Below are 56544 nucleotides of genomic sequence, written 5' to 3' on the forward strand. Positions count from 1 at the left end.
ACTGGAATTCCAGAACATCGAGCGCGACATCACCCGTCAGCTCGGCCAGTTCAACCCGGTCGGGCAGATCATGCGGCGCATGTGCAAGGAATACCGCATGGTCGTGCGCATGCTCGAAGCGCGCGGCACCGAGGATTTCGGCCTGATCTCGCAAGAACTGTACGGCGCTGCGTCCGACGCGTTTCACGCCGGTGATCCGACCCTGGCCGACCTCGGCCTGATGATGTCCGACTACCTGAACAACATCGACGGTCGAGGCGACTTGAAGGATGAGCCGAAAACCCTCACCGCCAAAGACGCCGTGCATCTGCTGCAAACCCGCCTGAACAAGGTGTTCGGCGAGGCCGAAGAAACCATCCGCGTATTCGAGTCCGACGGCATCGTTGCTGACGCGGCGGCGGGCGCCGACTACATCAAGATCCGCACCGACGCGATGTTCAACGATCGCGACGTGCGCGCACTGGAAGTTCACGAAGGCCTGGTGCACGTCGGCACCACGCTCAACGGTTTGAACCAGCCGATCTGCACCTTCCTGTCCAAGGGCCCGCCGTCGTCGACCGTTACCCAGGAAGGACTGGCGATCCTGATGGAAATCATCACGTTTGCCTCCTACCCGAGTCGCCTGCGCAAACTGACCAACCGCACTCGCGCCATTCACATGGTCGAGGAGGGCGCCGACTTCCTGCAGGTGTTCGAGTTCTTCCGCGAGCAGGGCTTTGAGATGGCGGAAAGCTACGGCAACGCCAGCCGGGTTTTCCGTGGATCGACGCCGACGGGGCTGCCATTTACCAAAGACTTGTCCTATCTCAAGGGCTTTATCATGGTTTACAACTACATTCAGTTGGCTGTGCGTAAGGGCAAACTTGAGCAGATCCCGCTGTTGTTCTGCGGCAAGACCACGCTGGAAGACATGCGCACGCTGCGTCAGTTGGTGGATGAAGGGCTGGTGGTGCCGCCGAAATATCTGCCGGATCAGTTCCGCGATTTGAATGCGTTGTCGGCGTGGATGTGCTTCTCCAACTTCCTCAATCACTTGAGCCTGGACCGGATCGAAGCGGATTACTCCAACATCCTTTAGATCACAATAAATCCCCTGTAGGAGTGAGCCTGCTCGCGATAGCGGTGTGTCAATCAACATGTATATCGACTGACACACCGCTATCGCGAGCAGGCTCACTCCTACAGGTTTGTTCTGAATTCCAACCTGAATTTTTGCGAGGTTTCACCGGATGAGAATCCTCGGTATTTTCTGCCTGCTCCTGACCCTCGGCGGTTGCAGTTCTCTGTTGTTCTACCCCGAACCCGGCCAGATCTTCACCCCGGAAAAGGCCAAACTCGAATACCGTACCGTCACCCTGGTCACGGCTGATGGCCTGAAGCTCAACGCCTGGTGGTTACCGGCCAAACCCGGTGTCGAAGTCAAAGGCACAGTACTGCACCTGCACGGTAACGGCGGCAATCTGCCGATGCACCTCGGTGGCAGTTGGTGGTTGCCGAAAAACGGCTATCAAGTGCTGCTGGTGGACTATCGCGGTTACGGCTTGTCCGAGGGCGAGCCGAGCTTGCCGGCGATTTATCAGGACATCGACGCCGCGTTCGCCTGGCTCGACAAGGCGCCCGAGGTCAAAGGCAAGCCGTTGGTGCTGCTCGGTCAGAGCCTTGGCGGTTCGATGGCGGTGCATTGGCTGGTGCAGCATCCCGAACGGCAGAAACAGCTGAAAGCGCTGGTGCTCGACGGCGTCCCCGCCAGCTACCGCAGCGTCGGTCAATACGCGCTGAGCACTTCATGGCTGACCTGGCCATTTCAGGTGCCGCTGTCGTGGCTGGTGCCGGATGGCGACAGCGCAATCAACTCGATGCCACAGCTCAACGGCGTGCCAAAACTGATCTTCCACAGCATCGACGATCCGCTGGTGCCGCTTTCCAACGGCATCCGCTTGTATCAAGCTGCGCCGCCACCGCGTGTGTTGCAATTGACCCGTGGCGGCCACGTGCAGACTTTTGGCGATCCGGTGTGGCGCCAGGTAATGCTGCGCTACCTCGACGATCCTGAGCACTTCAACGGCCTGCGCCGGCTCGGCGAAATCCCCAATTACCCGACACCTCCGAATTCTGAAGATGAGAGTCCGCAATGAGTGAAGAACGTAACGCCATCCCGCTGATCATTACCGGTATCTGCAGCATCCTCGGCACCGTCGGGGCGCTGTGGTACTACGGTTACCTGCACTTCGCCAAACCCGAGGATGCGTTGCTGCTCAACGAATTCACCATGCTCAAAACCGTGCCGGGCGAGGACTACAAAGTCTCGCTGGACCCGGCGCCGCAAGTGGCGCAGTGCATCGATGGCGTGCTGGTGTTGTTCGACACCGAACAGAAAGGCCTGACCGGCGTGCTGATCAACGCACAGAAAAAAGCCGTGCGCTGCATGGGCGAAGAGACCCCGCAAAAACTCGAGCAGTAACCCGATTAAACTGTGGGAGCGAGCCTGCTCGCGAATACGCATTGTCATTCAACATTCATGTTGGCTTATACAGCGCTTTCGCGAGCAGGCTCGCTCCCACAAGTGAATTGTGATCGTGCATGAAAAAGCCCCGCCTGATCACTCAGGCGGGGCTTTTGCGTTACAGCAGGGCGCTTAGTTCGAGCTGACAGCCGAACGTGGCATCACTGGCTGGTTGTCGTTGGAAATGGTCACTTCCACACGACGGTTCATTGCACGGCCGGAAACGCTGCCGTTATCGGCAACCGGGTATTCCTTGCCATAACCCTGAACCACGATGCGCGATGGATCGACACCCATCTTGATCAATGCAACCTGTACCGAGGTCGCACGACGCTCGGACAGCGACTGGTTGTAGTTGGCCGCGCCAGTGCTGTCGGTGTAACCCTCGACGATCACTTTGCGATCAGGGTTTTCCTGAAGGAACTGCGCCAGTTTGTTGATGTTGACCAGACCGCTGGATTTCAGGTCAGCCTTGTTGGTGGCGAACAGTACGTCACCAAAAGTCACCAGCGTACCGCGATCGGTCTGCTTGGCGTTCAGGCTGCTTTGCAGCTGTTTGATCTGCTGATCACGGGCATCCAGACGTGCCTGGGCACGTTGAGCTGCAGCGTTCTTCAGGTTGTTTTCAGCGGTGCGCAGGGCGATGGTCTGTTTGGCCACTTCCACGCGCTGGTTGGTCAGGTAAGCCAGTTGGTCAACCTTGGACGCGTCTTGCTTGTCCAGGTAAGCCTTGTCGGCTTTGTCCAGATAATCGCTGGCGTCTTTGGTTTCCAGCGCGGCGACTTTGCTCGCCTGCGGGTTGGCTTGCAGGCCGGCGTAGTTGGTGCGTGCCTGTTCCAGATTCGGGTTAGGCGGAGTGGAGCAGGCAGCCAGGGCAACGCTTGCGGCCAGGAGAGCGGGGATCATCAGTTGCTTACGCATAATTTGTCGTCCTTTCTATCGATAAAGTTTCAGCTTTGCGGTCGGGATGCGCGCTTACTGCACTGGGCGCTGACTTTCCTGACGCAGTTCCTGAACACCTTTCTGGGAATCCTTCACAGCCAGTTCGGCCTTGGCTGCCTGAGCCTTGCGTTCCGCTACACGAGCGTCCCATTCAGCTTGCTCGGACAGGCGGCGGGCGTCGTCATACTTCTTGTCGTGCATGGCGATTTCGGCTTGTTTCAGTTTGTCCTGCGCTTGCTTCATCTCAACCGCGGCAAACTCGGTACCGCCAGCGCTGACGGCGCTGTTCACGGCCGATTGAGTCACGGCGTATTGCTCGGTCGGTGGGTTACCGGCACAACCGGCCAGTACGAAGCTGGTGCCGATGGCCAGAGCCGCCAGTTTCAGACCGCGCAGGTGGGAGAACGAGGTTTGGTTTTTCATGGTCTTCAACTCCATTAGGCATCTCCTAAGAACATCTAAATCCATCCTGGTCGAGGAGCCGCAAGCGTCGTGTGAAAGCGCGTTTTTGAAACGCTCGTTCCAGGCGTGGTTACAGCTTCCGACCGGAGGGATTTTTCAAAAGTTCAGAAAAGATGGCCTATCGCCAAATTTTTTTTTGACTGAATGGACAAGGCTCTAAGGCGGGAACTTTGGCAGGATGGAACGGTACGCGCGGGTGTTTCCAATATCGAAAATACGTCGATTTTAAGGCAGAAATACAATCAATGTGGGAGCGAGCCTGCTCGCGAATGCGGTGTGCCAGTCACCATCAATGTCGACTGATATACCGCTTTCGCGAGCAGGCTCGCTCCCACAGTTTTGGACTAGGTTGTGTCAGTGTTTTTGCTTGCTGGCCGCAGCCGAGAGGTCCTGCAAATGCCGTCGCGACAACGCCAGAAACCGTGGCGTAGGCCCGACGTCTTCATACAACGGATCACCTTCCTCATCGGTCGCCACCACGGTCGAGCCCTTCACATACGGCAGGCTCGCTTCGAATTCCTCAAGCGCAGCGCCGATCAACTCGCCGAGCAATTCTTCGGCATGCCGTTTCGGGTACATTTCGGCAATCGCCGCCAGGCGCGCAGCGGCCTCGACGTCCAGATGAATCGTGTAGCCAGTGTCGGTCAGGCGACCTTTGGCGTTTTCTTCCCAATGCTGGGCGAGTTCACGGATTTTCATGATGACCTCATGTCGCACCTGCGGGTGGCAGGCTTGGGTGAGTGTCCGCCGGGGCCGGCGGCAAGCCGTTGTGCGGCTTACTGTTGAGACTAGCTTTCGGCCACAAGGTTTAAAGTCCCTTCGTCGCCTGCTTGTAAGAAGCGTTCTGGAACGGCACTCTCTAGCCCATGCACTTGTTTCCAAAGCCGTCCGGATTACTGCTGGAGAACTGCTGATGACCGATATTGATGCACGCTTGCGCGAAGACGTTCACCTGCTCGGAGAGCTGTTGGGCAACACCATTCGAGACCAGTACGGCGAGGCCTTTCTCGACAAGATCGAGCAGATCCGCAAGGGCGCCAAGGCTGATCGCCGCGGCTCGATGGACGCTGAACTGAGCGCCAGCCTCAATCAATTGAGCGAAGACGAATTGCTCCCGGTGGCGCGGGCGTTCAACCAGTTTCTCAATCTGGCGAACATCGCCGAGCAGTATCAGTTGATTCATCGTCGCGAAGAGTCGCAGCCCGCACCGTTCGAGTCCCGCGTATTGCCTGAATTGCTTGCACGTCTGCGCAACGAAGGCCACAGCGCCGAGTCGCTGGCCCGGCAACTGGCGCGGCTGGAAATCGAATTGGTACTGACCGCGCACCCGACCGAAGTGGCGCGGCGCACGCTGATCCAGAAGTACGACGCAATTGCCGCGCAACTCGCCGCTCAGGATCATCGCGATCTGACTTCGGCCGAGCGCGAACAGATTCAAAACACCCTACAAAGATTGATCGCTGAAGCCTGGCACACCGAAGAAATTCGCCGTACCCGGCCGACGCCCGTTGACGAGGCCAAATGGGGTTTCGCGGTCATCGAACACTCGCTGTGGCAAGCGATTCCCAACCATATGCGCAAGGCCGACAAGGCCTTGTTTGAAGCAACCGGCCTGCGTCTGCCATTGGAAGCGGCGCCGATCCGCTTCGCGTCGTGGATGGGCGGCGACCGTGACGGTAACCCCAACGTTACCGCGGCAGTGACCCGCGAAGTGTTGCTGTTGGCGCGCTGGATGGCGGCTGATCTGTATCTGCGCGATGTCGATCACCTCGCTGCCGAACTGTCGATGCAACAAGCCAGCGATGCCCTGAAAGCCAAGGCTGGCGACAGCGCGGAACCCTATCGGGCGGTACTCAAACAATTGCGCGAACGCCTGCGTGCGACGCGTAACTGGGCGCATGCCTCGCTGACGGCGAATACCCCGGCACCGGCTGATGTATTGCACAACAATCGTGATTTGCTCGATCCGCTGGAGCTGTGTTTCAACTCGCTGCACGAATGCGGCATGGGCGTGATTGCTGACGGCCCGTTGCTCGATTGCCTGCGCCGGGCGGTGACCTTCGGCCTGTTCCTGGTGCGCCTCGACGTGCGCCAGGATTCGTCGCGGCACACTTCGGCGATGACTGAAATCACCGATTACCTCGGTCTCGGTCGTTTTGAAGATTGGGACGAAGAGCAGCGCATCACCTTCCTGACGCAAGAACTGAATAATCGTCGGCCGTTGCTGCCGGCGCATTTCAAGCCGTCCGCCGATACTGCTGAAGTGCTCAATACCTGCAAGGAAATCGCCGCCGCACCGGGCGCTTCGCTCGGCTCCTATGTGATCTCCATGGCCGGCGCCGCTTCCGACGTCCTCGCCGTGCAGTTGCTGCTCAAAGAGTCCGGCGTGCTGCGGCCGATGCGTGTGGTGCCGCTGTTCGAAACCCTCGCTGACCTGGACAATGCCGGGCCGGTGATGGAGCGTCTGTTGCTGCTGCCGGGTTATCGCGCGCGGCTGCAAGGCCCGCAGGAAGTGATGATCGGTTATTCCGACTCGGCCAAGGATGCTGGCACCACCGCAGCGGCCTGGGCCCAATACCGTGCGCAGGAACGGCTGGTGGAAATCTGCCGCGAGCAACAAGTCGAATTGCTGCTTTTTCACGGTCGCGGTGGCACCGTGGGCCGTGGCGGTGGCCCGGCGCACGCGGCGATTCTGTCGCAGCCACCGGGGTCGGTGGCGGGGCGTTTCCGCACCACTGAGCAGGGGGAAATGATTCGGTTCAAATTCGGTCTGCCGGACATCGCCGAGCAAAACCTCAATCTGTATCTGGCCGCGGTGCTTGAAGCAACACTGCTGCCCCCGCCGCCGCCAACCCCCGAATGGCGTCATCTGATGGACGAATTGGCGGCCGACGGTGTCAGCGCTTATCGCCAGGTCGTGCGCGAGAATCCGCAATTCGTCGAGTATTTCCGTCAGTCCACACCCGAGCAGGAGTTGGGGCGCTTGCCGCTCGGCAGTCGTCCGGCCAAACGTCGAGCGGGCGGCATTGAAAGCCTGCGGGCGATCCCGTGGATCTTCGGCTGGACGCAAACGCGGCTGATGCTGCCGGCCTGGCTTGGCTGGGAATCGGCGTTGAGCAAAGCGCTGGAGCGCGGCGAGGGCGAGTTGCTCGGACAGATGCGCGAGCAATGGCCGTTCTTCCGCACGCGCATCGACATGCTCGAAATGGTCCTGGCCAAGGCTGACGCCGACATTGCGCTGTCCTACGATCAGCGTCTGGTCGAGCCGGACTTGCTGCCGTTGGGCGCGCAGTTACGCGACCTATTGTCGCAGGCGTGCGCGGTGGTACTCGGCCTGACCGGCCAGTCGCAGCTGCTGGCACATAGCCCGGACACCCTTGAATTCATCCGTTTGCGCAACACCTACCTCGACCCGCTGCATCTATTGCAGGCCGAGTTGCTGGCGCGTTCGCGGCAGCAGGAAGTCGAGCAGGGCAGCCCGGTGGAACAAGCGTTGCTGGTGTCTGTGGCGGGGATTGCCGCCGGTTTGCGCAATACCGGCTAAGGTTTTTGCCGTGGCGTGCGGCACCTGGAGTAAACGCCGGATGCCGCTTTGTCTGAACGCTGCAAGTGCGGTCAGGCGACAGTTAATGATGGGGTTGCGACTTGGGTTACCGCGTCGCGAGGTCGCGGTGGGCTTCGGTTTCTCCGACTTTTGGCGTCTTGTGTGGGCGCAGCCTGCTGTGTATCTTGATCAGCCTTTGGCCGTTTGTGCGGCCACGACCCGTATTTTTCAGGATTCGTCCCAAGAGGCGAATCCTTTGTTTTGTAAAAGCTTTTTATAAAAAAATTGAGGAGCACATCTAATGCGCGTCATTCTGCTGGGAGCTCCCGGGGCCGGTAAAGGTACTCAGGCTAAGTTCATCACCGAAAAATTCGGCATTCCGCAAATCTCCACCGGCGACATGCTGCGCGCAGCGGTCAAGGCCGGCACTCCGCTGGGCGTTCAAGCCAAGAGCATCATGGATGCCGGCGGCCTGGTGTCGGATGACCTGATCATCGCCCTGGTTCAGGATCGTATTGCTCAGCCTGACTGCGCCAACGGCTTCCTGTTCGACGGCTTCCCGCGCACCATTCCGCAGGCTGAAGCTCTGGTCACTGCCGGCGTCGAGCTGGATGCAGTGGTTGAAATCGCGGTTGAAGACGAAGAAATCGTTCAGCGTATCGCCGGTCGTCGTGTTCACGAAGCCAGCGGCCGCGTTTACCACATCGTCTACAACCCGCCGAAAATTGCTGGCAAAGACGACATCACCGGCGAAGAGCTGGTACAGCGCAAGGACGACACTGAAGAAACCGTGCGTCATCGCCTGTCGGTCTACCACTCGCAGACCAAGCCGCTGGTGGATTTCTACCAGAAGCTTTCGGCTGCCAACGGCAAGCCGAAGTACAGCCACATCGAAGGCGTGGGTTCGGTTGATGCGATCACCACCAAGGTGCTGGCAGCGCTGAGCTGAAAAGTCTGACTGGCTGCATCATCCACGGCCCGCTTGCGGGCCGTAGTTGTTTATACTGACGCACTTTTTCCCACCCCTGTTTTGGAAACATCGATGAGCACCTTGCTGGCCCTGGACACCGCGACTGAAGCTTGCTCCGTTGCCTTGCTGCATGACGGCAAGGTCACGAGCCATTACGAGGTGATCCCGCGCCTGCACGCGCAGAAGCTGCTGCCGATGATTCAGCAATTGCTCGCCGACGCCGGCACGACCTTGCAAGCGGTCGATGCGATTGCGTTCGGTCGTGGGCCGGGTGCATTTACCGGTGTGCGGATCGCTATCGGTGTGGTGCAAGGGCTGGCGTTCGCGCTGGACCGTCCGGTGTTGCCGGTGTCCAACCTTGCGGTGCTGGCGCAACGTGCGTTGCGTGAGCATGGCGTGAGCCAGGTCGCGGCGGCCATCGATGCGCGCATGGATGAAGTGTATTGGGGTTGCTACCGCGAGACGGCGGGGGAGATGCGCTTGGTCGGCGCCGAAGCGGTGTTGCCGCCGGAAGTCGCGGCGCTACCGGCTGATGCCAGTGGCGAGTGGTTCGGTGCTGGGACAGGCTGGGGTTATGCCGAGCGCATCGCGGTCAATCTGAGCGGCTCCGACGCCGGCATGCTGCCTCACGCCGAAGACCTGCTGACGCTGGCGCGTTTTGCCTGGGAGCGCGGCGAGTCGGTCCCGGCCGACGACGCACAACCGGTTTACCTGCGCGACAAAGTGGCCACCCCCAAGGCTCGTTGATTCACCCGGATGTGTGCCGTTCACTTGTGGTGAGGGGATTTATCCCCGATGGAGTGCGCAGCGCTCCCTCTGCATTCTTCCGGTGAACCGCGTTATCAGCATTTGCGAATGCTGCGCAGCCGGTCGGGGATAAATCCCCTCACCACAAAAGGCCTCTACAAGCTCTTTCTTGAGTGAATGCCTTATTCCAAATTCTGCCAATCGTCAGTTTCCAACCCCGCGCTTTAAACCTTTTGCGCTTTATGTGTTCTAGTTATCACTCGGCAGTTTGCTAAGTCGGTCAAGTGCCGCTAAATTGCCATCATCGATACCGAGCATGAAATTATGCGTATAGACGGCCTTTCCTCTCAGTCCTACCCCATCAAGCGCAAGCCTCGCAAAGGCAATGTGGCGCTGGATGAATCCGTCGACGATATCGACGGCGAGCTGGAATTCCCGAGCGAAGAGCAACTGGCCGCCCGTGCTGCCAAGGCCTCTGCGCAACGCCTGAGCAATCTGCCTGCCCGTCAGCAAGACATGATCTACCACCGTGCGATGAAAAAGAGCGTAGCCATGGCCCTCGCCAGCTACCTGAGCACTGCCGGTTTTGTCGATTGGGATGCGGACGTGCTGGGCCTCGATCTGTATATCTGATGGATCTGCCTTACTACCTCGGTTGCCCGTCCTGGAGTGAAAACGCCTGGCGCGAGTATCTGTATCCGCAAGACGCGAAAACCTCCGAATTCCTCGGCCTCTATTGTCAGGTGTTCAACGCTGTCGAAGGCAACACGACCTTCTATGCCAGCCCGTCGCCCGCCACCGTGCAGCGTTGGGCCGAGGTCATGCCTCAACACTTCCGCTTCACCGCCAAATTCCCCGGTGACATCAGCCACAGCGGTGACTTGCGCGAGCAACTGACCGCTGCCGAAACCTTCCTGCAGCTACTCAAGCCCCTCGGTGAGCGCGTGTCGCCGCTGTGGCTGCAATTGTCGAAAAGCTTTACGCCGCATCGGCTGCCGGAGCTGGCGGCATTCATCGATGCGCTGGACTGCCCGCTGGCGGTGGAGGTGCGCCACGAACAGTTCTTCGCCAAGGGTGAAAGCGAACGCTTGCTCAATCGCTTGCTGCTCGACCGTGGCGTCGAGCGCATCTGCCTTGATCCGCGTGCACTGTTCAGTTGCCTGTCGACCGAGTCTTCGGTGATCCACGCACAATCGAAAAAGCCTCGGGTGCCGACGCGTCCGGCGGCGTTCACGCAATTCCCGCAGGTACGTTTCATCGGCCATCCCGAGCTTGAGGCCAACGACACATTCCTCGTGCCGTGGGTGGCGAAAATCGCCGAGTGGATCGAAGAGGGGCGCACGCCGTACATCTTCCTGCACACCGCCGATAACCTGTTGGCGGCGAAACTGGCGCAACGTTTTCACGCGCAATTGATGCAACGTTTGCCTGGCTTGCCATCGCTGCCTGAGCTATACAGAGAACCCGCCGCCGAGCAGCTTGACCTGCTCTGAGGCGCTTCAGTTTTCCTGCCCAGGAGCTCGCCGATGGACGCGCAAACCCGCAAAGCCCACGCCTTCAAAACCCTGCATGAGCATCCGGGGATTTTCATCATTCCCAATCCGTGGGATGCGGGCTCGGCGAAGATGCTCGCCAGTCTCGGTTATCAGGCCCTGGCGACCACCAGCGCCGGTTATGCGTTTTCCCAGGGCAAGGCCGATGGCGCTTTGAGTCTTGACGAGACCTTGGCCAATGTTCGCGCGATTGTCGCCGCGACGGACTTGCCGGTGGCGGTGGATCTGGAAAACGGTTTCGCCGACGATCCGGCCGAGTGCGCCAAAAGTCTTTTGCGCGCAGCCGACGCGGGCGCGGTGGGCGGCTCGATCGAAGACGCCACTGGCCGCGCCGATGCGCCGATCTATTGCTTTGAACACGCCGTGGCGCGTATCGAAGCTGCCGTCGCCGCAGTGCGCACGCTCCCGTTTCCCTTCACCCTGACGGCCCGTGCGGAGAACTATCTGCACGGCAATCCCGATATCCACGACACCATTCGCCGCTTGCAGGCTTTCGCCGAGGCCGGCGCCGACGTGTTGTATGCGCCGGGTTTGCGCAATGCCGAAGAAGTGCTGGCGGTGGTGCGCGCGGTGGCGCCGAAACCGGTCAACGTGTTGATGTCCGGCGGCTTGAAGCTGACGGTGCAGGAACTGCAAGAAATGGGCGTACGGCGCATCAGCACCGGCTCGGCATTGGCGTTGGCAGCGTTCGGTGAGTTCTATCGTGCGGCGCAAGAGATCCAGCAATCGGGCACGTTCGGCTTTACCTCGCGGTCGATGCCGTACGCCAAGGCCAATCAGTTTTTCAAAGGTTGAGCATGGCGCGTTGGCTTGCACTCAGCGTATTGCTGATCATCGGCGCCGCGTTGGTCAGTGTCTGGCGCGGTTGGCTGGACATCCCGCCGGAGTGGAATCCATGGGCGCCACTGGACGTTAAAGCCACGCCCAATTGGCTGACCGGCTATAAGCTGATGCGTTTGCGTGGTGACCCCGACCTCTGCGCGCAGGCGCTGGCCAGCTCCAATCTGCGCGTCACACGACAATCCGACAGTCCCGACGCCAAGTGCCCGCTGATCGGCGCTTTGCGCGTTCAGGGCGATGAGGTGGCGCTGAGCAGCAGTTTCCTCGCCAGTTGTCCCTTGGCAGTGGCCTACGCGATGTTCGAGCACCACACCCTGCAACCCGCCGCGCAAGCCGTTTACGGCCAGAAAGTAGCGCGCCTCGATCACCTCGGCAGCTTTGCCTGCCGCAATATCTACAATCGCGAGAGCGGCGCACTGAGCCGCCATGCCAGTGCCGATGCGCTGGATATCGCCGGTTTTCGCCTGGCCGACGGGCGCAGCATCAGCGTGCTCAAAGACTGGCCCCGGCAAAATCAGGACGCACAGTTTCTGCGTCAGGTGCGCGATGGCGCCTGTGAGGCGTTCAGTGTGGTGTTAAGTCCGGATTACAACGCCGCCCATCGCAATCACTTTCATGTCGATGTCGGGCGCTGGAGCGTGTGTCGCTGAGATTCAGGCGGCGATGCGCAGGTTCTGCAGAACAATCGGGCGTGCCCAACCGTTATCGAAGTCCAGTGCCTTCTGCTGCTCGACGATCTCTTCCGGCGGGAACGGCGGAAAAGGCTTTTGCAGCAAATCCATGTCGAACTCGGCAATCGGCAGGTACAGCGGGCGTTTCTGCGGCGCGGCGCCAGGTTCCGGTACAGGTTGACCGTTGTTGATCACCACCGGACGTACCCAGCTGCTGTCGAAATCCTGCTGCGCTTGCTGGGCCTTGAGCTCTTCCGGCGGGAACGGTGGGAATGGCTTGTCAGCCAGTTCCATTTCGAATTCGGCGATTGGCAGGAACAGTGGCTCTGGCGGGCGCACTTCGGTTTCAACCACGTCGCATTCACGCTGGCTGACGATGTGCGCGTGCAGGTCGCTGCCGATGGTCGGCTCTTCAGTGCTGCTCAGATCAACCGGTGGAAAGGTGCCGCAAGCCGGCACCACATCACTCGACTGTTCGGCCATCGCCTGGGCAAAGAAATCCTGCCACAGGTGACTGACGCCGCTCAGTGCTTGAGTATTTTGACGGCTAAAGTCGCCATGAGGCGAGATGTAGCCAATCGATGTGGGGAGAATGCCTGACATTTTTTTCGGTTGACGCTCAGCTCTGGCAAAATGCGCGTTGATTGGGTTATCGGCGGTTTCCGCCGATCCTTAACTTTTTTGAGCGTGTTTTCCATGATTGAGCAACCCGCGGCCTGCCGCATCCATGTCCAGCCCCTCGGTCCGACGTTTGCGGCGCAAGCCGAACAGTGGGCCGAACGCCTGGGCCTGCCGCTGGAAGTGGCTGACGGCGAGTTCGCCTTGCAGGTCGGCGAGCAGGGTTTGCAGCTGCAACAACTCGGGCCGGATGCGCCGGGACCGGTGCGCGTGGACTTCGTCGAGGGCGGCGCGGCGCATCGGCGTTTGTACGGCGGCGGCAGCGGGCAGATGATTGCCAAAGCCGTCGGCATCGCTCAAGGCGTACGTCCGCGCGTGCTGGATGCCACGGCGGGCCTGGGCAAGGATGCGTTCGTGCTGGCCAGTCTCGGTTGCGAGATGAGCCTGATCGAGCGCCAGCCGCTGATTGGCGCGCTGCTGGAGGATGGTCTGGCGCGGGCGGCGGAGGATTTCGACGTGGCACCGATCGTGGCGCGAATGAAGTTGCTCAAGGGCAACTCCATCGAGGTCATGCAGAACTGGGAAGGTGAGGCGCCGCAGGTGATCTACCTCGACCCGATGTTTCCGCACCGTGAGAAGACTGCGTTGGTGAAGAAGGAAATGCGTCTGTTCCGGCCATTGGTTGGCGATGATCCGGATGCGCCGGCGTTGCTGAAAGCGGCGTTGGCGCTGGCGACACACCGGGTGGTGGTCAAGCGGCCACGCAAGGCACCGTGCATTGAGGGGCCAAAGCCGAGTCATGCGCTGGATGGCAAATCCAGCCGGTACGATATCTACCCGAAGAAAGCGCTGAAGCCTTAAAACCGAGTCGCCCCAATCGCGAGCAGGCTCACTCCCACACTGGAACGCATTTCAAATGTGGGAGCGAGCCTGCTCGCGAAGGGGCCAGCTAAACACCAGATATTTAGGGCCTATAGGCGCGCATAAACAAAGCCACCACTTCCTGCACATGGCTCTCTGAAGCCTCTTCAGTTAACGGCTCCCCGCAGCCGTACAACAACCGAAAATTCCCCGCGCCCTTGATCAGGCAGAAGAAGTGCTCGGCCGCATTGCGTGGCGAGTCGATGCTCAGCGCGCCGCTGTCATGGATCTGCGTCAGCAGCCTTTCCATCCCTTGCACCATGCGCTGCGGGCCTGCCTCGAAGAAGATCAGCGACAGCTTCGGATCCTGAACGCCCAGCGCCATGATCAAACGGTGCAAATTCACCGACTCATCGCTGTTGATCAGGTGATGAAAGCCTCGGGCAATGTTCAGCAACACATTTTCCACGGCGATGCCTTCGGGCAATTCGAAGAACAGTGGCGGTAATTGCTCCTCGCATTTGGCCACCACGGCGGCGGAAAACAGCGTTTCCTTGTCGTTGAAATGGCTATAGACCGTCAACTTCGACACGCCGGCCTCGCTGGCCACCGCGTCCATGCTGGTGTTGGCATAGCCATGACTCAAAAACAGAATTTTTGCCGCGTCGAGGATTGCCTGGCGCTTGGCCAGATCCTTGGGGCGGCCCGGGCCGTTTGGAGCTGCAAGATTGTTCGACATTCTTCGCTTTTAATACTGGACTGGTGAGTTTGCTATTAATAACATACCGGCCAGTATAATTATTCCAAGCACCATTAGCGAAAGGTCCGTCACCATGTTCCGCCATGCGTTGTCCTTTGCGTTGCCAGTCAGTCTGGCGTTGATATTGTCCGCATGTGGTCAGGAAGAGGCGACGCAAGTCACCGTGCGACCCGCCATGGTGGTGCAGCCAGAGCCTTCGGCGCAGGCGATGGAAAGTTATCCGGGCGAGGTGCGCGCCCGATACGAACCCGATCTGGCGTTCCGCATTAGTGGCAAAGTCAGCCGACGACTGGTCGACGAAGGCCAGCGGGTCAAGGCCGATCAACCGCTCGCCGAACTCGATCCACAGGACGTGCGCCTGCAACTGGACGCCACTCGCGCGCAAGTCGCCGCCGCCGAAGCCAATCTCAACCTGGTGCGTGCCGAACGAGACCGTTACAAGACCCTGATGGATCGGCAGATGGTCAGCCGTTCGGCCTACGACAACGCCGAAAACCTCTATCGCTCCGGCGAAGCGCGCCTCAAACAGATCAAAGCTGAGTTCAACGTTTCGACCAATCAGGCCAGTTACGCGGTATTGCGTGCGCCTCAGGATGGCGTGGTGGCCAAGCGTTCGGTAGAAGTCGGGCAGGTGGTTGCTGCCGGGCAAACCGTGTTTACCCTCGCCACCGATGGCGAGCGCGAAGTCTTGATCAGCCTGCCGGAGCAAAGCTTCGGTCGCTTCAAGGTCGGCCAGCCGGTTACGGTAGAACTCTGGACCCAACAGAACCAACGCTTCGCAGGACAGATTCGCGAATTGTCGCCGGCTGCCGATCCACGTTCACGCACCTTCGCCGCACGTATTTCTTTTACCAGCGGCAAAGTCCCGGCCGAGTTGGGCCAGAGCGCCCGCGTGTTCGTGCAATCGGCCGATACCGTGTCACTGTCGGTGCCACTCTCGGCGCTGACCGCAGAAAACGGCGCGACCTACGTCTGGGTCGTCAGCGCCAACAACACCTTGAAGAAGACCCCTGTGCGCATTGGCCCGTTCGGCGAAAAAACCGTACCGGTGCTTGAGGGGCTGAACGCCAGTGACTGGGTGGTGGCCGCTGGCGTGCATGTGCTGCTCGAAGGTCAGCAGGTGCGTCCGGTGGATCGCTCCAACCGTGTGGTCAATCTGGCGGACAAGGAGTAAGCCCCGATGCGCTTCAACCTTTCCGAATGGGCGCTGCGTAATCGCCAGATCGTACTGTTCCTGATGCTGTTGCTGGCCATTGTTGGCGCTTTGTCCTACACCAAGCTCGGCCAGAGCGAAGACCCGCCGTTCACCTTCAAAGCCATGGTGATTCAGACCCGTTGGCCGGGCGCGACCGCCCAGGAAGTCTCGCGACAGGTCACCGAGCGTATCGAAAAGAAATTGATGGAAACCGGTGAGTACGAGCGCATCGTGTCGTTCTCGCGCCCCGGCGAATCCCAAGTCACGTTCATTGCCCGCGACTCGATGCATTCCAAGGAAATCCCCGACCTCTGGTATCAGGTGCGCAAGAAGGTCAGCGATATCCGCCAGACCTTGCCGCCGGATATTCAGGGGCCTTTCTTCAACGATGAGTTCGGCACCACGTTCGGCAATATCTACGCGCTGACGGGGGACGGTTTCGATTACGCGGTGCTCAAGGATTACGCCGACCGCATCCAGATCCAGCTGCAACGGGTCAAGGATGTCGGCAAGGTCGATTTGCTCGGTTTGCAGGACGAGAAGATCTGGGTCGAGTTGTCCAACGTCAAACTGGCGACCCTCGGCTTGCCGCTGGCGGCGGTGCAACAGGCGCTGCAAGAACAGAACGCGGTGTCGACCGCCGGGTTTTTTGAAACCGGCAGCGAGCGCTTGCAACTGCGGGTCTCGGGAAATTTTCACTCAGTCGATGAGATCAAGAACTTCCCGATCAGGGTCGGCGATCGTACGTTCCGCATCTCCGATGTCGCCGACGTGCGGCGCGGTTTCAACGATCCTCCGGCGCCACGCATGCGCTTCATGGGCGAAGACGCGATTGGTCTGGCCGTGGCGATGAAGGACGGCGGCGACATTCTCGTGCTGGGTAAAGCGCTGGAGGGCGAATTCTCGCGCATCCAGAAAAACCTTCCGGCCGGCATGCAGTTGCGCAAGGTCTCCGACCAGCCGGCGGCGGTGAAAACCGGGGTCGGCGAGTTCGTCCAGGTGTTGGTCGAGGCGTTGGCGATTGTCTTGCTGGTGAGCTTCTTCTCCCTCGGCGTGCGTACGGGCATGGTCGTGGCGCTGACCATTCCGCTGGTGCTGGCGATGACTTTTGCCTGTATGTATTACCTCGGCATCGGCTTGCACAAAATCTCCCTCGGCGCGCTGGTGTTGGCGTTGGGCTTGCTGGTGGATGACGCGATCATCGCCGTGGAAATGATGGCGATCAAAATGGAGCAGGGCTTTGATCGAATCAAAGCCGCGAGCTTCGCCTGGACCAGCACCGCGTTCCCGATGCTCACCGGTACGCTGATCACCGCTGCAGGCTTTCTGCCGATTGCCACCGCGCAGTCCGGCACCGGCGAATACACCCGCTCGATCTTCCAGGTCGTGACCATCGCACTGATTGCCTCGTGGGTGGCGGCGGTGGTGTTCGTGCCGTATCTGGGAGAAAAACTGCTGCCGGATCTGGCGAAAATTCATGCGGCCAAACACGGTACGGGTGACGGGCAACCGGATCCGTATGGCACGCCGTTTTATCAGCGGGTTCGGCGTCTGGTGGAATGGTGCGTGGCGCACCGTAAAACCGTGATCGTGCTGACCGTGGCGCTGTTTATTGCCTCGGTAATGCTGTTCCGTTTCGTCCCGCAGCAATTCTTCCCGGCCTCCAATCGGCTGGAATTGATGGTTGATCTGAAACTGGCCGAGGGCGCTTCGCTGGCCAATACCACTGGTGAGGTCAAACGTCTCGAAGCACTGCTTAAGGATCACGCCGGCATCGACAATTACGTGGCGTATGTGGGCACCGGTTCGCCGCGTTTCTACCTGCCGCTGGATCAGCAATTACCCGCGGCAAGTTTCGCCCAGTTTGTGGTTTTGGCGAAAACCATCGAGGAGCGTGAAGCGCTGCGTACCTGGTTGATCGAGACGCTTGATGAACAATTCCCGGCGATGCGCTCGCGGGTCACGCGGCTGGAAAACGGTCCGCCGGTGGGTTACCCGGTGCAGTTCCGCGTCACCGGTGAACACATCGAAGAAGTCCGCGCGCTGGCCCGCAAGGTCGCGGCCAAGGTTCGCGAGAATCCGCATGTGGTCAATGTGCACCTGGACTGGGAAGAGCCGAGCAAGGTGGTGTACCTGAACATCGATCAGGATCGTGCCAGGGCATTGGGAGTGAGCACGGCCAATCTGGCGAAATTCCTGCAGAGTTCGCTGACCGGTTCGAGTGTCAGTCAGTATCGCGAAGACAACGAATTGATCGAGATTCTGCTGCGCGGCACGGTGCATGAGCGTACTGAGTTGTCGCTGTTGCCAAGCCTGGCGGTGCCGACGGATAACGGTCGCAGCGTGGCGTTGTCGCAGATCGCGACGCTGGAATATGGCTTTGAGGAGGGCATTATCTGGCACCGTAATCGTCTGCCGACGGTGACGGTGCGCGCCGATATTTATGGCAAGGAGCAGCCGGCGACGTTGGTCAAGCAGATCATGCCGACGCTGGATCCGGTTCGCGCTGAGTTGCCGGACGGTTATTTGTTGGATGTCGGTGGCACGGTGGAGGATTCGGAGCGTGGGCAGAAGTCGGTGAACGCCGGGGTGCCGATGTTCATCGTGGTGGTGCTGACGTTGCTGATGGTGCAGTTGCGCAGTTTTTCGCGTACGGCGATGGTGTTTCTGACGGCGCCCTTGGGGTTGATCGGGGTGGTGCTGTTTCTGATGGTGTTCCGCCAGCCGTTCGGGTTTGTGGCGATGTTGGGGACGATTGCGCTGTCGGGGATGATCATGCGCAATTCGGTGATTCTGGTGGATCAGATCGAGCAGGATATTGCCTCCGGGCTCAGGCCTTGGCAGGCGATTATCGAGGCGACTGTGCGGCGGTTTCGACCGATTGTTTTGACGGCGCTGGCGGCCGTGCTGGCGATGATTCCTTTGTCACGGAGCGTGTTTTTCGGGCCGATGGCGGTGGCGATTATGGGGGGGTTGATTGTTGCTACGGCGCTGACGCTTTTGTTTTTGCCGGCGTTGTATGCGGCTTGGTTCCGGGTTCGGCGGGAGGCTTGATTTTTTTGGGCTTGGCGGCCTTTGGGCCGACCATGCTTTGGGTGTTCTTGGTTAATATCCGTTTTTTGGGGTGCGGCGGCTGGCGGTTCCGCCCTTACGGCGGGTCACTTTTTCAGACGCCAAAAAGTAACCAAAAGGCTGGGCCCCGGCGTTCGGCCCGCTCGCTGGGGCTCGGGGTTCCTTCGCTCCGGAATTGATCCGGGGGCATCGCTTCCGGTTTGCTTCGCTGCACCTCCTTTCGATGCATTCGACTCCGTCGAACGGCGCTGCGCGCCCACCCCCGGATCAATCCCTCCACTCAGCCTGCCGAAGGGGCCAGTACGGCAAGATCAAGAGCTTTGTCGAGCTTGCGCTCATCCGGTGCAGAAGCTGCCGAAGGTTGCGATCTTTTGATCTTGGCTTCGCAGGAGCTGAGCTTGCTCGCGAAAGCGACCTGCCAACCGATCAATTTCTCCCCGCCTGCACCCGACCCAATTGTAGGAGCCGAGCTTGCTCGCGAAGACGGCCTGCCAACCGACCTGTTGCTTGCAGATGTACGCCATCAAATTGTAGGAGCTGAGCTTGCTCGCGAAGGCGGCCTGACAGCCGCCCCATCTCTATCTGAATGCACGCGATTCAAACTGTGGGAGCTGGCTTGCTCGCGATGACGGCCTGCTAGCCGACTAATTTCTCCCTGAATATCCTCTACTTTCTTCCTACATCTTTTTCAGAAACCTCTGATATTGAGCCCGTGTCCCTCGGGTGTTGTACTTCTGCCTCTGCTTTCACAGCCCTCGAGCACACCTTCTGATGAAAAAGCCGCCAGTCTCCAAGGGCAGATCCGATCCCGTGTTCGACCTGTTGGCGCGCCCACCGCACAAGCAGCGTCTGGCGGATTATCTGGCGTTGCTTAAACCTGTTGATGATCAGGGGCGTTATCTGCCGTTCGAGGCACTGCGCTATCGCTGGGCACCCGGTTTGGATGTCAATTTGTGTTGGGCTTTGGTCAAAAAGGCGCGGGTGGCGCAGTACGTCAATCTGCTGCCACTGGGGGACCCGGTGCACTGGGGGAAATATCTGCTGACGCCGTTGGCGCAGATGACGCTTTCGGTGGTGGATCGGCAGACGACTACCGCCGCCCTGGATGACATGACCCGTCGGATCGGCGAGCGGGCGCATTTCAGTTATCTGCTTAATGATCTGATCGAGGATGAGGCCATCGCCAGTAGCCAGTTGGAGGGCGCGGCGACCACCACGCGTGTCGCCAAAGACATGCTCAAGCGCCAGCGCCAGCCGCGTACGCCGGACGAGCGTATGGTCATGGGCAACTATCGGATGATGAATTTCGCCTGGGAAAAACGCTACGAACCGTTGAGTGTCGATTTGATCGCAGCGATGCATCGGGTGGGCGTGGAGGGGATTGCTGACGAGCAATATTCTCCGGGCGTTTTCAGGACAAATGATGAGGTGGTTGTCCAGGACGGTTCAGGCAACACGGTACATCGTCCACCGCACGCTGCTGGGCTGATTTTGCGCTTGGAGAGGTTGTCGAACTGGATCAATTTGCCCCAAGGATTACCTCAGGACAGGCGTTATGTGCATCCGCTGATCAAGGCGATCACGCTGCATTTTGCTTTGGGCTACGAGCACCCCTTTCGCGACGGTAACGGGCGGGTCGCGCGGGCGTTGTTCTACTGGTTGATGTTCAAAAACGAATTCGCCGCGTTTCGTTACATTGCGATCAGTTTGCTGCTGCGCAATGCGCCGGTGAAGTATGGGCGGTCTTATTTGCATACCGAGGCGGACGAGCTCGATCTGACTTACTTCATCGAGTTTCAGTGTTCGGTGATTGTGCGGGTGGTGGGCTGTTTTGATTAAGCCAGGCGCAAGAGCGTGGCGCTTAACGAGGACTTTGAACGATGGCTGACGGAGTCGGGATTCTTCGATCGGCTGACAGAGCGGCAACGGTCTTTGTATCAGGCTGCCAAAAACGGAATGGCGAAGGAGTTTACGGCAGGCAATGTGATGGAACATCTTGGCTGCACTTACGGATCAGCGATGTCGACGCTCAACGGACTGGTCGAGTTGCAGGTTTTCGAAAAGAGAAAAATGGGCCCTGAGTGGGTGTTCTTCTTGCACATTGCAAATGAGTTGAAAAACGGGAGCGAGAAATTTCGCTCCCGTTCGGTGCCGGCTTAAAGAGTGCCAAAGACTTTCTTCGCCAGGCTGGTCGCCGCAGCGGCCGGGTTCTGGCGGATGGTTTCTTCTTGTTTGCCGATCATTTCGAACAGGCCATTCAATGCCTGTTCGGTCACGTAGTTTTCGACATTTGCGCTCTTCGCATCGACAACACCGAATGCAGCAGCCTGGCCGGCGAAGGAGTTGTACTTCTGCGCAACGCCAACCTTGTCGGTCGCCTGTTTGACGATCGGCAGGAACTTGGCGCGGATCTGTTCGCGGCTGGTTTTATCCAGGTATTGCGTGGCGGAATCCTTGCCGCCGCTGAGGATGCCTTTGGCGTCTGCCACGCTCATTTTTTTCACGGCGTCGACGAGGATTGGCTGGGCCTGGGTCACGGCGGACTCCGCTGCTTTGTTCATCGCAGTTTCGAGTTCTTCGACCTGAGCGCCCATGCCGAAGGCTTTCATTTTGCTGGCGGCTTTGCCAAGTTTGCCAGGCAGTTCGATTTTCACGTCGGGGTTATTACTGAAGCCACCCGGCGTGCCCAGTTGTTTGACGGCGATTTGCGCGCCTTGGCTCAGGGCATCCTTGAGGCCACCGGTAGCGTCCTGTTGTGACAGGTCGCTGAGCGACAGCGCCATGGCGTTGGCGCAGATCATCAGGCCCGCGCACAGGCCGGCAAAGCGAAGGGTAGGGCGGAGCATGGCAGCTTCCTTAACAGACAATTAGCGAATGGCGTCGACGCGGATTTTCAGCGGCTGCGGGTCATTGCCGTCGAGTTGCACGGCATGGTTTTCGGTGGTGATGAACATCAACTCGCCGTTGACTTCGATGCGCGCGCTGACCGAGTAACGGTGGCCGGGTTTGACCTGCGCCGGATCGTAGCTCAAATGAAACGGCAATGGCACCTGACCTTTGACCGGACCTTTCTGCTCGTCGATTACCACAGCCGGTGCGTCTGCCAGCGACACGTCCTGCAGGCTCACGCTTAAGGTCGCACTTGGCGGCAGGGCGATGCGTTGCAGGTAAAACACTTCGCCATCGAGACCGACCTTGCCCGCAGGTGTGGTGGATTGGCAGGCGCTCAACAGCGTGGCGGCGGCGAGAAGGGTGAGTTTTTTCATCGGAACCTCAAAGACTTTTGCGCCGGAAGAATCCCGGCGTCGACAGAAATCTAGCGGATTTTTTCATCAGAATCAGTGAACAAACGTAAGGGTTTTTCCAACCATAGTGCGACTGACTGGAAAAGACGTGCACTGAAATTTCGCGAAACGGGTGAGAGTTCTACAGCTCCCGGGGAGACTTGAACTTGCTGGTGATAACGGTTTTCGACGCCCGTCAGTGCATAGCGTTTACCGGGTATAACGCTGTCGGGATCATATTTGAGATAAAAAGAAGTTGCTGTCCGTTCATCGTGCTTGATGCGCACAAGTTCAACTTCCGGAGCGGTAGCCTCATGCAGGCTGATCGTGATGGCTTCTTCGGTCGGTGATGTTTCCGGCAACTTAACTTCGACGTAGAGCATCCCGAGCGGACTCAGGTTGACAGTCTGGCTGTAGGGAGCCTGATTGACCACGACGAAATAGTCCAGCTCGACCAGCAAGGGCTGTTGGTTGTGAAACAGCTGAATATGAACCTGGTATTTCACACCCACGCCGTCGTAGTTGTGTGGGAAGTGAAACTTCCAGGTATTGCCGAAAAATGCAGGATGGCGCCAGTCCTTGACCGTTACCGGCGATTTGGCATTGACAACTTTGACGCTGACGACGGTTTCGTTTTCGCCAGTGAGCGGCACTTGAAACTCAGCGGGCAGATTGAAGTGTAAAGTTACGACGCCGGGTTGTTCATTTAACAGGCTCATTTCGATATCCCTATCGTGAGTTATTGATAGAGCCTATTAATTCATGGATAAAGCAAAGGGGGAATAGAAGCACTCCCCGTTAGTTGTCTACAAGTTTCAAGCTTGAGGTGTGACTGCTGTTTCCGCAGCATCTTCACTGCGATGCAGCGCCACCTGACGGATCGACAAGCGAATATCCGCGGGCAGTACCCGTTTGGCGGCACCTTCAGCCAGTTCGCCCAGCAGTTCGTGGTAGCTCAACTTGCCGGCTTCGTCGCGGCGCAGTACATCGAGGTCGAGCATTGTCTGGATGAAGTGACGGAACAGGCTCTTGTCGAAGAACTCCGGGGCGTTCAGACCGTGGAGAATCGACAGACGCTGAGCCATTACCGTGCAGAGGTCTTCCAGTTCTTCGGCGCTGATGCTGTTCTGACCGCTGTTGAGCAGCAAGGATACGGTCATGTAGAAACGCTGCAGAGTCTGGGCGATGCTCTTGGACAGCAGCGTCAGCAACACGAAATGCCGCGAACTCGGGGCCGGACGCAGGTAGACGTCCTTCTCGAAACGCAGCAGGCCTTGTTCGACGAACGCTTCCAGCCACTGATCAACCACGCCGTCCAACTCGTCCAGCGTCCAGCGAATAAACAGCTCCGATTGCAAGTACGGATACAGCGCGCGGGTATAACGCAGTATCTGCTCGCGGCTCATGCGCGAGGTGCTCTGGAAGAAGCTCGCCAGCAGCGCCGGCAGGGCGAAGATGTGCAGCACGTTGTTGCGGTAGTAAGTCATCAGGACGGCGTTCTGCTCGTCCAGATAAAGAATCTTGCCCAGCGCATCGTTCTGCTCGGCGAGCAGATCCATGTCCTTCACGTGCTCGATCAACGCGCGGCCATCGCCCTCCGGCAACGTGGTGTGCGGCGAATACGGTACTTTGCGCAGCAGCGCCAGGTACAGATCAAGCACCCGCGCCATGGCGCGATCATCCAGCGCCAGACGCGTGGTCGACAGCAACGCCAGCGCCACCAGATTGACCGGGTTGATCGCGGCGGCTTCGTTGAGGTGCTGCGCGACTTTCTCGCCGAGACGGTTGGTGGTTTCGTTGAGCCATGCCGGTTTGTACTGCGGGCCTAGTTCCTGTTGGCGCCAGTCCGGTTGCTCGGCGTCAAGAAACTCTGCCAGTTTGATTGGCTCGCCGAAGTTCACCGCGACCTGGCCGAAGCGCTGCTTGAGCGCGCCGATTACTTTGAAAATATCGAAGATCGATTCTTTCTTCTTGCTCGCGCCGCGCAGTTCGCCAAGGTAGGTGCGACCTTCCAGCACGCGCTCGTAGCCGATGTAAACCGGCACAAACACGATCGGCATACGCGACGAACGCAAGAAGCTGCGCATAGTGATGGCGAGCATGCCGGTTTTCGGTTGCAGCATGCGCCCGGTGCGCGAGCGACCGCCCTCGACGAAGTATTCGACCGGGAAGCCTTTGGTGAACAGGGTGTGCAGGTATTCGTTGAACACCGAGGTGTACAGCGGATTGCCCTTGAAGGTGCGGCGCATGAAGAACGCGCCGCCACGACGCAGCAGGCTGCCGATCACCGGCATGTTCAGGTTGATCCCGGCGGCGATGTGCGGCGGGGTCAGGCCGTTGCGGAACAGCAAGTACGACAGCAGCAGATAGTCGATGTGGCTGCGGTGGCACGGCACGTAGATCACTTCGTGACCCTGGGCGACCTTTTGCACGCCTTCGATGTGGTTGACCTTGATGCCGTCGTAGATCTTGTTCCAGAACCAGCTCAGCACCACTTCGAGGAAGCGGATCGCGGTGTAGGTGTAGTCCGAGGCGATCTCGTTGCCATAGCGCAGGGCCTGGGCCTTGGCTTTTTCCGGGGAGATGTTTTCGCGCTCGGCTTCGTCGAGGATCGCTTGCTTGACCAGCGGCTGATTGAGCAGGCCTTTGACCAGGTTACGGCGGTGGGAAATGTCCGGGCCGATCACCGCCGCTTTCAGGTTGCGGAAATGCACGCGCAGCACGCGTTGGGCCATGCGCACGGTGCGTTCGTGGCCCTTGTTGTGCTCGATCAGCTCGCGCAGGTGGATCGGCGCGGAGAATTGCACGCGGGTTTTACGCCCGAGGACGATGATGCTCAACAGCCGACGCAGACGTCCGGTGACAGCCCAGCTGTCGGCGAACAACAGTTTCCATGGGCTGTTTTCGCTGTCCGGCGACTGGCCCCAGAACACGCTGACCGGAATGATTTGCGCGTCTTCGGCGGCGTTCTGCGTCAGGGCGCTGACCAGTCGGGTCAGGGTGGGCGGCGCACCGCGCTTGTCCTGGCGACCGAGCCAGTCGGGATCCGGCGTCAGGTAGAAGAACGCCGCCGGTTCGATCAGCGAGCCCACCGACACCGGCAGCACCGGACGCGGCAAACCGGCTTTGGTGCACTCGGTGTCGACCACGGCCAGATCGGTCAGCGAAGGGTTTTGCAGGACGTAGAACACCGGACGGCTGCGGTCGAGGTTGAGGGTCAACGACGATTGGTTGATCGTCTCCGAGCGAACCCAGAGGTACAACAGTCGGCGCAAGGTGCCAAACACAAGACGACGGAACGGGGAACGGGTCATACGGCTTCTGCATGAGTGGATAAAACCGAGCAGATGCTCGGGCGGTCGATAGTGTGCCGGATTCATCGAAAATCGGCAAAAAAGCAGCGAAGTAATCTCCTGTTGAGAGTTTTCGCGCCTGTCATATACTCGGCGGTCTGTCGCCGGGGCCCTTTATGGACGTCGGACGCAGGCTGACGTTCCTCAAAGGCTTTCCTGCGAAAAGCCTGTTCAATAATAAAAAAGGAGTATGAACAGATGGCAACACGTGAAACCGGCAACGTGAAGTGGTTCAACGACGCCAAGGGCTACGGCTTCATTCAGCGCGAAGACGGGGTGGACGTGTTCGTGCACTACCGCGCGATCCGCGGCGAAGGGCATCGTTCGCTGACCGAAGGCCAGCAGGTCGAGTACGCGGTGATCACCGGCGAGAAGGGTTTGCAGGCTGAGGATGTGGTAGGCCTGTAACGCAAACCTCGAGAATGCCAAAAACCATTGTAGGAGTGAGCCTGCTCGCGATTGCGGTGTATCAGTCAACATTGATATTGACTGGCACTACGCAATCGCGAGCAGGCTCACTCCTACATGGGATCTGTGTTTAAGCGGTTTTCCAGGTGATCTCTTCTTCACCGTCAATGCTGATGCGCATCCAGCGATCCGCGGTCTCTTCCCCTTCTTCCTCGACCCACGTCCCCGGCGCGCAACGCACTTCGACGTTCAGCGCAGCAAAGGCTGCGCGGGCGCAGGCGATGTCGTCATCCCATGGGGTTGCATCGCTTTCCAGGTAGAGGCTGTTCCACTTGCCCACGGCTTTCGGCAGCCAGGTCACGGGCACGTTGCCGGCCTTGCACTTGTAGGTCTGGCCTTTTTGTACCCAATCGCTGCACGGGCCTAGCGCTTCGCCCAGCCAGGCCGAAATGGCCTTGTGGTCGACGTCGGCGTCTTTCAGGTAAATCTCGATATCCGGTTGGCGCATGGATGTCCTCACTGCGGGTTTGAAAAATCCATTCGCGGATTTAGCCGGCCACGGGCGTTCGCCCGAGACCAAAAGTTATTGAAGAACGAAATAATCGTAGCGCATCGACACGGTGGTCACGAACGACTCGGCCTGTTCGATCACCGCCGCGCGGCGTTCGGCACTGGCACGCCAGCCGTGGGGCGTCATCGCCAACAGGTTGGCGCGATCCTCGGGCTTGTCCAGGGTCAGCTTGAATTCCAGAGTTTCACTGTGCGCCAGCGCCATGCCTTCCGGCACCAGGGCCAGATGCTTGTCGTCGGTGTATTCGCGCACTTCGTCATAAAGACGTTCACGCAGTTCCATCAGATGGCCGCTGGTTGGGCCGACTTTCATCAGACCGCCGCCAACGCTGAGCAGACGCTTGGCTTCTTCCCAGTCCAGTGGGCTGAAGACGCTGGCGAGAAACTGGCAACTGCCCGAGGCCAACGGCACGCGGGCCATGCTCGCGATCAACCAGGTCAGCGCGGGATTACGTTTGCAGGCGCGTTTGACCGCTTCGCGGGAGATGTCCAGCGCGTAACCATCAGCGTTCGGCAAGGCCTCAGCGATCTGCGCGGTGTAATAGCCTTCGCCACAACCGATGTCGACCCAGCGATCCGGCGCATAACTGGCCGCCAGTTCCGCCAGACGCTTGGCCACCGGCGCGTAATGCCCGGCGTTCAAGAAGTCACGACGCGCCTCGACCATGGCTTGATTGTCGCCAGGGTCGCGGCTGTTCTTGTGCTGCACCGGCAGCAGGTTGAGGTAACCCTGCCGCGCACGGTCAAATCGATGTCCGGCGGGGCAGACCACGCCGTTGTCCACCGCATTCAGCGGTTCACTGCAAATGGGGCAAGCAAGCATCAGGCGAGCAACTTGATCAGGGTCTGGTAGTAGATCTCGGTCAGCACGTCGAGATCGGCTGCCAGCACGCGCTCGTTGACCTGGTGAATGGTCGCGTTGACCGGGCCCAGTTCAACCACTTGCGTGCCCATGGTCGCGATGAAACGACCATCGGAGGTGCCGCCGCTGGTGGAGGCTTTGGTCTCGCGCCCGGTGATGTCTTTGATGCTCGACGACACCGCGTCGAGCAGTGCGCCCGGTTCGGTGAGGAACGGCAGGCCGGACAGCGCCCAATCGATGTGCCAATCCAGACCATGCTTGTCGAGGATGTCGCTGACGCGCTTCTGCAGGCCTTCAACGGTCGATTCGGTGGAGAAGCGGAAGTTGAACAGCGCCACCAGATCACCCGGAATCACGTTGGTCGCGCCGGTGCCGGAGTTGACGTTGGAGATCTGGAAACTGGTCGGCGGGAAGAAATCGTTACCGTGATCCCAATGCTCTGCGGCCAGTTCGGCGAGCGCCGGAGCGGCGAGGTGGATCGGGTTCTTCGCCAGGTGTGGATAAGCCACATGGCCCTGGATACCGCGAACGGTCAGCTTGGCGCCGAGCGAGCCGCGACGGCCGTTTTTCACCACGTCGCCGACCAGCGTAGTGCTCGACGGTTCGCCGACGATGCACCAGTCCAGACGTTGATTGCGCGCGGCGAGACGTTCAACCACAGCCTTGGTGCCGTGGTGCGCCGGGCCTTCTTCATCGCTGGTGATCAGGAAGGCGACCTTGCCCTTGTGGTTCGGGTAGTCGGCGACGAAGCGCTCGGCAGCCACGGTCATCGACGCCAGGCTGCCTTTCATGTCCGCCGCGCCACGGCCGCAGAGCATGCCGTGTTCATCGATCAGCGCGTTGAACGGGGCGATTTGCCATGCGGTCACCGGACCGGTCGGCACCACGTCGGTGTGGCCGGCGAAGCACAGCACCGGGCCGTCGTTGTTGCCGTGGGTCGCCCAGAAGTTATCCACATCTTCGATGCGCATCGGCTCGAGGGTGAAACCGGCATCGCCCAGGCGCTGCATCATCTGCTTCTGGCAATCGGCGTCGACCGGCGTCACGGACGGACGGCGGATCAGGTCGATGGCGAGTTGGAGGGTCGGCGAAAGGTCGGCGTGGGCCGTCATGGAAAACTCCGAAGATCATGAATGTGGGCACGGTATCAATGTGGGAGCGAGCCTGCTCGCGAATGCGGTGTGTCAGTCAACATAATCGGTGAATGTTACAAAGCCTTCGCGAGCATGCTCGCTCCCACAGGGATTAGGAAGAGCCCCGCAAAATGGCGGTTATCTTAAAGCAAAACGGCGACCATTGGCCGCCGTTTAGTGCATCGATGAGGATTTAGACGGCCGGTTCCGCTTCAGGCTTGGCCGCAGGTTTGGGCAGCGACGACAGGAACGCCATGATCAGCGCCGCCAGATACGGCAGCGACTGCACCAGCAACATCACCACCCAGAAACGCATGTCATTGCTCGGCATGCCGTTGACCAGATAGATCCCCAGCGCCGCACCCCACAACAGCAACATGATGAACAGCTCTTCCCGTGCCTCGGAAATCGCCACCCAGAAGCCGTGGTTATCGGCGTTTTTCGGCGTACGGAAGAACGGGATGCTGGTGGTGAAGAAGCCGTACAGCACCGCTTTGGCGATGGTGTGCGACAACGCCAGCCCGGCGAGTGCTGCACAGAATGCATCTTTCAGGTTCACGCCGACGGCGCGGCGATACAGGAAGATGATCTTGCCGACCTTGAACACGAACAGCGCCAGCGGCGGGATTGCGAAGATCAGCAGCGGCGGATCGACCCGTTGCGGCACGATGATCATCGCCGCCGACCACAACAACGCGCCGACGGTGAAGAAGATGTTCATGCCGTCCGCGACCCACGGCAACCAGCCCGCGAGGAAGTGGTAACGCTGGCCGCGCGTCAACTCGGTGTCCTTGCCGCGCAGCAGGCTGCGGGTGTGACGCTTGATGATCTGAATCGCACCATAGGCCCAGCGGAAACGCTGCTTCTTGAAGTCGATAAAGGTGTCCGGCATCAGCCCCTTGCCGTAGCTGTCGTGGTAATACGCCGCCGACAGACCTTTTTCGAATACGCGCAGACCGAGTTCGGCGTCTTCACAGATGCACCAGTCGGCCCAGCCCAGTTCTTCCAGAACCGAGCGCCGGGTCATGGTCATGGTGCCGTGCTGAATGATCGCGTCACGGTCGTTGCGGGTGACCATGCCGATATGGAAGAAGCCTTTGTATTCGGCGTAGCAGAGCTTCTTGAAGGTGCTTTCGTTTTGGTCGCGATAATCCTGCGGCGACTGCACCACAGCGATTTTAGGGTCGGCGAAGTGCGGCACCATGTGCTTGAGCCATTTCGGGTGCACGCAGTAATCGGAGTCGATCACGGCGATGACTTCGGCATCCTTGGCGGTGTGCGGAATCAGGTAGTTCAGCGCGCCGCCCTTGAAACCGGCCAGCGGCGAGACGTGGAAGAACTTGAAGCGCGGGCCGAGGGTGGCGCAGTAATCGCGCACCGGCTCCCACACCGCCGGATCCTTGGTGTTGTTGTCGATGATCAGGACTTCGTAGTCCGGGTAATCGAGCGCGGCCAGCGCGTCGAGGGTCTGTTTGACCATCTCCGGCGGCTCGTTGTAGCAGGGCACGTGGATCGAGACTTTCGGGCGATAGTTGGAGTCGCCCTCGACCGGCAGGAACTCGCGCCGACGTTTGTGAATCCACACCGCTTCGGCCAGTTCATGCGCCTCGGTCAGCAAGACGATGAACACCCCGAGCGCACCCAGCGCCAACAGGAAGCCCACCGTCAGGCTGAACCACGTGCTGTATTGCAGGCTGTAGTCGTAACCGATCCACACCAGCACCGACCCACACAGGAAGGCGATAAAGGTCAGGAAAATCCGCCCACGCTGACGCAGCGCCGAGCCGTCGATCATCAGCAGGGTCAGCGACAACAGCGCCAACACCACCGAACCGATGGCCAACACGCGCCATTGCGGGATCGCCACCACCGGGCCTTCAAAGTTGAATTTCTGCTGACGCGCGGCGTTGAACACTCCCCAATACGCGCCGACCGAACCCTCATCGCTGGCCTTCCACGGCTGATCGAACGCTTCGATCACGAAGTAGTTGAAGCCCTGGCGGTTGAGCTTGTTGACCAGGTTGCGCAGGTAGATCGCCTGATCCGCCGGCGACGCATCGGCACCACCGCGCATGCGGCCGTTGCTCGGCCAGCCCACTTCGGAGAGCAGCAGCGGTTTTTTCGGGAAGAGTTTTTTCAGATCGCGAGCACGGTCGAAGACGAACTGCCCGGCTTTATCCACCGGAATGAATTCCCAGTACGGCAGAACGTGCGCGGCGATCAGGTCAACGTGCTTGGCCAACTCCGGGTGTTCTTCCCAGACGTGCCATTGCTCGGACGTGGTCACCGGCACTTTCACCGCCGCGCGCACGCGATCAAGCAGCACGCTCAGTTGTTCGGCGGTGATTTCCTTGCGGAAGATCGCTTCGTTGCCGACCACCACGCGAACCACGCTGCGCGAGGTGTTGGCCAGTTCGATGGCGCGCTGGATTTCCCGTTCATTACGTTCCTGGTCGGGGCTGATCCAGATCCCCAAGGTCACGCGCAGGCCGAACTCTTCAGCCAGTTTCGGGATGTCCTGTAGGGAGCCGTCGACCGAGTAGATGCGGATGTTGTCCGTCAGCTTGCTCATGATCTCCAGATCGCGGCGCATCTCGTCGTCAGACGGATACTGATCCTTCTGTGGGAATTGTCCCTGCTGAAATGGCGAATAGGAGAAACCGGAGATCTGCTCCGGCCAGTTGGGCGCGGAGACCGGGCGGTTGATCAGTGCCCAGAAACCGGTGAACAGGGCGGCGATTGCCAGAACCACCACCAGGTTGAGTCCAAATTTACGCGATGACATAGCTATTTCGGGTTCCAAAGGCTGTGGAACGAAGGATCGGTCGGCTATACGCCCGAGGGGCGCGCATCCTACACCGGCAGTTCGCCAGTCGTACATCTGATAGGGAAATGCCCGACATTGGGCAGCCGACTTTGACTTAAGTTCTTACACTTGTAGCTGGAAGCTTAAAACTTGTCGCTGTGTAGCCCTATAATGCGCGCCGGTTTTTGGGGTAATGGTCATGAGTACAGAAGATCCGCGGTTTGCAGGCATCGCCCGTTTGTATGGCATCGAAGGCCTGGAGCGCTTGCGCGCGGCCCATGTGGCGATTGTCGGCGTCGGTGGCGTTGGTTCCTGGGCGGCGGAAGCCATGGCCCGTTGTGGCGTCGGCGAGATTTCGCTGTTTGATCTGGACGACGTTTGTGTCAGCAACGCCAACCGCCAGTTGCACGCGTTGGACAGTACCGTCGGCAAACCCAAGGTCGAGGTAATGGCCGAGCGCCTGCGCGGGATCAACCCCGATTGCACGGTGCACGCGGTGGCAGACTTCGTCACCCGCGAGACCATGGCCGAATACATCACGCCGAACATCGACTGCGTGATCGACTGCATCGACGCGGTCAACGCCAAGGCAGCGCTGATTGCCTGGTGCAAACGTCGCAAGATCCAGATCATTACCACCGGCGGCGCGGGCGGGCAGATTGATCCGACGCTGATTCAGGTCTGCGATTTGAACCGTACGTTCAATGATCCGTTGGCCTCGAAAGTGCGTTCGACCTTGCGCCGCGACTATGGCTTTTCGCGCACGGTGACCCGTCATTACAGCGTGCCGTGCGTGTTTTCCACCGAGCAACTGCGCTATCCGAAGCCGGATGGCAGCATTTGTTTGCAGAAGAGTTTTGTCGGCGATGGCGTGAAGCTGGACTGCGCGGGCGGGTTTGGTGCGGTGATGATGGTCACGGCGACGTTCGGCATGGTCGCGGCAACCAAGGCTGTGGACAAGATTGTGGCTGGCGTCCGGCGCCCGGCAGAGCGGGTCAAACCGACAAGCTAGCAAATTTTGTGGCGAGGGGATTTATCCCCGATGGGGTGCGGAGCGCCCCCAGATCAGCTCCTCAGAGTGTCAGGCATAACGCATGTGAGGATTTAGGGGCCGCTTCGCAGCCCATCGGGGATAAATCCCCTCGCCACAGGATCAACCCGCCAGCTCATTCATTCGCTTTAGCACAGCATTCAGGCCATTGCTGCGCGAGGGCGATAACTGGCGCGAAAGGCCGAGTTGATTGAACCAGTCTGGCAGATCAACTTGCTGTAACTCAGCGGCAGACAAGCCGTTAACCCGCAACAGCAACAACGCCACCAACCCGCGAATCATCCGCGCATCGCTGCTGGCGCTGAATTGCCAATGACCGTCGCGCAACGATCCCACCAGCCACACCTGACTCTCACAGCCATGCACCCGGTTGGCCTCGCACTTGTCTGCGTCATCCAACGGCGGCAAGCGATCACCAAACTGCATCAACAACCGCGCCCGCTGCTCCCAGCCCGCCGCCTTCTGAAAAGTCTGCAACGCCTCGGCAGCCTCAATCGGCAGGCTCATCGCAACAACTCCAGCGCCTGATCCAGCGCGTCAAAGAAGCGCTCCAGATCCTCCGAATCGTTGTACAACGCCAGTGACACGCGAATCGCCCCGGCCAGCTCAAAGCTTTTCAACAGCGGCATCGCGCAATGATGTCCGGCGCGCACAGCGATGCCTTGTTCGGTCAGCAAGTGCGCCAGATCGGCGTTGTGCACACCTTCAACGACGAAACTCGCCAGCGCCAGTTGCGGCTTGCCGAGCAGACGAATGCCATTGCGAGCGGCGAGGCCACGCAGCAGGTAGTCATGCAGCGCCACTTCATGAGCCGACACTGCGTCCTGATCCAGCCCCGCCAGATAATCCAGCGTCGCGCCGAGGCCAATCACACTGGCAATAGGCGGCGTGCCGGCCTCGAAACCCAGCGGCGCAGGGCGAAAGCGTGAATCGTGATAGTTGGCTTCCAGCACCATTTCGCCACCGAACTGCCATGGCTTCAACTGTTCGAGCGCAGCATTGCGCCCAAACAACACGCCGACGCCGTCGGGGCCATAGAGCTTGTGACTGGAAAACACATAGAAGTCGCAACCGAGCGCTTGGACGTCGTGCCGACCGTGCACCACGCCTTGGGCGCCGTCGACCACGGTCAGGGCGTTTTGCGCCTTGGCCATGCCCAGCAAGGCCGGTAAAGGCTGCCAGGCGCCAAGCACGTTGGACAACTGACTGACCGCCAGCAATCGCGTGCGCGGGCCTATCAAATGGACAGCGGCGGCGAGGTCGATCACGCCGTCGTCGTCCAGCGGCAGGATCACCAGTTTCAGTTGGCGACGTTGCGCCAGTTGCTGCCACGGCAGCAGGTTGGCGTGATGCTCCAGGGCGCTGATGACAATTTCATCGCCCGGATGGAAAAGATGTTCCAGGCCATAAGCCAGGAGGTTCAGCGCACTGGTGGCGCCGTGGGTAAAGATGATCTGCCCGCTGTCACCGGCATTCAGCCACTGGGCAACCTTCAGCCGACTGTCCTCGAACGCCTGCGTCGCGTGAGCGCCGGGCAGGTGTTGCGCACGATGCACGTTGGCTGCGCCATTGGCGTAGTAATGCGTCAGTGCGTCGAGCAGGGCTTGCGGTTTTTGTGTGGTGGCGGCGTTGTCCAGATAGGTCTGGTCTTGTCGTTGCAGCGCGGCGATGGCCGGGAAATCGGCACGCCAGGGGGAGGGAATCATCATCTGTTCAGCCCTGTGAACTTGGGCGGGGTGTACACAAGACACTGTGGGAGCGAGCCTGCTCGCGAAGGCGCCCATATGGACGCCAAAAGCTTCGCGAGCAGGCTCGCTCCCACAAGTGCCTGCGGCACTTAGTTGTGAGCGTGCAGCGCTTCGTTCAGTTCGATCGCCGATTTGTGGGTTTTGCATTCCACAGCACCGGTTTCAGAATTGCGACGGAACAGCAGGTCGGTCTGACCCGCCAGCTCACGCGCCTTCACGACTTTGACCAGGTTGTTGTTCTCGTCCAGCAAAGCAACCTTGGTGCCGGCGGTGACGTACAGGCCCGACTCAACAGTGTTGCGGTCGCCCAACGGAATACCGATACCGGCGTTGGCGCCGATCAGGCAGCCTTCGCCAACCTTGATCACGATGTTGCCACCGCCCGACAGGGTGCCCATGGTCGAGCAACCGCCGCCCAGGTCCGAACCCTTGCCGACGAAGACGCCAGCGGATACGCGGCCTTCGATCATGCCCGGGCCTTCGGTGCCTGCGTTGAAGTTGATGAAACCTTCGTGCATCACGGTGGTGCCTTCACCGACGTAAGCGCCCAGGCGCAGACGCGCGGCGTCAGCGATACGCACACCGGCCGGTACCACGTAGTCGGTCATTTTCGGGAACTTGTCCACCGAGAACACTTCCAGCAGCTCGCCACGCAGACGGGCTTCCAGTTGCATTTCGGTCAGTTCGCTCAGGTCGATCGCGCCCTGGCTGGTCCACGCTACGTTTGGCAGCAGCGGGAAAATCCCGGCCAGGGTCACGCCATGCGGCTTGACCAGACGGTGCGACAGCAGGTGCAGCTTGAGGTAGGCCTCAGGCGTCGAGGTCAACTGCGCGTCTTCAGCCAGCAGGGTGGCGACCAGCGGTTTGTGGCTCTCGGCCAGACGGGTCAGCAGTTTGCCTTGAACGGCGTCGATGCCCTTGACCGCTTCAGCCAGTTGCGCAGCCTGTGCGGTGGTGAAGGTGATGGCCTGGTTGCCTTCGGTGTAACCAAGGATCGGCGCAACGGCAGCGACCAGTTCGGCCGAAGGATTGAGCAGTGGCTGTGCGTAGAACACTTCGAGCCAGGCGCCTTGACGGTTTTGCGTGCCGACACCGAAGGCAATGCTGAACAGGGAGTTGGACATGTGAATACCTCTACAAAGAGTGACGGGCTGCTTACTTCAGAGCGGCCGCGTAGATATCTGGCTTGAAGCCAATCAGGGTTCGGTCACCGAGATCGAGCACCGGGCGCTTGATCATCGAGGGTTGAGCGAGCATCAGTTCGATGGCTTTCGATTGGTCGAGATCGGCTTTGCGTTCGTCGTCGAGTTTGCGAAAGGTCGTGCCTGCGCGGTTCAACACCGTTTGCCAGCCGTGCTCGTCACACCACTGAGTCAGGTGTTCGCGGTCGATACCGGCGGTTTTGTAATCGTGAAAGTCATAGCTGACAGCGTGTTCATCGAGCCAGGTGCGCGCCTTCTTCATGGTGTCGCAGGCTTTGATGCCGAAAAGGTGCAACGTTTTACTTGAATCGGTCAAGGAATCGCCCCCTTTACAGGTGCTGGAGAAAAATGGTGTCGGATTATGCCATGACCAAACGGTTTCGCGGCGCCTGAGGTCGATTTCCCACCGCAAAACCCTGTAGGAGTGAGCCTGCTCGCGATGGCGATTTACCTGCCACTGACTTTGTTGAACGTTAAACCGTTATCGCGAGCAGGCTCACTCCTACAAGGGGATATGTTGCAGGGCTGCGACATAGGTGCAACGGTCTTACGCAGCCTAAGCGGCTAATATGGCAGTTCAACGCTGTCGATCGTCTGAGATTTTCGCTTTATGCAAACTGCTTACACCGTCCTGATCCTGCTGATGTTGGTCAGCGTCTCCCGTTTGGTCGGACGCGTCATCCCGCTGCCACTGCCTCTGGTGCAGATCGCCGCCGGTGCCTTGTTGGCCTGGCCGACGCTGGGGCTGCATGTCGCCCTTGATCCCGAACTGTTCCTGTTTCTGTTCTTGCCGCCGCTGCTGTTTTCCGATGGTTGGCGCATGCCCAAACGTGAACTTTGGCATTTGCGTGGGCCGATTCTGACGCTGGCGGTCGGGCTGGTGCTGTTCACGGTGGTGGGGGCCGGGTATTTCATCCACTGGTTGCTGCCAACGATTCCATTGCCGGTGGCTTTCGCATTGGCCGCTGTTCTGTCGCCAACGGATGCCGTGGCCGTCTCGGCAATTTCGCAAAACCGTTTGCCCACGCCATTGATGCATATGTTGCAGGGCGAAGCGCTGATGAACGATGCCTCGGGTCTGGTGACGTTCAAGTTCGCCTTGGCCGCAGCAATTACCGGGGTGTTCTCGCTGACCAACGCCAGCCTGACCTTTGTCGTGGTGGCGCTTGGTGGTTTGGCGGTCGGCGTGGCGTTGAGTTGGCTAGTCGGGCGTTTGCGTACGTGGATGATCGCGCGCGGCTGGGACGACCCGGCGACCCACGTGGTGTTCATGTTGCTGCTGCCGTTCGCTGCTTATGTATTGGCTGAACGCCTCGGCGTGTCGGGCATTCTTTCGGCGGTGGCGGCTGGGATGATGCAGAGCTGGCTCGATCTGCTGCCACGTCAGACCAGCACCCGCTTGCTCAATCGCAGCGTCTGGTCACTGCTGGAATTCGCCTTCAACGGGTTGATCTTCCTGCTGCTCGGTCTGCAATTGCCGGACATCATCAAAGCCGTGGTCAGCCATGAACCGACGTTGTGGCCAACATTGTTCTATCGCGGCCTCGACGTCGTGGCGATTTTCCTCGCGTTGGTGCTGTTGCGCTTTATCTGGGTGCAGAGCATCTGGCGTTTGTCGGTATTGCTGCGGCGTTGGCGCGGTAAAGGCGAGCTGACTCAAGTGCCAACCGCACGTTCCTGCTGGTTGCTGACGGTCGGCGGTGTGCGCGGCGCGGTGACGCTGGCGGGTGTGATGTCGGTGCCGATGTTGATGGGGGCGGACGCATTTCCCGAGCGCGACCTGCTGATCTTCATCGCCGCGGGGGTGATCTTGCTATCACTGGTGTCGGCGTGCATCGCGCTGCCACTGTTGCTGCGCGGCATCGAAAAGAGCCCGGACGACAAGCGGCGCCAGGAAGTCCGCGATGCCTGGCGCAAGACCGCCGAAGCGGCGATCCACGCGCTGGAAACCGAAGAGCTGCCGCCGCAGGATGCCGCACACGCGGCGCTGGCAGCGGAGCTCAAGGCGCGGATCATGTCCGAATATCGTCATCAGCTCGAAGTGTTCAACGATTCCGCCGAAGCCCAGGCGATGGCGTTTCAGATGGATCTGCTGGAACGGCGTTTGCGTTTGAAGGCGCTGCGGGCGCAACGCCTGGAACTCTATAGCCTTAGCCGTCATCACGAGATTGGCGATGACGTATTGCGTGAGGTGCTGGGTGAGCTTGATTTGAGTGAAGCGAATCTGGGTCAGGTGAAATAGGCAGTGCCCAGTAGTTGAGCGCGGGATAAGCCTTTCTGGCAAAGCGCTTGTCCCCTTCGCTGAGGACCATATTGTTGCCGATATCCCATTTCTTGCGGGTCAGAAAGTCGGGCGTCGGGTAATGCATGATGGAGTGTCTATCGTAGGTGCCGAGGAATTCCGACTGCCTGGGGTCAAGGTTGAAGAAGTTGTGATCAACCTGAGCCTTGTTCCAGCCATGGTTCTTTTTGAAGAAATCATAGGCGGCGGCTTTGTCCCACGGGATGTTGGCGTCGGGATGAAGGTGCGCATGATGAAATCCCAGCGCATGGCCGAATTCATGCAGCAGTGTTTGCTCGAAAAAAGGGTCGTCAGTGGCCTTGCCTATTACCAGGGTGGGCTCGTCCGGATCCTCTTGCAGGGCCCATGTGCCAATGGCCGAGTAACTGTCGTTGCCTTCCACTGCGATGCGGATCTGGCCGCCGCCGTCATCTACCAGTTCGAGCGCGAGGCTGATGTAGGGCTCCCATTGCCGAATGCAGAATTCGATCCTTACACGAAGATCTTCAGGCGTGCCGTCCTTGAAAGAGAAGGTCACCGTACTGGCGTTTTCCCAGAGACTGTCCGAGTAAGCGACTGAGCGCCTGAGGCGCGTTCCCGGTGTGAGGTCTTCTCGGGCGTGTACCTGGCGAATGCCGGGCTCCAGCATTCTTACAAAATGACGGGTGTGCATGGTCAATATCCTTATTGATTATGAACGTTGCGCCTTGGTCCGTAAGGCGTCGCGTATTGGAAGTGTAAAGGTAATAGGCTTTGTACTTTCTGGCTGGTCGAAGTTGTAACTTGATACGGATAACAACCCCCCGCCCTGCGTGTCGCAGCGGGCGGGGGTAAACTATTGCAAATGTTTTCCTTGACGTCGGGAAAGACGTATTTCAAATTAATGTCGGGCGCTTACTTAAATGCCTGGGCGCTATTGATGATTCTATAAATACCGTGATCGGAAGTGCCTTTGCGGGCGTGGAGTCTATTTTGGTGGATAGACTTTTTTGATGAACTCTATGTCTTTATTTGAAAGGAGCATGCCACCCAAGATATTTTCTTTATTCCAGACCAGGAAGCCTGGGAAGTCGTAATGCATAATCGAATCTTGGTCGTAAGGTACTGCGTGTTGTTGGCTTCTGTCCATTTTCTTCAATACTTGTTCGTAGGTGATCTCTTTCGCCCAACCATGTCGTTCTTTGTAGTGTTTGTAGACGTAAGGCAAATTCCAGTCAATGGTGGCATCTGGGTGCTGATGTTCGTGTGCCAAACCAAGTGCGTGACCAAATTCATGCAAAATGGTTCTCTCCAGGTCCTCAAGTGAATCGTCTGGCTCTACCTCGAAATGCATGGTGGGTTGGTCTTTGGGTATATTTAATGCGCCTATTCCCACAATGCACCAATTTCCCCGATTGTGGAGTGGGCTGTCCGATATTCGGATGTGTGCTTTTTTTACATCGTCAATGAACTCTATCTTCAGATTGATGTACGGGGTCCAGGCTTTGATCGTTGATTTCAGAAGGTAGATAAAATCTTGATCTTCTACAAAAAAGCCTACTTTTAAAGTTGAATGTTGCGGCCAGAAATGCGTGTCGTAGGCGATGCTGCGCTTTTCGCGGTGACTCCCAGTATTATTCGAATCTGTGGATTGATCCTCAGTTGGTATGAGGGTTGCGCAACTAAATAGTTTGGCCATTTTATCTTCCGTTATGTTGGGTTGTTGTTTGTCAGGCACTTCTCGCATGGCGATAACTTGCGAGTTATTAAAATAGGTGCTGGGCGGAAGATAATGGTTTGCGAAAGTTTGTGGTGGTTGTTTGTGTTGCAGTTTGCAACTTTGAATAAGGTTAAGTTTGAGAGGTTTCAGGAGTAATAAGCTAAAGAGTGAGCGCGGTTCGTGTTTATGTATTCCCGCACGGCATTGCACCGTGCGGGATATAAGTTTTACGAGCGATGTCGGATAATGAAGTCACGAATGCGTTCTGCGGCTTCCACGCATTCTGCCAATGGCGCGACCAGTGCCATCCGTACTCTACCCGCCCCCGGATTGACGCCATCCACGTCACGGGAAAGATAGGAACCCGGCACCACGGTCACGTGCTCTTCGGCGAACAGGTCGCGGCAGAACGCGGCATCATCGCCTTGCACATTCGGCCACAGGTAGAAACTGCCATCCGGACGTTGTACGTCCATCACCGGGCCGAGAATCTCCAGTACCGCGTCGAACTTCTCGCGATACAGCGCACGGTTGGCGCGTACATGCACTTCGTCATTCCATGCAGCGACGCTGGCCAGTTGTGTTTGCACCGGCATCGCGCAGCCGTGGTAGGTCCGATACAGCAGGAAACCCTTGAGGATGTCGGCGTCGCCGGCAACGAAACCGGAGCGCAGGCCCGGCAGGTTCGAGCGCTTGGACAGGCTGTGGAACACCACGCAACGTTTGAAATCCTTGCGGCCCAGTTCTACGCAAGCGGTGAGCAGGCCTGGCGGCGGAGTTTGCTCATCGAAGTACAGCTCGCTGTAGCACTCGTCCGCAGCGATCACGAAGTCGTATTCGTCAGCCAGGGCGATGAGTTTTTTCAGCACATCGACCGGGATCAGCGCGCCGGTCGGGTTGCCCGGCGAGCACAGGAACAGGATCTGGCAGCGCTTCCAGATGTCCGGCGAAACCGCATCGAAATCCGGGTTGAAGCCGTTCTCGTCGAGGCACGGGAGGTAGTGAGGCTTGGCTCCGGCGAGGAACGCAGCACCTTCGTAGATTTGATAGAACGGGTTCGGGCTGACCACCAGCGCGTCGTCACCACGGTTGACCACGGTCTGGGTGAACGCGAACAACGCTTCACGGGTACCGTTGACCGGCAGTACGTTGCGCGCCGGGTCGATCCAGCCGCTCGGCACGCCGAAACGACGCTCGCACCAGCCGGCGATGGCTTCGCGCAGGGCTGGAATGCCGAGGGTGGTCGGGTACACCGCCATCTGATCCAGACTGTTTGCCAGCGCCTCCGCGACAAAACCTGGCGAGCGGTGTTTCGGCTCACCGATCGACAGGGCGATCGGGCGTTTGTCCGGGTTCGGCGTGACGGTGCCGAGCAAGGCACGAAGCTTCTCGAACGGGTAGGGCTGGAGCTGGTTCAGAGCGTTGTTCATTGGGGCCTCTTCAAGTGTGAAAGGGGAGCCATAGTGGCGAGGGGATTTATCCCCGTTCGGCTGCGAAGCAGTCGTAAAACCTGTGCGCGCGGACTTTCAGTCAAATCGCAGTGAATGGTTTTAGGGCCGCTTCGCAGCCCAACGGGGATAAATCCCCTCGCCACAGGGGAAATTCATTGATTCAAATACTGATTCGCGAAAGCTTGATATCCGGTTCCTGATTGACGCTCAGTTGCTCAACGATCGCATCCTGCAAACGGCTGCACAGCAACGGGTCGGATAACGGTTGGTTATGCGCGTCGGTGATGAAGAACACGTCTTCCACCCGCTCGCCCAAGGTCGCAATCTTGGCATTCTGCAGCGACAGGTCGAACTCCAGGAAGATCCCGCCGATTCGCGCCAGCAGGCCTGGACGATCCGGTGCGGTGAGTTCCAGCACTGTCACCGGGCGCTGGGCGTCGTTGTGGATCGTCACTTGGGGTGCGAAGGCAAAGTGCTTGAGCTGACGCGGCACGCGACGCTGAATGATCGTCGGATAGTCGTCCGGATTACGCAGCGCTTCGGTCAGGCCTTCGCGGATCTGCTTGACCCGCGCCGGATTGTCGCCGATGGATTCACCTTCGTTATCGAGCACGATGTAGGTGTCGAGGGTGAACTGGCTGCTCGACGTGATAACCCGGGCGTCGTGAATGTTCAGGTTGAGCTGATCCATCGCCGCCACGGTCACGGCGAAGAAGTCATGCTGGTCCGGTGCATAAATGAAGATCTGCGTGCCGCCCTCGAACTCGCGTTGGGTGGTCTCCTTGATCAGCACCAGCGGCCCGCCATCGACCGGCTGCTGCAGGATCGCGTCGCTGTGCCAGGCCACGTCGCCAGCAGTGTGGCGCAGGAAATAGTCATCGCCCAACTGCGCCCACAACTGTTCGACGTCGTCCGGGTCGGTGCCGCCGCGCACCAGAATGTCCAGTGCGGCGCTTTGGGTCTGGCGGATCTGCTCTTCGCGATCCACCGGGTTTTCCAGACCTCGGCGCAGGGCACGCTTGGTTTCGGTGTAGAGCTGGCGCAACAGGCTGGCGCGCCATGAGTTCCACAGCGTCGGGTTGGTGGCGTTGATATCGGCGACGGTCAACACGTAGAGGTAATCGAGGCGGGTTTCATCGCCAACCGCTTGCGCGAAGTCGTGAATCACCTGCGGGTCGGACAAGTCCTTGCGCTGCGCGGTGGTCGACATCACCAGATGGTTCTGCACCAGCCAGACAATCAGGCGGCTGTCCCACACGGGCAACTGATGGCGCTGGCAGAACGCCTCGGCATCAACCGCACCGATTTCCGAGTGGTCGCCATGCCGGCCTTTACCGATGTCGTGGTACAGGCCCGCCATGTAGATGAGTTCGGGCTTGGGCAGCTTGGCCATGAGCTTGGCGGCCAGCGGGAATTTTTCCGACACCTGGGTGTACTGCAACTTACGCAGATGTTTGATCAGGTTCAGCGTGTGCGCATCGACTGTGTAGATGTGGAACAAGTCGTGTTGCATCTGCCCGACGATAAAGCCGAATTCCGGCAGATATCGCCCGAGAATGCCGTAACGGTTCATCCGCCGCAGGTTGCGGTGAATGCCGATTTTGCACTTGAACAGCTCGATGAACAGGCTGGTGTTGCGAATGTCGTTACGGAAGTTGTCGTCGATCAGGTGACGGTGCTCGCGCAGCAGACGAATGGTGTCGGCGCGCACGCCTTTGATTTCAGGCTGCTGCGCCATCAGCACGAAGATCTCGAGCATGGCGAACGGCGTGCGGCGGAACACGTTGTCGTTGCGCGCCTCGATATAGCCGTCATGCAGTTGGAAGCGCGAGTTGATCGGCTGTGGCGGCGCTTCGTCTTCCGGCGCGAGGATGACCTCTTCGAAGTGCTGGATGATCAGGTCGCTGAGCTGAGCAATGCTCATGACCACGCGGAAATATTGCTGCATGAAGTTTTCGACGGCCTGTTTGGCGTCGTCGCCTTCAAAGCCAAGCAAGCCGGCAATGGTGCGCTGATGATCGAACAGCAGCCGATCCTCGGAGCGGCCCGCCAGCATGTGCAGGGCGTAGCGCACTTTCCAGAGGAATTCCTGCGAGGAGGCGAGCAGGGCGTTTTCGCTCTCGACCAGGAAACCTTCGCCGGCTAGGGCGCGCAGGTTGAGCGTGCCGTACTGGCGCCGGGCAACCCAAAGAATCGTCTGGATATCCCGCAGTCCGCCGGGTGAGCCTTTGACGTTGGGTTCCAGGTTGTATTCGGTATCGTTGTACTTGTGGTGACGGGCCTTCTGTTCGGCGCGCTTGGCCAGGAAGAACTCCTTGGCCGGCCACATGTGGGCGGTGCTGGTGACATCGAGCATGCGCTGGCGCAGGCGTTCGGGGCCGCAGATGGTGCGGCTTTCCATCAGGTTGGTTACCACCGTCAGGTCCGCGCGCGCTTCTTCGGCGCATTCATCGACCGAGCGCACACTCTGGCCGACTTCCAGGCCGATGTCCCACAGCAGCGTAAGAAAACGTTCGATGGAGTCGCGGAAAACTTCGTGATCGGCGCTGTCCAGCAGGATCAGCAAGTCGATGTCGGAATACGGGTGCAATTCACCCCGGCCGTAGCCGCCGACCGCGACCAGCGCGATGTCGGCGTCGTCGCTCCAGCTGAACTGCTCCCAGGCCTTTTGCAGGATGTTGTCGACGAACCAGGCACGGTCTTCGATCAGGCGGCGGATGTCGCGGCCATTGCGAAAACGCGTGTCGAGCACGTCGCGGGCCTGGCGGATCGCCTTCTTGAACGCTGCAATAGGACTCGCTTTCAGGGCCAGTTCAGCCTGGAACTGGCCGCGGTCGAAGAGTTCGGGATCCACCTGCGGCATCGATTGGCTTTCCTTCTATAAGGCTGGGAGCGTTGAGTGGATCAGGCCGAGACGCGCGGGATGGTGTCGTCGGCGCGCAAGGTGAAGATTTCGTAACCGGTGTCGGTGACCAGCAGGGTGTGTTCCCACTGCGCCGAGAGCTTGCGGTCCTTGGTGATCGCGGTCCAGCCGTCGCCCAATACTTTGGTGTCGGCCTTGCCCTGATTGATCATCGGCTCGATGGTGAAGGTCATGCCAGCCTTCAGCTCCATGCCGGTACCGGCGCGGCCGTAGTGGAGGATCTGCGGTTCTTCGTGGAACACCTTGCCGATGCCGTGGCCGCAGAACTCGCGTACCACCGAGAACCCGTTCTTTTCAGCATGCTTCTGGATCACTTCACCGATGTCGCCAAGGCGGCAGCCGGGTTTGACGATCTCGATCGCCTTGTACATGCATTCCTGGGTGATCTGCGACAGGCGCTCGGCCCACACTGGCACTTCGCCGACGTGGAACATGCGGCTGGTGTCGCCGTGGTAGCCGTCTTTGATGACGGTCACGTCGATGTTCAGGGTATCGCCGTTTTTCAGCGGTTTGTCGTTCGGGATGCCGTGGCACACCACGTGGTTGATCGAGGTGCAGATCGACTTCGGATAGCCCTTGTAGTTGAGCGGGGCAGGGATGGCCTGCTGCACATCAACGATGTAGTCATGGCAGATCTGGTTCAGTTGGTCCGTGGTCACGCCTGGTTTGACATGTTCGGCAATCATTTCCAGCACATCGGCGGCCAGTTTGCCGGCGACACGCATGCCAGCGATGTCCTCGGGGGTTTTGAGGTTGACGGTCATACAGGCTCTCTCTGCGCTCGGCGGCGCTTGCTGATACGGATAGGGTGGCAGGTGTGCGTTTTGCGACCCTGAAAAACGCGATTCTAACAGACGGAAGGAGCAAATCCGCCCCTGCGTGCATCGCTTCTCTCTATACAATGGTGCGTTTGAAGCCGATTCCAAGGGGGCTGCGCCCATGTCCTTGGTGCGAATACAGATTTCGGGTTCCGTTTCTGCGCACCCTGTGGTATAAAATGCGCCGCTTTCCGGGGATACCCCGAAAGGCTTAAATCCACACACGTGTCGACACGATGACCTGGGTGCTTTTGGCTTTATGCCACTGGTTGGTCATTGGGATACGTGGAGGCCAAACCCGACTTATTAAGGAACTATCATGTCCCAAGTCAATATGCGCGATATGCTGAAGGCCGGTGTGCACTTCGGTCACCAAACCCGTTACTGGAATCCGAAAATGGGTAAGTACATTTTCGGCGCGCGTAACAAGATTCACATCATCAACCTTGAAAAAACCCTGCCAATGTTCAACGAAGCTCTGACTTTCGTAGAGCGTCTGGCCCAGGGCAAAAACAAGATTCTGTTCGTCGGCACCAAGCGTTCCGCTGGCAAGATCGTTGCTGAAGAAGCAGCACGTTGCGGCTCGCCGTACGTCGATCACCGCTGGTTGGGCGGCATGCTGACCAACTTCAAAACCATTCGTGCTTCCATCAAGCGTCTGCGTGACCTTGAAGTTCAAGCCGAAGACGGTACTTTCGCCAAGCTGACCAAGAAAGAAGCGCTGATGCGCACTCGTGATCTTGAGAAGCTGGATCGTTCGCTGGGCGGCATCAAGGACATGGGCGGTCTGCCAGACGCACTGTTCGTGATCGACGTTGACCACGAGCGCATCGCGATCACCGAAGCCAACAAGCTGGGCATCCCGGTAATCGGCGTTGTCGATACCAACAGCAGCCCGGAAGGCGTTGACTACATCATCCCAGGCAACGATGACGCAATCCGCGCTATCCAGCTGTACATGGGTTCGATGGCTGACGCAGTAATCCGTGGTCGCAACAATGTTGGCGGCGGCACTGTAGAATTCGCAGCTGAAGAAACTCAGGCTGCAGCTGAGTAACTGACGCCCTGGCGTTGACTCAGTAAGCAAAAAGGGGGCTTGGCCCCCTTTTTGCCACCTCGAAAACCATTTGTTGGCGGCGCAGCTACAGGATCTGTAACGTGCAGCAGCTACAAGGTGGGGCTCGGGACGAATTGAACGCCCGTTCGATCGGGTGGAATGGTTGAAAACCTATCCAAGAGGAATTTGAAAATGGCAGCAATTACTGCAGCGTTGGTTAAAGAACTGCGCGAGCGTACCGGCGAAGGCATGATGGATTGCAAGAAAGCCTTGGAAAAGGCTGACGGCGACATCGAAAAAGCCATTGATGACATGCGTGCTTCGGGCGCAATCAAGGCTGCCAAAAAAGCCGGTAACGTAGCAGCTGAAGGCGCTATCGCTCTGAAAGAAGACGGCAAATCTGCCGTTCTGCTGGAAGTGAACTCGCAGACCGACTTCCTGGCTCTGCAGGACGACTTCAAGGCATTTGTTGCTGCAAGCGTTGAAAAAGCGTTCGCCGACAAGCTGACTGATGTTGCTCCGCTGATCGAAGCTCAAGAAGCTGCTCGCCTGGTACTGGTCGGCAAGGTTGGCGAAAACGTCAACATCCGTCGTCTGGTTCGCGTAGAGGGCGACGTTGTTGGTGGCTACCTGCACGGCAACAAGATCGGTGTTGCAGTTGTTCTGAAAGGCGGCAACGTTGAATTGGCCAAAGACATCGCTATGCACGTAGCGGCCAGCAACCCTGAGTTCCTGCTGCCATCGGAAGTTTCGCCTGAAGCTATCGAGCGCGAAAAAGCTGTGTTCCTGCAGCTGAACGAAGAAAAAATAAAAGGCAAGCCAGAAAACATTGTTGAAAATATGGTCAAAGGCCGTATCAGCAAGTTCCTGGCAGAAGCAAGCCTGGTTGAGCAGGCGTTCGTCAAGAACCCTGAAATCAAGGTTGGCGAGCTGGCCAAGAAAGCTGGCGCTGAAATCGTTTCCTTCACTTACTTCAAAGTAGGCGAAGGCATCGAGAAGCCGGTCGACAACTTCGCTGAAGAAGTTGCTGCCCAGCTGGCTGCCGCCAAGCAATAAGACAGTTTTTTCAACTGTCGCCGAAAGAGGCTGCCCGCTCACGCGCGCAGCCTCTTTTCAGATGGGGTGACCAATTTTTATTGGTTTGCACCTGGAACTGACTTACAAAGCCATGTTCCGATGGCGCTGAAGCAGCGCCAAGCTAGAGTGAACGCCAGCTGTAAACAGCTCGCAAAGAATTTTTAAATACGCCGCAGGAGAGATTCGCAATGGCTCAGCAGGGCAGTGGTTATCAGGCTCGCTATAAACGCATTCTACTCAAGCTTAGCGGCGAGGCCCTGATGGGCTCGGAAGAGTTCGGGATCGATCCGAAAGTTCTGGATCGCATGGCGCTGGAAGTCGGCCAACTGGTTGGCATCGGCGTACAGGTCGGTCTGGTGATCGGCGGTGGCAACCTGTTCCGCGGTGAAGCCCTGAGCAAAGCCGGTATGGATCGGGTAACTGGCGACCACATGGGCATGCTGGCCACTGTGATGAACGCCTTGGCCATGCGCGATGCGCTGGAACGCGCCAATATCTCGGCCATCGTCATGTCGGCCATTTCCATGGTTGGTGTGACCGATCACTACGATCGCCGCAAAGCCATGCGTCACCTGAACTCCAAAGACGTGGTAATTTTCGCCGCCGGTACCGGTAACCCGTTCTTCACGACGGATTCGGCTGCGTGCCTGCGCGCAATCGAAATCGATGCTGACGTCGTGCTGAAAGCGACCAAGGTTGATGGCGTCTACACCGCAGATCCGTTCAAAGACCCGCATGCCGAGAAGTTCGATCATCTGACTTATGATGAAGTACTGGATCGCAAGCTGGGCGTGATGGATCTGACCGCTATTTGCCTGTGCCGCGACCACAAGATGCCGTTGCGTGTATTCAACATGAACAAGCCCGGTGCCCTGCTGAACATCGTCCATGGCGGCGCTGAAGGCACCCTGATCGAGGAAGGTCAACAATGATCAACGAAATCAAGAAAGACGCTCAAGAGCGCATGCAGAAATCCCTGGACTCCCTGAACCACGCATTTGGTCAGATTCGTACAGGCAAGGCTCACCCAAGCATTCTGGGCAGCGTGATGGTGCCGTACTACGGCGCAGACACCTCCATCACCCAAGTGGCCAACATCACTGTGAAGGACTCGCGCACCCTGCAGGTCGTGGCCTTCGAGCGCAATATGCTCGCCGCCGTCGACAAGGCCATCCAGAGCGCTGGCCTGAACCTCAACCCGACCAACCTGGGCGAGTTGCTGCTGATTTCCATGCCGGCTCTGACCGAAGAAACCCGCAAGGGCTTCACCAAGCAAGCGCGCAGCGCAGCGGAAGATGCACGTGTTGCGGTGCGAAACATTCGTCGCGATGCTCTGGGCGAACTGAAAAAACTGGTTAAAGACAAAGAAATCAGCGAGGACGAAGAGCGTCGCGCTGCTGCCGATATTCAGAAGCTCACCGACAAGGCTGAAGCTGATATCGATGCGGCCACCAAGCAAAAAGAAGCGGATCTGATGGCCGTATAAGGGTCGAGTTTTAAATGGACAAGACCAAGCAGACTGCGCCGTCCGCGGTGCCGCGCCATGTCGCGATCATCATGGATGGCAACAATCGCTGGGCGAAAAAACGCTTTATGCCAGGTGTCGCCGGGCATAAAGCGGGTGTCGATGCTGTGCGGGCGGTGATCGAGGTGTGCGCTGAGGCCAAGGTTGAAGTATTGACCCTGTTCGCCTTTTCCAGTGAAAACTGGCAGCGTCCGGCCGATGAAGTCAGTGCCTTGATGGATCTGTTCTTCAAGGCGCTGCGTCGTGAGGCCAAGCGCCTCAACGACAACAACATCAGCCTGCGCATCATTGGCGATCGCTCGCGCTTTCATCCTGAGCTTCAGGCTGCAATGCGTGAAGCAGAAGCCATGACCGCAGGTGCCAACCGTTTCATCCTGCAGATCGCCGCCAATTACGGCGGTCAGTGGGATATCGCGCAAGCCGCACAACGTTTGGCGCGTGAAGTCCAGGCCGGGCATCTGCGTCCGGAGGACATCACTCCGGATCTGTTGCAAACCTGTCTGGCAACCGGTGATCTGCCGTTGCCGGACCTGTGCATCCGCACGGGTGGCGAGCACCGCATCAGCAATTTCCTGCTGTGGCAGTTGGCCTACGCCGAACTGTACTTCTCCGACCTGTTCTGGCCGGACTTCAAACACGATGCCATGCGCAATGCGCTGGCCGATTTCGCTTCGCGCCAACGTCGCTTCGGTAGAACGAGCGAACAGGTTGAAGCTGGAGCCCGGGTTTAATGCTTAAACAACGAATCATCACTGCGCTGATCCTGCTGCCGATCGCCTTGTGCGGTTTTTTCCTGCTTGAAGGTTCCGGTTTTGCCCTGTTCATCGGTCTGGTCGTGAGCCTGGGAGCCTGGGAATGGGCACGTCTGGCGGGCTTTACCGCACAATCTTTCCGCGTCGGCTATGCCGCCGTCGTCGCCTTGATGTTGTTCGTCATGTATGTGCTGCCGGGTCTGGCGCCATGGGTGCTGGGGGCTTCGGTGCTTTGGTGGGCGGTGGCGACGTATCTGGTACTGACCTATCCGCGTTCCAGCGAACATTGGTCTACGGCTGCCACCAAGCTGGTCATCGGTCTACTGATTTTGTTGCCGGCCTGGCAAGGGCTGGTGCAGATCAAGCAGTATCCGTTGGGTAACTGGCTGATCATGGCGGTGATGGTGCTGGTGTGGGGCGCTGATATTGGTGCCTACTTTTCTGGCCGTAAATTCGGCAAGCGCAAATTGGCGCCTCAGGTCAGTCCGGGTAAAAGCTGGGAAGGTGTTTATGGTGGTCTGGCATTGAGCCTGGTGATCACTGCCATCGTCGGGCTGGTGCGTGACTGGACCGTTGCCGAACTGCTCAAGGGCTTGATTGGCGCAGCGCTGATCGTCTTTATTTCCGTGGTGGGCGACCTCACCGAGAGCATGTTCAAGCGTCAATCCGGCATCAAGGACAGCAGTAATCTGCTGCCGGGGCATGGCGGTGTGCTTGATCGCATCGACAGTCTGACGGCGGCAATTCCGGTGTTTGCCGTGCTGCTTTGGATGGCTGCACCGTGAGTCGTCCTCAACAGATTACCGTGCTGGGGGCGACTGGCTCGATCGGTCTGAGTACCCTCGACGTCATCGCTCGTCATCCTGAGCGTTATCAGGTTTTCGCCTTGAGTGGTTTCACGCGTCTGAGTGAGCTGCTGGCCCTGTGCGTCCGTCACGTGCCGCAATTTGCCGTAGTGCCGGAAGCGGTCGCTGCTCGTGGCTTGCAGGATGACCTGCGCGCCGCCGGTTTGCCGACCCGCGTGCTGGTCGGGGAGGAGGGCCTGTGTCAGGTTGCTTCCGCGCCAGAAGTCGACGCAGTGATGGCGGCGATCGTCGGTGCTGCGGGCCTGCGCCCGACGCTGGCGGCGGTCGAGGCTGGCAAAAAGATTCTGTTGGCCAATAAAGAAGCGCTGGTAATGTCCGGTGCCTTGTTTATGCAGGCCGTGCGAAAGAGCGGTTCTGTTCTGCTGCCGATCGATAGCGAACACAATGCGATTTTCCAGTGCATGCCACGGGATTTTGCGAGTGGCTTGAGTTCGGTTGGCGTGCGTCGGATTCTTCTGACAGCCTCCGGCGGCCCCTTCCGGCAGACACCGATGGCCGAACTGGCGCATGTTTCACCTGACCAGGCGTGTGCGCATCCGAACTGGTCCATGGGGCGCAAGATATCCGTGGATTCCGCCAGCATGATGAACAAAGGGCTTGAGCTGATCGAGGCCTGCTGGTTGTTTGATGCCAAGCCGTCGCAGGTTGAGGTGGTGATTCATCCGCAGAGCGTGATCCATTCGCTGGTCGACTATGTCGATGGCTCGGTTCTCGCGCAGTTGGGTAATCCTGATATGCGTACGCCGATTGCCAACGCCTTGGCCTGGCCAGAGCGCATCGACTCGGGTGTGGCGCCGCTGGATCTGTTTGCGGTCGCGCGTCTGGACTTCGAGGCGCCGGATGAACAGCGTTTCCCTTGCCTGCGCCTGGCGCGTCAAGCAGCCGAAGCAGGCGATAGCGCGCCGGCCATGCTGAATGCGGCCAACGAAGTCGCGGTGGCAGCGTTTCTCGATGGGCGGGTTCGCTACCTGGAAATCGCGAGTATCATCGAGGAAGTCTTGAGTCTGGAGCCGGTTGTCGCGCTGGATGATCTCGACGCGGTATTTACCGCCGATGCGAAAGCCCGGGTTCTGGCGGAGCAATGGCTGAATCGGCACGGCCGATAGATTTTGTAACACAATGGCTGCACGCGGCACTGAACAGGTTTGCGGAGAAAGTAGATGAGCGCGCTCTATATGATTGCCGGCACCCTGATCGCTTTGGGTGTACTGGTCACCTTTCACGAATTCGGCCACTTCTGGGTCGCGCGGCGCTGTGGCGTCAAGGTTCTACGTTTTTCCGTAGGCTTTGGCATGCCTCTGCTGCGCTGGCACGACAAGCAAGGCACTGAATTCGTGGTTGCCGCGATTCCGCTGGGTGGCTACGTCAAGATGCTCGATGAGCGTGAAGGCGAAGTCCCGTTCGAGCAGCTTGATCAGTCGTTCAATCGCAAGTCCGTACGCCAGCGTATCGCCATTGTCGCCGCGGGTCCGATTGCCAATTTCCTGCTGGCGCTGGTGTTCTTCTGGGTCCTGGCCATGCTTGGCAGTGAGCAGATACGTCCGGTCATCGGTGCGGTCGAGTCCGGCAGTATTGCCGCCAGGGCCGGTTTGGGTGCGGGTCAGGAAATTGTCGCAGTCGACGGTGAGCCGACTACGGGATGGGCGGCGGTAAACCTGCAGTTGGTGCGTCGCCTGGGGGAAAGCGGCTCATTGCAATTGCTGGTGCGTGAGCAGGGCTCCAATGCTGACTCGCCGCGCGAGTTGATGCTGGATCACTGGCTGAAAGGCGCAGATGAGCCGGATCCGATCCGTTCGCTGGGGATTCGTCCCTGGCGCCCGGCCTTGCCGCCAGTGCTCGCCGAACTTGATCCGAAAGGCCCGGCGCAGGCTGCTGGCCTGAAGACCGGTGATCGCCTGCTGTCTCTTGATGGTCAGGCGCTTAACGACTGGCAGCAAGTGGTTGATACGGTTCGTACGCGTCCTGATACCAAAATCATGCTGCGCGTCGAGCGTGATGGTGCTCCAATCGACGTCCCTGTGACCTTGGCGGCGCGCGGTGAAAGCAAGTCGCCGAGTGGTTATCTGGGCGCAGGCGTCAAAGCTGTCGACTGGCCGCCGGAGATGATTCGCGAGGTCAGTTATGGGCCTTTGGCCGCGATTGGCGAGGGCGCCCGACGTACTTGGACCATGAGCGTTCTGACGCTCGATTCACTGAAGAAAATGCTGTTCGGCGAGCTCTCGGTAAAAAACTTGAGTGGACCGATAACCATTGCTAAAGTGGCGGGCGCTTCTGCCCAGTCGGGTGTCGCTGATTTCCTGAATTTCCTTGCTTATCTGAGTATTAGCCTGGGCGTTCTGAATTTGCTGCCCATTCCTGTACTGGATGGGGGGCATTTGTTGTTTTATCTGATCGAGTGGGCGCGTGGTCGTCCCTTGTCGGATCGGGTGCAAGGTTGGGGGATACAGATCGGTATCAGTTTGGTGGTCGGGGTGATGTTGCTTGCTCTGGTCAACGATCTGGGTCGACTGTAACGCTTCGCTGAATTGCGAATCTGCCGCATTTTGCGGCAGTTTGTTTATTGCCAGTTGGAATAAGAAAGGACTTCATGAAACGTCTGCTGCTAACTGCGGTTCTCACCGTATTGATGATCGCCGAAGTTCACGCCGAGTCCTTCACTATCTCTGATATTCGCGTCAATGGCCTCCAGCGGGTCTCCGCGGGTAGTGTTTTTGGTGCCTTGCCGTTGAACGTCGGCGAGCAGGCGGATGATCGTCGCCTGGTGGAATCCACTCGTGCGTTGTTCAAAACCGGTTTCTTTCAAGATATCCAGCTGGGCCGCGAAGGCAACGTTCTGGTAATCACGGTTGTCGAGCGTCCATCCGTCGCCAGTATCGAGATCGAAGGCAACAAGGCGATCTCCACTGAAGACCTGATGAAGGGCCTCAAGCAATCCGGTCTGGCCGAAGGCGAGATCTTCCAGCGCGCCACCCTTGAGGGGGTGCGTAACGAACTGCAACGTCAGTACGTCGCGCAAGGTCGTTACTCGGCTACCGTCGATACCGAAGTGGTCTCGCAGCCGCGTAACCGCGTTGGTCTGAAAGTGAAGATCAACGAAGGCACCGTTGCCGCCATTCAGCACATCAACGTGGTAGGCAACACGGTTTTCCCTGAAGAAGACCTGACCGACCTGTTCGAACTGAAAACCACCAACTGGCTGTCGTTCTTCAAGAACGATGACAAGTACGCCCGTGAAAAGCTGTCCGGTGACCTGGAGCGTCTGCGTTCCTACTACCTGGACCGTGGCTATATCAACATGGATATCGCTTCGACCCAGGTGTCCATCACTCCGGACAAGAAGCACGTCTACATCACTGTCAACGTCACCGAAGGCGAGAAGTACACCGTTCGTGACGTCAAACTCAGTGGTGACCTGAAAGTCCCTGAAGACCAGGTCAAGTCGCTGTTGCTGGTGCAGAAAGGCCAGGTGTTCTCGCGCAAGCTGATGACCACCACCTCGGAACTGATCACCCGTCGTCTGGGTAACGAGGGTTACACCTTCGCCAACGTCAACGGCGTGCCGCAGCCGCACGATGATGACCACACTGTGGACATCCTGTTTGCTGTCGACCCGGGCAAGCGTGCCTACGTAAACCGTATCAACTTCCGTGGCAACACCAAGTCGGAAGACGAAGTGCTGCGTCGTGAAATGCGTCAGATGGAAGGCGGCTGGGCTTCGACCTATCTGATCGACCAATCCAAGACCCGTCTTGAGCGTCTGGGCTTCTTTAAGGAAGTCAACGTTGAAACCCCGGCTGTGCCAGGTGTCGACGACCAGGTGGACGTTAACTACAGCGTTGAAGAGCAAGCGTCCGGTTCGATCACCGCCAGTGTCGGTTTCGCCCAGAGTGCTGGTCTGATCCTCGGTGGTTCGATCACCCAGAACAACTTCCTCGGTACCGGTAACCGCGTCAGCGTCGGCCTGACCCGCAGCGAATACCAGAGCCGCTACAACTTCGGCTATGTTGACCCGTACTGGACCGCCGATGGCGTGAGCCTGGGTTACAACGCGTTCTATCGCACCACCGACTACAAAGACCTCGATGTCGACGTAGCCAGCTATGCGGTAGACAGCCTGGGTGCCGGCGTGAACGTTGGCTACCCGATCAGTGAGACTTCGCGTCTGACCTTCGGTCTGTCCGCTCAACAGGACAAGATCAAGACCGGTACCTACACCGTTGACGAGATTTTCGACTTCGTAAACAAGGAAGGCGATCAGTATCTGAACTTCAAGGCTTCGGCCGGCTGGTCCGAGTCGACGCTGAACAAAGGCGTATTGCCTACCCGTGGCCGTTCCCAGAGCCTGACCCTGGAAACCACCATTCCGGGCAGCGATCTGTCGTTCTACAAACTTGATTACCGCGGTCAGCTGTTCCAGCCGATCAGCGAGAACTACACCCTGCGTCTGCACACCGAGCTGGGTTATGGCGACGGTTACGGTTCGACTGACGGCTTGCCGTTCTATGAAAACTACTATGCTGGTGGTTTCAACTCGGTTCGTGGCTTCAAGGACAGCACCCTCGGCCCTCGCAGTACGCCGAGTAAAGGTACTAACCCGGGCACGTTGGCTGACCCGGACCAGGATCCACTGCCGTTCGGTGGTAACGTCCTGATCCAGGGTGGTGTCGAGGTTCTGTTCCCGCTGCCATTCGTCAAGGATCAGCGTTCCCTGCGTACTTCGGTATTCTGGGATGTCGGTAACGTATTTGACTCCAAGTGCTCGGACACTACGAACGCTAACGGTTCCAAGTCGAACACTCAGTGCAACGACATCAGCCTGAGCAACATGGCCAGTTCCGTCGGTGTTGGCGTGACCTGGGTCACCGCACTGGGTCCTCTGAGCTTCGCGTTGGCCATGCCGATCAAGAAACCGGATGACGCTGAAACTCAAGTGTTCCAATTCTCCCTCGGCCAGACGTTCTAAGCGTCTGACCCAAGATAACGACAATGGATTTTGTAGGAGTGCATCGTGCGTAAGTTGACTCAATTGGTTCTCCTGGCCTCCTTGATGGTGGCAGGCCCGGCATTTGCCGACATGAAAATCGCCGTTCTGAACTATCAGATGGCACTGCTGGAATCCGACGCGGCCAAGAAATACGCCGTGGATGCCGAGAAGAAGTTCGGTCCGCAACTGACCAAACTGAAAACCCTGGAAAGCAGTGCCAAGGGTATTCAGGATCGTCTGATGGCCGGTGGCGACAAGATGCAGCAAGGTGAGCGTGAGCGTCTGGAGCTGGAATTCAAGCAAAAGGCCCGTGACTTCCAGTTCCAGTCCAAGGAGCTGAACGAAGCCAAAGCTGTTGCCGACCGCGAAATGCTCAAGCAACTGAAGCCGAAACTGGATAGCGCAGTGGAAGAAGTCATCAAGAAAGGTGGTTTTGACCTGGTGTTCGAGCGTGGCGCAGTGATCGATGTCAAACCTCAGTACGACATCACGCGCCAGGTTATCGAGCGCATGAATCAGCTGAAGTAACCCATGACCGTGACTATCAAACTCGGCCAGTTGGCCGAGTTCCTCGGCGCCACCCTGCGTGGCGACCCGGAGAAGCAAATTACTGGGCTAGCCACTTTGCAAGAGGCTGGCCCAGCTCAGTTGAGCTTTCTGGCAAATCCTCAATATCGCAAATACCTGGCGGGTTCTCAGGCAGCAGCTCTGTTGCTCAAGGAAGCCGACGCCGAAGGTTTTGCCGGTAATGTGCTGGTGGTGCCGGATCCCTATCTGGCGTACGCGCGTATCTCCCACTTGTTCGATCCCAAGCCAAAAGCCACTGCGGGTATTCATCCCTCAGCGGTGATTGCGGCGGACGCAGTGGTTGATCCAAGCGCCAGCATCGGCCCTTTCGTGGTTATCGAAGCGGGTGCACGGATTGCTGCGCAAGTGACGCTGGGCGCGCATTGCTTTGTCGGTGCCCGCAGCGAAATTGGTGAGGGCGGCTGGCTTGCGCCGCGCGTAACGCTGTATCACGACGTGCGCATCGGCAAACGTGTGGTTATTCAGTCGGGTGCCGTACTCGGTGGTGAGGGCTTCGGCTTTGCCAACGAAAAAGGCATCTGGCAGAAAATCGCTCAGATCGGTGGCGTGACCATCGGCGACGATGTCGAAATCGGCGTGAATACTGCCATCGACCGCGGCGCACTGGCCGATACCGTGATCGGCAATGGTGTGAAACTCGACAACCAGATCCAGATCGCACACAACGTCCAGGTCGGTGATCACACCGCCATGGCCGCCTGCGTCGGGATCTCCGGCAGCACCAAAATCGGCAAGCATTGCATGCTCGCTGGCGGTGTTGGCCTGGTCGGTCACATTGACATTTGCGACAACGTTTTCCTGACCGGGATGACCATGGTGACCCACTCGATTACCGAGCCTGGCGCCTATTCTTCCGGCACAGCCATGCAACCGGCTGCCGAATGGCGCAAAAGCGCGGCACGCATCCGTCAGCTCGATGACATCGCGCGACGTTTGAAACAGCTGGAAAAGCGCGTAGGGGAAGTGACCCCTGACGGCAATGCTTCATCAGATGGCTGATACCATTTCCATATCAAGTGTGCACAGCCTCTAGACTGCCTCCTTGATTTGCTAGAGGAGTGCGCGTCAGTCGCGCTCCCAATCTTTACATAGGCTTCCCCCCGAAATGATGGACATCAACGAGATTCGCGAATACCTGCCTCACCGTTACCCGTTCCTGCTGGTGGACCGGGTGGTGGAACTGGACACTGAAGGCAAGCGCATTCGCGCCTACAAGAATGTCAGCATCAACGAACCGTTCTTCAATGGTCACTTCCCGGCGCATCCAATCATGCCAGGCGTTCTGATCATCGAGGCAATGGCTCAGGCTGCCGGGATCCTCGGTTTCAAAATGCTCGACGTCAAACCGGCCGACGGCACCCTGTATTA

At 58.7% G+C, this 56544-nt stretch carries 50 protein-coding genes and 1 pseudogene (2 of these 51 cut by a window edge); 29 read left to right on the forward strand and 22 right to left on the reverse strand.

Going from position 1 to position 56544, the window contains the following annotated elements; all coding sequences use genetic code 11:
• The 3 genes from JFT91_RS25550 to JFT91_RS25560 form a co-directional block, all read left to right on the forward strand.
• Positions 1 to 1078 carry the 3' portion of a flavohemoglobin expression-modulating QEGLA motif protein gene (locus JFT91_RS25550; RefSeq protein WP_201228097.1) on the forward strand. It extends 173 nt beyond the left edge of the window, so the window shows 1078 of its 1251 coding nt (coding positions 174-1251); the start codon falls outside the window, past its left edge; the stop codon is at positions 1076 to 1078.
• A gap of 151 nt (positions 1079 to 1229) precedes the next feature.
• Entirely contained in the window at positions 1230 to 2135 is a 906-nt protein-coding gene (locus tag JFT91_RS25555; protein WP_201234233.1) for an alpha/beta hydrolase, read from the forward strand.
• Positions 2132 to 2461: a PA3694 family proteiin gene (locus tag JFT91_RS25560; protein ID WP_122591285.1), complete on the forward strand. Its 330-nt coding sequence runs from the start codon at positions 2132 to 2134 to the stop codon at positions 2459 to 2461. Before JFT91_RS25555 ends, JFT91_RS25560 begins: the two co-directional genes overlap by 4 nt.
• Positions 2462 to 2635: 174 nt before the next feature.
• Here JFT91_RS25560 and lptF read toward each other — a convergent pair whose 3' ends face one another.
• From lptF to JFT91_RS25575, 3 genes are all read right to left on the reverse strand, one after another.
• The gene (lptF, locus tag JFT91_RS25565) at positions 2636 to 3424 is read right to left on the reverse strand and encodes a lipotoxin F family OmpA-related lipoprotein LptF (RefSeq protein ID WP_201227797.1); all 789 of its coding nucleotides are present in this window, start codon (positions 3422 to 3424) and stop codon (positions 2636 to 2638) included.
• Positions 3425 to 3478: 54 nt separating this feature from the next.
• Entirely contained in the window at positions 3479 to 3883 is a 405-nt protein-coding gene (locus tag JFT91_RS25570; protein ID WP_201227796.1) for a DUF4398 domain-containing protein, read from the reverse strand.
• Between the two features lie 378 nt (positions 3884 to 4261).
• Positions 4262 to 4606, reverse strand: a complete 345-nt coding sequence (locus JFT91_RS25575) for a pilin assembly protein (RefSeq protein ID WP_201234234.1) — start codon at positions 4604 to 4606, stop codon at positions 4262 to 4264.
• Between the two features lie 214 nt (positions 4607 to 4820).
• Between JFT91_RS25575 and ppc the strand changes: the two genes are divergently transcribed.
• The 7 genes from ppc to JFT91_RS25610 all read left to right on the forward strand — a co-directional run bounded on the left by ppc (position 4821) and on the right by JFT91_RS25610 (position 12211).
• Entirely contained in the window at positions 4821 to 7451 is a 2631-nt protein-coding gene (gene ppc / locus JFT91_RS25580; RefSeq protein ID WP_201234235.1) for a phosphoenolpyruvate carboxylase, read from the forward strand.
• A 301-nt stretch (positions 7452 to 7752) separates the two neighbouring features.
• Positions 7753 to 8400, forward strand: a complete 648-nt coding sequence (gene adk / locus JFT91_RS25585; RefSeq protein ID WP_134176932.1) for an adenylate kinase — start codon at positions 7753 to 7755, stop codon at positions 8398 to 8400.
• A 93-nt stretch (positions 8401 to 8493) separates the two neighbouring features.
• Positions 8494 to 9168 (forward strand): tRNA (adenosine(37)-N6)-threonylcarbamoyltransferase complex dimerization subunit type 1 TsaB, encoded by a 675-nt coding sequence (gene tsaB / locus JFT91_RS25590; RefSeq protein WP_201234236.1) that lies wholly within the window; start codon positions 8494 to 8496, stop codon positions 9166 to 9168.
• 324 nt (positions 9169 to 9492) lie between these two features.
• Positions 9493 to 9801: a hypothetical protein gene (locus JFT91_RS25595; protein WP_201227792.1), complete on the forward strand. Its 309-nt coding sequence runs from the start codon at positions 9493 to 9495 to the stop codon at positions 9799 to 9801.
• The gene (locus tag JFT91_RS25600; RefSeq protein WP_201227791.1) at positions 9801 to 10661 is read left to right on the forward strand and encodes a DUF72 domain-containing protein; all 861 of its coding nucleotides are present in this window, start codon (positions 9801 to 9803) and stop codon (positions 10659 to 10661) included. The genes JFT91_RS25595 and JFT91_RS25600 overlap by 1 nt, the downstream gene beginning before the upstream one ends.
• Positions 10662 to 10694: 33 nt before the next feature.
• A complete protein-coding gene (locus JFT91_RS25605; protein ID WP_201234237.1) occupies positions 10695 to 11516 on the forward strand; it encodes an isocitrate lyase/PEP mutase family protein in 822 nt (273 codons plus the stop codon).
• A 2-nt stretch (positions 11517 to 11518) separates the two neighbouring features.
• The gene (locus JFT91_RS25610; protein ID WP_201234238.1) at positions 11519 to 12211 is read left to right on the forward strand and encodes an extensin-like domain-containing protein; all 693 of its coding nucleotides are present in this window, start codon (positions 11519 to 11521) and stop codon (positions 12209 to 12211) included.
• A gap of 3 nt (positions 12212 to 12214) precedes the next feature.
• On the opposite strand, the gene JFT91_RS25615 is transcribed toward JFT91_RS25610, so the two are convergent.
• Entirely contained in the window at positions 12215 to 12835 is a 621-nt protein-coding gene (locus JFT91_RS25615) for an energy transducer TonB (RefSeq protein WP_201227788.1), read from the reverse strand.
• Between the two features lie 93 nt (positions 12836 to 12928).
• Here JFT91_RS25615 and JFT91_RS25620 point away from each other — a divergent pair, with 93 nt between their 5' ends.
• Positions 12929 to 13711, forward strand: a complete 783-nt coding sequence (locus JFT91_RS25620; protein ID WP_207197013.1) for a class I SAM-dependent methyltransferase — start codon at positions 12929 to 12931, stop codon at positions 13709 to 13711.
• 103 nt (positions 13712 to 13814) lie between these two features.
• On the opposite strand, the gene JFT91_RS25625 is transcribed toward JFT91_RS25620, so the two are convergent.
• Positions 13815 to 14450, reverse strand: coding sequence for a TetR/AcrR family transcriptional regulator (locus JFT91_RS25625; protein WP_201234239.1), 636 nt, complete (start codon positions 14448 to 14450; stop codon positions 13815 to 13817).
• Between the two features lie 94 nt (positions 14451 to 14544).
• Here JFT91_RS25625 and JFT91_RS25630 point away from each other — a divergent pair, with 94 nt between their 5' ends.
• The 3 genes and pseudogenes from JFT91_RS25630 to JFT91_RS25640 all read left to right on the forward strand — a co-directional run bounded on the left by JFT91_RS25630 (position 14545) and on the right by JFT91_RS25640 (position 20898).
• Positions 14545 to 15645, forward strand: a complete 1101-nt coding sequence (locus JFT91_RS25630; protein ID WP_201234240.1) for an efflux RND transporter periplasmic adaptor subunit — start codon at positions 14545 to 14547, stop codon at positions 15643 to 15645.
• A 6-nt stretch (positions 15646 to 15651) separates the two neighbouring features.
• Positions 15652 to 18720, forward strand: a complete 3069-nt coding sequence (locus JFT91_RS25635; protein ID WP_201234241.1) for an efflux RND transporter permease subunit — start codon at positions 15652 to 15654, stop codon at positions 18718 to 18720.
• A 789-nt stretch (positions 18721 to 19509) separates the two neighbouring features.
• Positions 19510 to 20898, forward strand: a pseudogene (locus JFT91_RS25640) (Fic family protein).
• Here JFT91_RS25640 and JFT91_RS25650 read toward each other — a convergent pair.
• The 4 genes from JFT91_RS25650 to plsB all read right to left on the reverse strand — a co-directional run bounded on the left by JFT91_RS25650 (position 20895) and on the right by plsB (position 25336).
• Positions 20895 to 21584, reverse strand: coding sequence for a DUF4197 domain-containing protein (locus JFT91_RS25650; protein WP_201227783.1), 690 nt, complete (start codon positions 21582 to 21584; stop codon positions 20895 to 20897). The pseudogene JFT91_RS25640 and the gene JFT91_RS25650 overlap by 4 nt on opposite strands.
• Positions 21585 to 21605: 21 nt before the next feature.
• Complete coding sequence (locus tag JFT91_RS25655; protein WP_098967439.1) at positions 21606 to 22004, reverse strand: YbaY family lipoprotein; 399 nt, start codon at positions 22002 to 22004, stop codon at positions 21606 to 21608.
• 50 nt (positions 22005 to 22054) lie between these two features.
• Entirely contained in the window at positions 22055 to 22741 is a 687-nt protein-coding gene (locus tag JFT91_RS25660) for a hypothetical protein (RefSeq protein WP_201234243.1), read from the reverse strand.
• A 96-nt stretch (positions 22742 to 22837) separates the two neighbouring features.
• A complete protein-coding gene (plsB, locus tag JFT91_RS25665; protein WP_201234244.1) occupies positions 22838 to 25336 on the reverse strand; it encodes a glycerol-3-phosphate 1-O-acyltransferase PlsB in 2499 nt (832 codons plus the stop codon).
• Between the two features lie 237 nt (positions 25337 to 25573).
• On the opposite strand from plsB, the gene JFT91_RS25670 reads away from it, so the two are divergent.
• Positions 25574 to 25783, forward strand: a complete 210-nt coding sequence (locus JFT91_RS25670) for a cold-shock protein (protein ID WP_007908870.1) — start codon at positions 25574 to 25576, stop codon at positions 25781 to 25783.
• Between the two features lie 130 nt (positions 25784 to 25913).
• On the opposite strand, the gene JFT91_RS25675 is transcribed toward JFT91_RS25670, so the two are convergent.
• The 4 genes from JFT91_RS25675 to JFT91_RS25690 all read right to left on the reverse strand — a co-directional run bounded on the left by JFT91_RS25675 (position 25914) and on the right by JFT91_RS25690 (position 31133).
• Positions 25914 to 26291 carry a hypothetical protein gene (locus JFT91_RS25675; protein ID WP_201234245.1) on the reverse strand — a complete coding sequence of 126 codons (378 nt, stop codon included), beginning with the start codon at positions 26289 to 26291 and terminating at the stop codon, positions 25914 to 25916.
• Positions 26292 to 26366: 75 nt separating this feature from the next.
• Positions 26367 to 27176 (reverse strand): putative RNA methyltransferase, encoded by an 810-nt coding sequence (locus tag JFT91_RS25680; RefSeq protein ID WP_201234246.1) that lies wholly within the window; start codon positions 27174 to 27176, stop codon positions 26367 to 26369.
• On the reverse strand, positions 27176 to 28327 hold the full coding sequence (gene dapE / locus JFT91_RS25685) for a succinyl-diaminopimelate desuccinylase (protein ID WP_201234247.1): 1152 nt from the start codon (positions 28325 to 28327) through the stop codon (positions 27176 to 27178). Before dapE ends, JFT91_RS25680 begins: the two co-directional genes overlap by 1 nt.
• 214 nt (positions 28328 to 28541) lie before the next feature.
• On the reverse strand, positions 28542 to 31133 hold the full coding sequence (locus JFT91_RS25690; RefSeq protein WP_201227775.1) for a glycosyltransferase: 2592 nt from the start codon (positions 31131 to 31133) through the stop codon (positions 28542 to 28544).
• 220 nt (positions 31134 to 31353) lie between these two features.
• Between JFT91_RS25690 and tcdA the strand changes: the two genes are divergently transcribed.
• Positions 31354 to 32166, forward strand: a complete 813-nt coding sequence (gene tcdA, locus JFT91_RS25695; protein ID WP_518524896.1) for a tRNA cyclic N6-threonylcarbamoyladenosine(37) synthase TcdA — start codon at positions 31354 to 31356, stop codon at positions 32164 to 32166.
• A 141-nt stretch (positions 32167 to 32307) separates the two neighbouring features.
• Here tcdA and JFT91_RS25700 read toward each other — a convergent pair whose 3' ends face one another.
• The 4 genes from JFT91_RS25700 to JFT91_RS25715 all read right to left on the reverse strand — a co-directional run bounded on the left by JFT91_RS25700 (position 32308) and on the right by JFT91_RS25715 (position 35471).
• A complete protein-coding gene (locus JFT91_RS25700; protein WP_201234249.1) occupies positions 32308 to 32712 on the reverse strand; it encodes a SufE family protein in 405 nt (134 codons plus the stop codon).
• Positions 32709 to 33914: an aminotransferase class V-fold PLP-dependent enzyme gene (locus tag JFT91_RS25705; protein WP_201234250.1), complete on the reverse strand. Its 1206-nt coding sequence runs from the start codon at positions 33912 to 33914 to the stop codon at positions 32709 to 32711. Before JFT91_RS25705 ends, JFT91_RS25700 begins: the two co-directional genes overlap by 4 nt.
• A gap of 128 nt (positions 33915 to 34042) precedes the next feature.
• On the reverse strand, positions 34043 to 35077 hold the full coding sequence (gene dapD / locus JFT91_RS25710) for a 2,3,4,5-tetrahydropyridine-2,6-dicarboxylate N-succinyltransferase (RefSeq protein ID WP_201234251.1): 1035 nt from the start codon (positions 35075 to 35077) through the stop codon (positions 34043 to 34045).
• Positions 35078 to 35108: 31 nt separating this feature from the next.
• Positions 35109 to 35471, reverse strand: coding sequence for an ArsC family reductase (locus JFT91_RS25715; protein ID WP_201227771.1), 363 nt, complete (start codon positions 35469 to 35471; stop codon positions 35109 to 35111).
• Positions 35472 to 35765: 294 nt separating this feature from the next.
• Between JFT91_RS25715 and JFT91_RS25720 the strand changes: the two genes are divergently transcribed.
• Positions 35766 to 37397 carry a Na+/H+ antiporter gene (locus tag JFT91_RS25720; RefSeq protein ID WP_201234252.1) on the forward strand — a complete coding sequence of 544 codons (1632 nt, stop codon included), beginning with the start codon at positions 35766 to 35768 and terminating at the stop codon, positions 37395 to 37397.
• Here JFT91_RS25720 and JFT91_RS25725 read toward each other — a convergent pair.
• The 5 genes from JFT91_RS25725 to map all read right to left on the reverse strand — a co-directional run bounded on the left by JFT91_RS25725 (position 37306) and on the right by map (position 44273).
• Entirely contained in the window at positions 37306 to 38109 is an 804-nt protein-coding gene (locus JFT91_RS25725; RefSeq protein ID WP_242489362.1) for a M12 family metallopeptidase, read from the reverse strand. The genes JFT91_RS25720 and JFT91_RS25725 overlap by 92 nt on opposite strands.
• 294 nt (positions 38110 to 38403) lie before the next feature.
• Entirely contained in the window at positions 38404 to 39114 is a 711-nt protein-coding gene (locus JFT91_RS25730) for a M12 family metallopeptidase (RefSeq protein ID WP_201234253.1), read from the reverse strand.
• A 248-nt stretch (positions 39115 to 39362) separates the two neighbouring features.
• Positions 39363 to 40565, reverse strand: coding sequence for a succinyldiaminopimelate transaminase (gene dapC, locus JFT91_RS25735; protein WP_201234254.1), 1203 nt, complete (start codon positions 40563 to 40565; stop codon positions 39363 to 39365).
• A 181-nt stretch (positions 40566 to 40746) separates the two neighbouring features.
• The gene (locus JFT91_RS25740; protein WP_201227766.1) at positions 40747 to 43449 is read right to left on the reverse strand and encodes a [protein-PII] uridylyltransferase; all 2703 of its coding nucleotides are present in this window, start codon (positions 43447 to 43449) and stop codon (positions 40747 to 40749) included.
• 41 nt (positions 43450 to 43490) lie between these two features.
• A complete protein-coding gene (gene map / locus JFT91_RS25745; RefSeq protein WP_201146704.1) occupies positions 43491 to 44273 on the reverse strand; it encodes a type I methionyl aminopeptidase in 783 nt (260 codons plus the stop codon).
• A 373-nt stretch (positions 44274 to 44646) separates the two neighbouring features.
• Here map and rpsB point away from each other — a divergent pair, with 373 nt between their 5' ends.
• The 12 genes from rpsB to fabZ form a co-directional block, all read left to right on the forward strand.
• The gene (gene rpsB, locus JFT91_RS25750) at positions 44647 to 45384 is read left to right on the forward strand and encodes a 30S ribosomal protein S2 (protein WP_095189367.1); all 738 of its coding nucleotides are present in this window, start codon (positions 44647 to 44649) and stop codon (positions 45382 to 45384) included.
• Between the two features lie 192 nt (positions 45385 to 45576).
• Positions 45577 to 46440, forward strand: a complete 864-nt coding sequence (tsf, locus tag JFT91_RS25755; RefSeq protein WP_201146705.1) for a translation elongation factor Ts — start codon at positions 45577 to 45579, stop codon at positions 46438 to 46440.
• A 209-nt stretch (positions 46441 to 46649) separates the two neighbouring features.
• Positions 46650 to 47393, forward strand: a complete 744-nt coding sequence (pyrH, locus tag JFT91_RS25760) for a UMP kinase (protein WP_003222124.1) — start codon at positions 46650 to 46652, stop codon at positions 47391 to 47393.
• Positions 47390 to 47947 carry a ribosome recycling factor gene (frr, locus tag JFT91_RS25765; RefSeq protein ID WP_201146706.1) on the forward strand — a complete coding sequence of 186 codons (558 nt, stop codon included), beginning with the start codon at positions 47390 to 47392 and terminating at the stop codon, positions 47945 to 47947. Before pyrH ends, frr begins: the two co-directional genes overlap by 4 nt.
• A 14-nt stretch (positions 47948 to 47961) precedes the next feature.
• Positions 47962 to 48717: a polyprenyl diphosphate synthase gene (gene uppS, locus JFT91_RS25770; protein WP_201146707.1), complete on the forward strand. Its 756-nt coding sequence runs from the start codon at positions 47962 to 47964 to the stop codon at positions 48715 to 48717.
• Positions 48717 to 49523, forward strand: coding sequence for a phosphatidate cytidylyltransferase (locus tag JFT91_RS25775; RefSeq protein ID WP_201234255.1), 807 nt, complete (start codon positions 48717 to 48719; stop codon positions 49521 to 49523). The genes uppS and JFT91_RS25775 overlap by 1 nt, the downstream gene beginning before the upstream one ends.
• Positions 49520 to 50710 carry a 1-deoxy-D-xylulose-5-phosphate reductoisomerase gene (gene ispC, locus JFT91_RS25780; protein ID WP_201234256.1) on the forward strand — a complete coding sequence of 397 codons (1191 nt, stop codon included), beginning with the start codon at positions 49520 to 49522 and terminating at the stop codon, positions 50708 to 50710. The genes JFT91_RS25775 and ispC overlap by 4 nt, the downstream gene beginning before the upstream one ends.
• Positions 50711 to 50764: 54 nt before the next feature.
• A complete protein-coding gene (gene rseP, locus JFT91_RS25785) occupies positions 50765 to 52117 on the forward strand; it encodes a sigma E protease regulator RseP (RefSeq protein WP_201234257.1) in 1353 nt (450 codons plus the stop codon).
• Between the two features lie 74 nt (positions 52118 to 52191).
• Complete coding sequence (bamA, locus tag JFT91_RS25790; RefSeq protein WP_201227762.1) at positions 52192 to 54567, forward strand: outer membrane protein assembly factor BamA; 2376 nt, start codon at positions 52192 to 52194, stop codon at positions 54565 to 54567.
• Between the two features lie 45 nt (positions 54568 to 54612).
• Positions 54613 to 55116, forward strand: coding sequence for an OmpH/Skp family outer membrane protein (locus JFT91_RS25795; protein ID WP_007908849.1), 504 nt, complete (start codon positions 54613 to 54615; stop codon positions 55114 to 55116).
• A 3-nt stretch (positions 55117 to 55119) separates the two neighbouring features.
• On the forward strand, positions 55120 to 56175 hold the full coding sequence (gene lpxD, locus JFT91_RS25800) for a UDP-3-O-(3-hydroxymyristoyl)glucosamine N-acyltransferase (RefSeq protein WP_201234258.1): 1056 nt from the start codon (positions 55120 to 55122) through the stop codon (positions 56173 to 56175).
• Positions 56176 to 56281: 106 nt separating this feature from the next.
• A protein-coding gene (fabZ, locus tag JFT91_RS25805; protein ID WP_016771469.1) for a 3-hydroxyacyl-ACP dehydratase FabZ crosses the window boundary here: on the forward strand, positions 56282 to 56544 show its 5' portion. Its footprint extends 178 nt past the window's final position; only the first 263 of its 441 coding nucleotides appear in the window; it begins with the start codon at positions 56282 to 56284; the stop codon falls past the right edge of the window.

Origin of the sequence: Pseudomonas sp. TH08 (assembly GCF_016651275.1) — a bacterium.
Classification (GTDB): Bacteria; Pseudomonadota; Gammaproteobacteria; order Pseudomonadales; family Pseudomonadaceae; genus Aquipseudomonas.

Excerpts from the sequence above, each read along its gene's own strand:
- JFT91_RS25690 (WP_201227775.1), bottom strand. The coding sequence starts at position 31,133 with ATGTCATCGCGTAAATTTGGACTCAACCTGGTGGTGGTTCTGGCAATC.
- dapC (WP_201234254.1), bottom strand. The coding sequence starts at position 40,565 with ATGAACAACGCTCTGAACCAGCTCCAGCCCTACCCGTTCGAGAAGCTT.
- JFT91_RS25555 (WP_201234233.1), top strand. The coding sequence starts at position 1,230 with ATGAGAATCCTCGGTATTTTCTGCCTGCTCCTGACCCTCGGCGGTTGC.
- tcdA (WP_518524896.1), top strand. The coding sequence starts at position 31,354 with ATGAGTACAGAAGATCCGCGGTTTGCAGGCATCGCCCGTTTGTATGGC.
- JFT91_RS25560 (WP_122591285.1), top strand. The coding sequence starts at position 2,132 with ATGAGTGAAGAACGTAACGCCATCCCGCTGATCATTACCGGTATCTGC.
- frr (WP_201146706.1), top strand. The coding sequence starts at position 47,390 with ATGATCAACGAAATCAAGAAAGACGCTCAAGAGCGCATGCAGAAATCC.
- JFT91_RS25625 (WP_201234239.1), bottom strand. The coding sequence starts at position 14,450 with ATGTCGAACAATCTTGCAGCTCCAAACGGCCCGGGCCGCCCCAAGGAT.
- JFT91_RS25680 (WP_201234246.1), bottom strand. The coding sequence starts at position 27,176 with ATGCTTGCTTGCCCCATTTGCAGTGAACCGCTGAATGCGGTGGACAAC.
- JFT91_RS25675 (WP_201234245.1), bottom strand. The coding sequence starts at position 26,291 with ATGCGCCAACCGGATATCGAGATTTACCTGAAAGACGCCGACGTCGAC.
- JFT91_RS25635 (WP_201234241.1), top strand. The coding sequence starts at position 15,652 with ATGCGCTTCAACCTTTCCGAATGGGCGCTGCGTAATCGCCAGATCGTA.
- map (WP_201146704.1), bottom strand. The coding sequence starts at position 44,273 with ATGACCGTCAACCTCAAAACCCCCGAGGACATCGCTGGCATGCGTGTC.
- JFT91_RS25700 (WP_201234249.1), bottom strand. The coding sequence starts at position 32,712 with ATGAGCCTGCCGATTGAGGCTGCCGAGGCGTTGCAGACTTTTCAGAAG.
- JFT91_RS25615 (WP_201227788.1), bottom strand. The coding sequence starts at position 12,835 with ATGTCAGGCATTCTCCCCACATCGATTGGCTACATCTCGCCTCATGGC.
- JFT91_RS25730 (WP_201234253.1), bottom strand. The coding sequence starts at position 39,114 with ATGGCCAAACTATTTAGTTGCGCAACCCTCATACCAACTGAGGATCAA.
- JFT91_RS25620 (WP_207197013.1), top strand. The coding sequence starts at position 12,929 with ATGATTGAGCAACCCGCGGCCTGCCGCATCCATGTCCAGCCCCTCGGT.
- pyrH (WP_003222124.1), top strand. The coding sequence starts at position 46,650 with ATGGCTCAGCAGGGCAGTGGTTATCAGGCTCGCTATAAACGCATTCTA.
- JFT91_RS25595 (WP_201227792.1), top strand. The coding sequence starts at position 9,493 with ATGCGTATAGACGGCCTTTCCTCTCAGTCCTACCCCATCAAGCGCAAG.
- lpxD (WP_201234258.1), top strand. The coding sequence starts at position 55,120 with ATGACCGTGACTATCAAACTCGGCCAGTTGGCCGAGTTCCTCGGCGCC.
- uppS (WP_201146707.1), top strand. The coding sequence starts at position 47,962 with ATGGACAAGACCAAGCAGACTGCGCCGTCCGCGGTGCCGCGCCATGTC.
- tsf (WP_201146705.1), top strand. The coding sequence starts at position 45,577 with ATGGCAGCAATTACTGCAGCGTTGGTTAAAGAACTGCGCGAGCGTACC.
- JFT91_RS25600 (WP_201227791.1), top strand. The coding sequence starts at position 9,801 with ATGGATCTGCCTTACTACCTCGGTTGCCCGTCCTGGAGTGAAAACGCC.
- dapE (WP_201234247.1), bottom strand. The coding sequence starts at position 28,327 with ATGACGGCCCACGCCGACCTTTCGCCGACCCTCCAACTCGCCATCGAC.
- rseP (WP_201234257.1), top strand. The coding sequence starts at position 50,765 with ATGAGCGCGCTCTATATGATTGCCGGCACCCTGATCGCTTTGGGTGTA.
- JFT91_RS25670 (WP_007908870.1), top strand. The coding sequence starts at position 25,574 with ATGGCAACACGTGAAACCGGCAACGTGAAGTGGTTCAACGACGCCAAG.
- dapD (WP_201234251.1), bottom strand. The coding sequence starts at position 35,077 with ATGTCCAACTCCCTGTTCAGCATTGCCTTCGGTGTCGGCACGCAAAAC.
- bamA (WP_201227762.1), top strand. The coding sequence starts at position 52,192 with ATGAAACGTCTGCTGCTAACTGCGGTTCTCACCGTATTGATGATCGCC.
- JFT91_RS25720 (WP_201234252.1), top strand. The coding sequence starts at position 35,766 with ATGCAAACTGCTTACACCGTCCTGATCCTGCTGATGTTGGTCAGCGTC.
- adk (WP_134176932.1), top strand. The coding sequence starts at position 7,753 with ATGCGCGTCATTCTGCTGGGAGCTCCCGGGGCCGGTAAAGGTACTCAG.
- JFT91_RS25575 (WP_201234234.1), bottom strand. The coding sequence starts at position 4,606 with ATGAAAATCCGTGAACTCGCCCAGCATTGGGAAGAAAACGCCAAAGGT.
- tsaB (WP_201234236.1), top strand. The coding sequence starts at position 8,494 with ATGAGCACCTTGCTGGCCCTGGACACCGCGACTGAAGCTTGCTCCGTT.
- ppc (WP_201234235.1), top strand. The coding sequence starts at position 4,821 with ATGACCGATATTGATGCACGCTTGCGCGAAGACGTTCACCTGCTCGGA.
- JFT91_RS25725 (WP_242489362.1), bottom strand. The coding sequence starts at position 38,109 with ATGCACACCCGTCATTTTGTAAGAATGCTGGAGCCCGGCATTCGCCAG.
- JFT91_RS25650 (WP_201227783.1), bottom strand. The coding sequence starts at position 21,584 with ATGCTCCGCCCTACCCTTCGCTTTGCCGGCCTGTGCGCGGGCCTGATG.
- JFT91_RS25655 (WP_098967439.1), bottom strand. The coding sequence starts at position 22,004 with ATGAAAAAACTCACCCTTCTCGCCGCCGCCACGCTGTTGAGCGCCTGC.
- JFT91_RS25660 (WP_201234243.1), bottom strand. The coding sequence starts at position 22,741 with ATGAGCCTGTTAAATGAACAACCCGGCGTCGTAACTTTACACTTCAAT.
- JFT91_RS25610 (WP_201234238.1), top strand. The coding sequence starts at position 11,519 with ATGGCGCGTTGGCTTGCACTCAGCGTATTGCTGATCATCGGCGCCGCG.
- JFT91_RS25740 (WP_201227766.1), bottom strand. The coding sequence starts at position 43,449 with ATGCCGCAGGTGGATCCCGAACTCTTCGACCGCGGCCAGTTCCAGGCT.
- JFT91_RS25630 (WP_201234240.1), top strand. The coding sequence starts at position 14,545 with ATGTTCCGCCATGCGTTGTCCTTTGCGTTGCCAGTCAGTCTGGCGTTG.
- JFT91_RS25605 (WP_201234237.1), top strand. The coding sequence starts at position 10,695 with ATGGACGCGCAAACCCGCAAAGCCCACGCCTTCAAAACCCTGCATGAG.
- JFT91_RS25705 (WP_201234250.1), bottom strand. The coding sequence starts at position 33,914 with ATGATGATTCCCTCCCCCTGGCGTGCCGATTTCCCGGCCATCGCCGCG.
- JFT91_RS25775 (WP_201234255.1), top strand. The coding sequence starts at position 48,717 with ATGCTTAAACAACGAATCATCACTGCGCTGATCCTGCTGCCGATCGCC.
- lptF (WP_201227797.1), bottom strand. The coding sequence starts at position 3,424 with ATGCGTAAGCAACTGATGATCCCCGCTCTCCTGGCCGCAAGCGTTGCC.
- plsB (WP_201234244.1), bottom strand. The coding sequence starts at position 25,336 with ATGACCCGTTCCCCGTTCCGTCGTCTTGTGTTTGGCACCTTGCGCCGA.
- JFT91_RS25570 (WP_201227796.1), bottom strand. The coding sequence starts at position 3,883 with ATGGAGTTGAAGACCATGAAAAACCAAACCTCGTTCTCCCACCTGCGC.
- rpsB (WP_095189367.1), top strand. The coding sequence starts at position 44,647 with ATGTCCCAAGTCAATATGCGCGATATGCTGAAGGCCGGTGTGCACTTC.